We start from the raw sequence: 56,786 nt of genomic DNA, 5'->3' as shown, positions 1-56,786 counted from the left end.
ATCGACAACTGGTCGTTCTGGTTGGACATCGGCATCATCTTGCGCACCGCGTTCAGCCCGCGCGCCTTCCGCAATGCCCGCTGAGCGGCGGCAGACCCTGTCGTCAGGATAGCTCCGGGCGCTGCAAAGCTAGGGGATGGTCACGACGACGTTGCCAATCGTCCCGCGCTCGACCGCCTCATGCGCCGCGGCGGTTTCGGCGAGTGTGAAGGTCGGCCCGATGCGGCTGGTCATCCGTCCCTGCTCCAGCGCATCCGTGACCCCGGCGACAGCAAGATCGCGCTGCTCCGCGTCGAGCTGATAGATCAGGAAGAAACGCAGCGTGACGGAATTGACGAGACAGGCGAAGGCCGGGATCGTCGCCTCTGCATCGGTGCCGTAGACGATGACGCGGCCTTTTGGCCGCAGCGCAGCCGCTATCAATCCGGCGTTCGCGGACAGGTTCATCTCGATGATCGCATCGACGCCGTGCCCACCTGTGATCTCGGCGATACGCCCTCCGACGTCCTCGTGCCTGTAGTCGATGCAATGATCGGCGCCGGCCTCGCGTGCGACCATAGCCTTGTCCGGCGAGGATATCGTGGTGATGACGGTCGCGCCCCGCGATTTGGCGACCTGGATAGCGTATTGGCTCACCGAACCCGCGCCGCCCGACACGAGCAAGGTCGCGCCGCTTTCAGCGCCTGCCAGTTCGACGGCATGAAAGGCAGTCAGCGCGGGTATTCCGAGCGTGGCCCCGTCCTGAAAGCCGATATTATCGGGCAGACGCACCGCTTGCCGGGCGGGCAGCACGATTTGCTCGGCTGCCGTTCCGAACGGGCGCTGCCATTGCCCGTTCCAGACCCAGACGCGCTCGCCGACCCGCGATTTCGGGACCCCCTCGCCGACCGCCTCGATTTCGCCGGCCCCGTCGCTGTGGGGGATCACGCGCGGAAAGGCCAGCTTGCGGTGCCCGCGGCTCTTCACATCCGACGGGTTGACTCCCGATGCCTGCAGCCGCACCCGCACTTCACCGGAACCGGGCTCGGGCGTCGGCACCTCGCCCACCTGCAATACATCCCGCGCAGGCCCGTTGGCTTCATAGAAGACGGCGCGCATGTTGGCCGGCCTTCCGCTGTCAGGAGACTGCCGGCAGGATAGCGCAGCAGGACCATCCTGACGAGTTCCCCGGCAGGTGGCGTAGCCGCTATCTGAAGCTGTGCCGCCCCCGGGGGGCTGGCAGCAAGCGAAGATGACCATCGCATCGCATGCTCGGCCCGTCGCTTCCCGCATCGGAGTGAACGCAACACGCTCATGTAAAATGAGGTGTTCGTCGCCGCAGCCTTTCGGTTAGGCTTCCCGGACCTCGGAGGGGCATCTTTCAATGAACCAAATCGATTTAAAGGATCGCGTCGCCATCGTCACCGGCGGTGCGCAGGGGATTGGGCGCGCCGTGGCCGAGCGCCTCGCGGCCAGCGGCGCCAAGGTCGCGATCTGGGATCTCGACGGCAAGCTCGCCAGTGAGGCGGCAGCGGCGATCGGGCCGGCCGCGAGCGGGCTCGCCATCGACGTGACCGATGCCAAAGCGGTCAACGCGGCCGCGGCCGAGCTCGAGCAGCGCCATGGCAGCGTCGACATCCTCGTCACCAGCGCCGGCATCGCCGGACCCAACCTGAAGACCTGGGAGTACCCGCTCGACGAATGGGCCAGGATCATGCGCCTCAATGTCGACGGCACCTTGCATTGCTGCCAGGCGGTGATCCCCGGCATGATCAAGCGCAATTACGGCCGGCTCGTGCTGGTCGCCTCGATCGCCGGCAAGGAGGGCAACCCCAACGCCTCGGCCTATTCGGCCTCGAAGGCGGCGGTGATCGCGCTGACCAAATCGCTCGGCAAGGAGCTGGCGCAGCAGGATATCGCAGTGAACTGCATCACCCCGGCCGCCGCCCGCACCCGCATCTTCGACCAGATGAGCGAGGAGCATATCGGCTACATGCTGGCCAAGATCCCGCGCGGACGCTTCCTGCAGCCCGACGAGGTCGCGTCGATGGTCGCCTTCCTCGCCTCGGCCGAGAACAGCTTCACGACCGGCGCGGTCTTCGACCTGTCGGGCGGGCGCGCGACCTACTGACAGCCAAATCGATCCTGCCGCGCTAAAGCGGGCTGGCCATGCCCATGGCCGGCCCGCTAGGTTGATCCCATGACCACGACCCTGCCTTCTCCCGCCGTCCTCGGCGCCCGCGCCTTCGCCGCTCTTGCCGGCCTCAACCGGTTCAGCGACGAACCGGGCAAGCTGACGCGGCTCTATCTTTCGCCTTCTCACCGGCAGGGGGCGGAATACGTCAAGGGCGCGATGGAGGTGTCGGGGCTGACCGCCTTCATCGATGCCGCCGGCTCGGTGCAGGGACGGCGCGAGGGCGCGAGCCCCGGCCTGCCAGCGGTGCTGATCGGCTCGCATATCGACACGGTCCGCGATGGCGGCCGCTTCGACGGCAATCTCGGTGTCGTCGCCGGCATCCTGGCGGCGCAGGCGATCCGCGACGCCGGCATCACCCTGCCTTTCGCACTCGAGGTCATCGCCTTCGGCGACGAGGAGACGGTGCGCTTCCCGACCTCGCTCTCGACCTCTTCGGCGCTGATCGGCCATTACGACCCGGCCTGGCTCGATTCGCGCGACGCCGACGGCGTTGTGCTGCGCGACGCGCTCATCGCCTTTGGCGGCGATCCGGCGGGAATTACGGCGCTTGCCCGCAAACCGGGCTCGGTCAAGGCCTATCTCGAAGTCCATATCGAGCAAGGCCCGGTGCTCGAGGTCGAGAACGAGTCGGTCGGCATCGTCACTGCGATCAATGCCCAGAGCCGCGCCGCCGTGCGCGTCAGCGGCGAGGCCGGCCATGCCGGCACCGTGCCGATGACCCTGCGCAAGGATGCACTCACCGCCGCCGCCGAAATGGCGCTCGCGCTGGAGGAGATCGCCGGTGCGCACGCTCAGGCCGTCGGCACGGTCGGTGTGTTCCGGCCCGATCCCGGTGCCACCAATGTCGTGCCCGGCGCGGCCGAGTTCACCATCGATTATCGCGCGCCTCTGGCTGAGACCGTCGCGAGCATGGAGCGTCAGATCCAGCAGCGCTTTGGCGAGATCGCGGCCCGGCGTGGCGTCGGCCTCTCGATCACGCCCTATTCGCGCGAGGATGCGACGCCGATGGCGGCCGAGCTGCAGGACGCGCTCGCCACCGGCATCGCCCGCACCGGCTCCAATCTCTCGGCTCGGCGGCTGCCCTCCGGCGCCGGCCACGATGCCATGGCGATGGCGCGGCTCTGCCCCTCGGCCATGCTGTTCGTGCGCTGCGAGAAGGGCATCAGCCATTCGCCGCTGGAGAACATGACCGAGCTCGATGCCGGCATCGCCATCCGCGTGCTGATCGAGACCATCCTGGAGCTGGCGCGGCGCGAGGGCTGAGCCTCAGCCGCCGGCGGCCTCGGAGGCCATCGCCGGGCGACGCTGACGCCGCTCCGGCCTCGGTGCCGGCTTGCGGAAGAGATGCAGGACCGCGAGCGCGAGCCCGACAGCTGCAACCCAGTGCCCGGGACGCAGCGCCGTCCAGTCCTGGTAGACGACGATGTCGGCATTGGCCTGGAAGATCAGCCAGGCCGAGGCGCCGGTGGCGAAGGCATACCAGGCCGTCTCGGCCAGCGCGGTGGCGAGGCCCGTCGCCAGGGCGGTCAACGCCAGCGAGGTGAAGCTCAAGGACATGCCGAGGCGGTTGAGGCCACGATAAGCCATCAGCAGCGCGAACAGGCCGGTCAGCAGCACCGGCTGGGTGACGTCGATCTTCGACTGCAGCGCGAAATGGAACAGGCCGAGGCAGGCGATCAGGTAAACGATATTGTGCAGGCGCTGCCAGCGGCCTGAGCCGAGCCGGCGGATCATGCCGTCGGTCGAGGTGGCGCCGAGCACGACGAGCCCGATCAGAGCGGTGATGCCGACGACGAGATAGAAGCGCTTGACGATCTCGGAGAGGATCAGGCCCCAGTCGAAGGCGAGGTCGATGCAGTAGAGTGTGAGATGGCCGAGTGCGTAGGCCATGGCCGAGAGCCCGAGCATGCGGCGGATGCCGATCAGCTTGTTCCAGTCGAGGATGCGACGCAGCGGCGTGACGGCGAGGGTGATGACGAGGATGCGCAGGGCCCAGGTGCCGGTATCGTGTACCGCCTGCGTCCACGGTTTCGAGCCGAGCTGATGGCTCCAGGCCTGCCAGGCGAGGATCAGCGCGGGGACGAGCACGAGCGCGAAACAGCCGGCGCGCAGGGCGGAGAAGCGTCCCTGCCGGTCATTCCACGGCCAATAGCTGCCTGTTGCTGCGAAAGCCATTCGTCACCTTGATTGTCGATCCCAGAGCATTTCCGCGTTCCTTCGGATCGCGGAAATGCTCTCGCTCCCGGCTGGTCGCATTTTCTTTACGCGAACCGGTATCCACTTCGCTCGAAAATGCTCCAACGCGAATACGCCAGAATCGCTGTGAAAGTTACGCTCGCTCGCGCACAAGGACGTGAGCCGCGCGATCCCATCGCTGCGAACTGGAATGGAGAAGCCTGTCGTGCCTGAGAATCGCAAGGTCGTATTCGATGTCGGCAATGTCCTGCTGCGCTGGGATCCGTTCCATCTCTACCGCAGCCTGATCCCGGACGACGCCAAGCGTGACTGGTTCCTCAGGAATGTCTGCACCGCCGCCTGGAATATCGAGCAGGATCGCGGTCGGCCCTGGTCGGAAGCCGTCGCGCTGCTGGTCGCAGAGCATCCCGAATGGGAGGTTGAGATCAAGGCTTTCGACGAGCGCTGGCACGAGACGGTGCCTTCGACGATTGAAGACAGCGTCTCTGTACTCGCCGATCTCAAGGCGAAGGGCGAAGAAGTCTACGCGATCACCAATTTCTCGCGCGAGAAATGGGCCGAGTGCCTGATCCGCTTTCCCTTCCTGCAGAGCTTCGACGGCGTGATCGTCTCGGCGCATGAGCGGCTGCTCAAGCCCGATCCGGCGATCTACAACGTGCTGCTGGAGCGCTACGGGCTGAACGCCGGCGAGTGCATCTTCGTCGACGACAGCGCCAAAAACATCGAGGCCGCCCGCGCGGTCGGCATGCAGGCGATCCATTTCGTCGAGCCGATCGACCTACGGGCTAAACTGCGCGGCCTCGGCGCCAATCTCTGACACCTGACAGCGTCCTGCACGTGCAAGAGCCCCTGCAGGACGCTCAGGCGGTCGCCGAGCGCTACCAGTAGTAACGCCGGCGATAATAGTAGCGTGGCCGGTAATAGCGGCGGCGGTAATAGTAGCGGGGCCTGTAATAATAGCGGCGCCGCCAATAGCGCCTGCGCCAGCGCCGCCGACGACGACGGCGGTAGTAGTAGTGGGCGTAGTCCGCGTCGGCCTTGTCGAGGGCTTCCGGGTCGACCTGCGGCGTCTCGTCAGGCCGGCGAGGCTCTATTGCCGGCTTCGGCTGCGGCGCGGCGATCGCCGCCGTACCGAGGCCGCTGGCAGCCGCCAGGCCGCCGATCAGACTTGCGAGGAAAGAGCGTCTGTCCACGATGCAATCCTCCTTCGAGTGAAGGCTGGAGGATCAACATCGTGTCAGGCGGGATGGTTCCCTGAACCCGTGGGCAATGCAGCTGAGCGCTCGCTCAGTCGTCCATCTTCAGCGCGGCGATGAAGGCTTCCTGCGGAATCTCGACGCGGCCGAACTGCCGCATCTTCTTCTTGCCTTCCTTCTGCTTGTCCAGGAGCTTGCGCTTGCGCGAGGCGTCGCCGCCATAGCACTTGGCGGTCACGTCCTTGCGCAGGGCCCGGATCGTCTCGCGGGCGATAATCTTGCCCCCGATGGCGGCCTGGACAGGAATCTGGAACATATGCGGCGGGATCAGCTCCTTGAGCTTCTCGCACATTGCCCGGCCGCGTGCGTCGGCGCGCGAGCGGTGGACCAGCATGGAGAGCGCGTCGACCGGCTCGGCGTTGACCAGGATCGACATGCGCACGAGGTCGCCCTCGCGATAGTCGGTAATGTTGTAGTCGAAGGAGGCATAGCCCTTCGAGATCGACTTCAGCCGGTCGTAGAAATCGAACACCACCTCGTTCAGCGGCAGGTCATAGACGACCTTGGCACGCGAGCCGACATAGTTGAGATCGATCTGCAGGCCGCGCCGGTCCTGGCAGAGCTTCAGCACCGAGCCGAGATACTCGTCCGGGGTGAAAATCGTGGCGCGGATCCACGGCTCCTCGATGAACTCGATCTTCATCACGTCCGGCATGTCGGCCGGGTTGTGCAGTTCGAGCGTCGTGCCGTCGCGCAACTTGAGATGATAGACGACCGAAGGCGCGGTCGAGATCAGGTTGAGGTTGAACTCTCGCTCGAGCCGCTCCTGGATGATCTCCAGATGCAGCAGGCCAAGGAAGCCGCAGCGGAAGCCGAAGCCGAGCGCCGCCGAGGTCTCCATCTCATAGGAGAACGAGGCATCGTTCAGGCGCAGCCGCGACATGGCGCTGCGCAATACCTCGAAATCGGCGGCGTCGACCGGGAAGATGCCGCAGAACACCACCGGCTGCACCGGCTTGAAGCCCGGCAGCGGCTCGGCGATCGGCTTCTTGTCATCGGTGATGGTGTCGCCGACGGCGGTGTCGGCAACTTCCTTGATCGAGGCAGTGAAGAAGCCGACCTCGCCGGGTCCGAGTTCCTTCACTTCGAGCATCTTCGGCTTGAACACGCCGACGCGGTCGACGCCGTAGCTGGCGTTGGCGCGCATCATCCGGATGGTCATACCCTTCTTCAGCACGCCGTCGATGATGCGCACGAGCACGACGACGCCGAGATAGGCGTCATACCAGCTGTCGACCAGCAGGGCCTTGAGCGGCGCCTCGGCGTCGCCCTTCGGGGCCGGCAGCTTCTGGACGATCGCCTCGAGCACGCCCTCGATGTTGAGGCCGGTCTTGGCCGAGATCGGTACGGCTTCCGAGGCGTCGAGGCCGATCACGTCCTCGATCTGCTGCTTGATCCGCTCCGGCTCGGCCGCCGGCAGGTCGATCTTGTTGAGGACGGTGACGATCTCGTGGTTGGCATCGAGCGCCTGGTAGACATTGGCGAGCGTCTGCGCCTCGACACCCTGCGAGGCGTCGACGACGAGGAGCGAACCCTCGCAGGCCGCCAGCGAGCGCGAGACCTCGTAGGCGAAGTCGACGTGCCCGGGCGTGTCCATCAGGTTGAGGATGTAGCTCTTGCCGTCCTGCGCCTGGTAGTCCAGCCGGACGGTCTGCGCCTTGATGGTGATGCCGCGCTCCTTCTCGATATCCATCGAGTCGAGGATCTGCTCGCTCATGTCGCGCGCCGCGACCGTGCCGGTCTGCTGGATCAGCCGGTCGGCAAGCGTCGACTTGCCGTGGTCGATATGCGCCACGATCGAGAAATTGCGGATGTTGTCGAAACTGCGGGTGCTCATGCGCGCGCCATAGCAGTGCGCGACCCTTGCGCCAAGGGTGTGGGGCAGATCGAGTGCCGCTTCACTCTGCCGCGAGCAGGCGTTCCTGTGCCCAGTTCAGCGCCTTGTAGTCGAAGCCGGCCTCCAATGTTGGCTTCACCACCGAAAAATAGGGCGAGATGTCGAAGTCACGCGGCATGTAGAGTGAATGGTGCCGGATATGCAGGATTTCCTGGAAATCCTCCTCGCCCATCGCCTGCGCGTATTCGACCGTCGGCAGGACGGGGTAGCGCGCTGCCTCGAAGGCCTGCGCGATCAGGGTCGAGCAGATCGCCCGCGTCGGGTCGCCGGAGCCAAGCGCGATCATGCGCCGGCGGAAACCGGCCGGCGCCCATGGAATCGGGACCAGCCAGCGCGCCAGGTCGAGAATGTTCTTGAGGTCGTACTGGGTTCCGAGCCGGTCGAGCACGTAGTCGACCGCAATCTGGCGACCCTCGCGGTCGAGCGCCTGCGGCCGGCAGATGCGGGTGCCGAAAGCGCCGTATTTCGACAGGGGCGAGAGCACGCAGCCGACATCCATCTCGACTTCGGCCAGCACCAGCGGCTCACCCTCGGGGCTGAACCGGCCGGTCTCGCCGACATAGAGCGCTGCGTGCGACCAGGTCGACTGCGTCAGGTACTTGATCGCCGCCGAGACCTTCATGTGGCCTTCGACCAGCAGCACGTCGCCGGGTCTCAGCGCGGCCTCAAGTCTCGCAAGGGCCTTGCGATCGACCGGCCCGCTTTGCGGCTTGCCGCGCGTGATGAAGCGGACCACCGACCGGCCGACATATTCCAGCCCTCTGTTCATCGACGCCTCCCCTTGCGCCGGCGCCGTTTCCGGCGTCTTCCGGCCCTCAGCAAAACGCGAGCCCGTGACTTTTTCGGAAATCACCTGCCGGATTTGCGCCGGCGAGACCGGAATTCGCCGAACGTCGTAAAATCCAGGTTGACGGCGGGTCGAGGCGTCCTTGTTCCGCGCTATCTACTATGCTGGAATTAATCTTGCATAATGGATCGCGTCGCCGGATAGCGGTGCGAGGAGACAGATCATGACGAGGCCGGACAGCGTGACCATCGAACAGCTCGACGGGGATGGGGCCCGGGCAGCGCTACCGGCGCTGACGGAGATCTTGCGTGATTCCGTGGCGAACGGCGCCTCGGTCGGCTTCATGGATTGGAACACATCAGCCGAACTCGAAAGCTTCTGGCACGGCATCGCGGCGGAGGTCGCTGGCGGGCGGATCCTGCTCTTCATCGCGCGCGACGAGAGCGGCATCGTCGGCACGGCGCAGCTTCACCCGGTCGGGAAGCCGAATCAGCCGCACCGTGCCGAGATCGCGAAGGTGCTGGTGCATTCGCGGGCACGCCGCCGCGGCATCGGCGAAGCGCTGATGCGCGCGGCCGAGGCCGCCGCACTGGCGCTCGGGCGCGACCTGCTGGTGCTCGACACCGACGAGGCGGGCGCGGCGCGACGCCTCTACAACCGGCTCGGCTGGACCGAGGTCGGGACCGTCCCGCGCTATGCTCTGATGCCCGACGGGCGCGATTGCGGCTCGACCTTCTTCTACAAGGCACTTTCCCGATAAACATGCTAGCCCTGGTTGCGTATCTCTAGCTCTGGTTGCGACTCTGCAGAAAGGAGACTGATTTGCCATTCGGCGATGGATTCGAGGCGCTGATCGACGGTCTCTACGAGGCTGCCGTCATTCCGGAGCGCTGGCAGGGTTGGCTTGCCGGGCTGGCACAGGACTGCGGCGCGACCGCTGCACTCTGCTCGCGGATCAGCGAGACGCGGGTCTCGGTCATCAGTACGAGCGCTGCCTTCCAGGAGATGTGGGACGAGATCTGGCTCACGCAGGGCGGGGCGCAGAACGAGCGCACCAAACGGGCCATCGCCTTCCGGCACGCCGGCTTCGTCACCGATGGCGACGTTTTCGCGCCCGGCGAGGCCGAGGCGCTGCCGCTCTACCGCGACTTCCTGATCCCGCGGGGCTACGGCTCCGGCGCCGCCACCGCGATCGCCATCCCCTCGGGCGATTTTGCGATGCTCAATGTCGAGAAGCCCTATGCGGAAGGGCCCTTCCCCCGGGCGATCGTCGACGCGCTCGATCGCGTCCGGCCCCATCTCGCCCGCTCCGCCCTGATCGCCAACCACCTGGAGGTCGAGCGCGCACGCAGCGCGGCCGCAGCGCTGGAACTCATGAAGCTGGCAGCGGCCGTCCTCGGCAAGGGCGGTCGAATCCTCGCAGCCAACAGCCTGCTGACGCGGCTGATGCCGTCCGCCGTCGAAGACCTGCCGTCGCGGCTGAAACTCACTGACCCTGGTGCCGACGCTCTCTTTACGGCCGCACTCGAAGCGCTCGGGCGAGGTGGACACATGGCTGCGGTCCGCTCGATCCCGATGCGGGCGCGTGGCGATCTGCCGCCGATCATCTTCCATCTGGTGCCGGTCAGAGGCGCGGCGCATGACCTGTTCACCCAGGCGAGTGCGATCCTCGTCGCGACGCCGCTGGTGCAGGCCGCGGCTCTCTCTCCCGATCTCGTCGCCGGCCTGTTCGACCTCACCCCGTCGGAAGCGCGTCTCGCCGCGCTGATCGCCGGCGGCCATCCGCCACGCGAGGCGGCGACCGCGCTCGGCTGGACGGAGGGGACGGCCCGCTCCACCCTCAGGCAGGTGTTCGCCAAGACGGGCGTGACCCGGCAGGCCGAGCTGGTCGGGCTGCTGCGCGGCGCCGTGCCGAGCTGAGGCCGGACGGTCGGTCCGGTGCAGGCAGACCGAACCGTCAGCCGAGTTCGGCGCTGCGCGAGAGCGCACCGACGATGCGGCGCAGGCCCGACAGCAGCGCCTCGCGCTCGGTGTCGGAAAAGCCGGCCAAAGCGCGCGCATTGACGCCCTTGGCGGCGGCGAGTGCCGGCTCCTGCAACGCCCGGGCGCGCGGCGCGAGCTGTATGCGGCGGACGCGGGCATCGGCCTGATCGGGCCGGCGCTCGATCAACCCGTCGCGCTCCATCCGGGCCAGCGTCGCCGCCATGGTCGCCTGCTCGACATCGAGCCGGCCGACCAGATCCTTCTGCGTCAGCCCCTCCTCGCGCCAGAGCTCCAGCAGCACCATGAACTGCGCCGGGGCGAGCCCGAGCGGGCGCACTGCCTCGGCGAGCTCGCGCGCGAACAGGCGGGCGACATGGTTGGCGAGATAGCCGGCGGAGCTGGTCTTGAAGCTGGTCATGCAGGGCTCGATCCGGCGAGATTGCAATTGAACAGCATGCTGTGCAATGATACATAGCATGCTGTTCAATACGAGGAAGCGACCATGCCTGACTCAAGTCTCGCTACGACCAGGCAGCAAAGCAGTGTTACCGCCACGGGCCTCGTCGCGCTGATCCTGGCGACCTTGTTCGCCGGCGCCGCGATCTACATCCTCGTCGCCGAACAGCCAGCGCGGCTCGCACTCGCTGATGCTCCACTCCTGCAGCAATGGCAGGAGAGCTATCCGCGTGCGGCGCGGATGCAGGCCGGGCTCGCTGTGCTGGCGAGCTTTGCTGGCGCAATCGCCTTCTGGCGAGCGCGGAATCCGCTCTGGCTCATCGGCGCCGCACTGATGCTTGCCAACCTGCCATTCACGCTGCTGGTAATCGCGCCGGTGAACGATGCGCTCTTGGCGCTTAGTGCCGAGCAGGCGGGAGCGGCGAGCCGGGCGCTGATCGAGCGCTGGGGATCGCTCCACGCCGTGCGCGCCGGACTATCGGTGCTGACGACCGCCGCCTTCGCGCTGGCGATCGCCCGTGGCAGGCCTCACTCGGCGTTGCGGAAATAGGGCTCGACCGCACCCTTGAGCTTCACCGTCATCGGGTTGCCGTGGCGGTCCTTGGCATTGCCGGCGGTAAGGCGGACCCAGCCCTCGCTGATGCAGTATTCCTCGACATTGGTCTTCTCGACGCCCTTGAAGCGGACGCCGATATCCTTCGCCAGCAGCTCTTCGTTGTAGAAGGGGCTGTTGGGGTTGGAGGACAGGCGGTCGGGGAGGGTGTCGGTCATGGCGCTACTCGTCTGCAGAGGTGATTTGCCGGACAGGTAGCAGGCCATGGCGCGTTCGGCAAAAGCGCAAGGCGGACCGTGAATGCAGAATGGCCGGCCTGAAGATACAGGCCGGCCATTCTGAATGATCTACGCCGGATCTCAGCGCTCGGCGAAAGCCTTCTCGATGACGTAGTCGCCGGCCTCGCCGTGATTGCCTTCCTCGAGGCCACGCTCCTCGAAGATCTGCTTGAGATCGACCAGCATCTGCGGGCTGCCGCAGAGCATGAAGCGGTCGCTGGCCGGATCGAACGGGCCCAGGCCGGTATCGCTGAAGAGCTGGCCGGAGGTGATGAGGTCGGTGATGCGGCCGCGATTCCGGAACGGCTCGCGCGTCACGGTCGGGTAGTAGATCAGCTGCTCGCGGATCATCTCGCCCAAAAACTCGTCGTTCGGCAGTTCCTTCTGGATGCGCTCGCCATAGGCGAGTTCCGAGACCTGGCGGCAGCCATGCATGAGCACGACCTTCTCGTAGCGCTCATAGGTCTCCGGGTCGCGGATCAGCGACAGGAAGGGGGCAAGGCCTGTGCCGGTGCCGAGCAGGAACAGGCGCTTGCCGTCCTTGAGGTTGTCGAGCACCAGCGTGCCCGTCGCCTTCTTGCCGATGATGATGGGGTCGCCGACCTGCAGGTTCTGCAGGCGCGAGGTCAGCGGGCCATCCGGCACCTTGATCGAGAAGAACTCGAGGTTCTCGTCGTAATTGGTGCTGGCGACGCTGTAGGCGCGCAGCAGCGGCTTCTCGCCGACCTTGAGCCCGATCATCGTGAACTGGCCGTTCTTGAAGCGGAAGGTCGTGTCGCGGGTCGTCGTGAAGCTGAAGAGCGTATCGGTCCAGTGATGGACGGAGAGGACGCGCTCCTCGTAGAAATTGCTCATCTCGTCGATCCTCAGATAGTCTAGCGATTTAGCAGATTATCGGATGCAGGCCACTCAATATCATAGTGCCGGACGTTCGGAAAGCAGGTCGATCTTGTCCGGTATTCCCTTCCAGTCGTCGGCATCGGCCGGCGGCTCGCTCTTCTGCGTGATGTTCGGCCAGAGCGGCGCCAGCCTTGCGTTCAGCGCCAGCCATTGCTCGGCGCCGTCGGCGCTGTCGGCGATGATCGCCTCGGCCGGGCATTCCGGCTCGCAGACGCCGCAGTCGATGCACTCGTCGGGATGGATGGCGAGCATGTTCTCGCCCTCATAGAAGCAGTCGACCGGACAGACCTCGACGCAATCCATGTACTTGCAACGGATGCAGGCGCTGGTGACGGCGTAAGGCATGCGCGATCCTTGCTGCTTGACAGCCGGGTCCGGACGGGGCAGAAATTCATTCGTATACAAACAATATGTCGCGTCCCACCGCGCTTGTCAATCGGGCTTGTGGCGATGAGGATGGCGGCAGGTTTCAGACAACGACGACAGGGCGGATACGATGGCTGAACAGCAGGCGACGACGGTCAGCAGCACCCACAAGCTGGTGGTGAAGAATATCGGCCTGATGCTCTCCGGCGACATCGAGCGTCCGATCCTCGAAGCCGACACGCTCGTCGCGATCGGCGGCCGGATCGCTGCGGTCGGCCGATTCAAGGATCTCGACACAGACCAGGCCGACACCGTCATCGACGCCAACGGCACGGTGCTCTCGCCCGGGCTGATCGACAGCCATGTCCACCCGGTCGCCGGCGACTGGACGCCGCGCCAGAACCAGCTCGGCTGGATCGACTCGACCATGCATGGCGGCGTCACCACCATGATCTCGGCTGGCGAGGTGCATACGCCCGGCCGGCCCAAGGACATCGTCGGCCTGAAAGCCATGGCGATCTACGCGCAGCGCGCCTTCACCGCCTTCCGCCCTGGCGGCGTCAAGGTCCATGCCGGCGCGCCGGTGATCGAGCCCGGCATGGTCGAGCAGGACTTCAAGGATCTGGCCGATGCCGGCGTGAAGCTGCTCGGCGAGGTCGGTCTCGGTGGCGTCAAGGACGGCGCGCGCGCCCGGGAGATGGTGGCCTGGGCCCGCAAATACGGGATCCAGTCGACCATCCACACCGGCGGCCCCTCGATCCCCGGCTCCGGACTGATCGGCGCCGACGTGGTGCTGGAAGCCGATACCGACGTGGTCGGCCACATCAATGGCGGCCACACTGCCTTGCCGGACAAGGAAATCCGCTGCATCTGCGAGGGCTGCAAGCGCGGCCTCGAACTGGTGCATAACGGCAATGAGCGTGCCGCGCTCTATACGCTGCGCGTCGCCCGCGAGATGGGCGATCTCAAGCGCGTCATCCTCGGTACCGACGGGCCGGCGGGCTCGGGCGTGCAACCGCTCGGCATCGTCCGCATGGTCTCGATGCTATCCTCGCTCGGCGATGTCCCCGCCGAAATCGCGTTCTGCTTCGCTACCGGTAATACCGCCCGGATGCGCAGCCTCGATTGCGGGCTGATCGAGGTCGGCCGCGCCGCCGATTTCGTCTTCATGGACAAGGCCCAGCACTCGGCCGGCAGGAACTTCCTCGACTCGATCCAGCTTGGCGACCTGCCCGGCATCGGCATGATCGTGATCGACGGCATCGTCCGCAGCGGCATCAGCCGCAACACCCCACCGGCGGAGAAGATCCCGTCTGTGGGGCATTGAGCGGCTGTTCCCCGCACCTCCCCGTCATGGTCGGGCTTGTCCCGACCATCCCTGTCTTCCCTCGCCAGACGCGGCGTTCAAGACGTGGATGCTCGCCACAAGGGCGAGCATGACGGCAGTATGCCTTGGCGCCCGAAATCCCGCTTGCAGCCCACTCCGATTTGTCATTATTCTCATTCGTATACGAACGATCTCGGTGGCCGTGACGATCAGAACGATCAGGCGCGCCTCGCCCCGCTCGGGCGAGCCATGAGGACGACGAAGCGCTTCACGCTTCGCGTCAACGGCGCGAGCCATGAGGTCGAGGGCGAAGCCCAGACGCCGCTATTGTTCTTCCTGCGCAACGACCTCGCGCTCAACAGCCCGAAATTCGGTTGCGGCCTCGGCGAATGCGGTGCCTGCACCGTGCTGGTCGACGGTCAGGCGGCGCGCGCTTGTGCTCTGCCGCTCAGGCTGGCGGAAGACCGCGAGATCGTCACGCTCGAAGGGCTCGGCAGCGTGGAAGCGCCGCACCTAATCCAGCAGGCCTTCATCGACGCGCAGGCGGCGCAATGCGGCTACTGCATCGCCGGCATGGTGATGACCGCGAAGGCCTTCCTCGACGTCCAGCCCGATCCAAGCGAGGCGGAGGTGCGCGAGGCGCTGCGCCATAATCTTTGCCGCTGCGGCACCCATGTCGAGATCGTCAAAGCGGTGCTGCTCGCCGCCGAGCGCGGCCGGCAGGATGTGACGGCGCCATGAGCGAGCCCCTCTCACGCAAGACACTACTGAAGCGCGCTGGCGTGATCGGCGTGGTCGCACCGCGCAAGGGCGCGGCCGCCGACACCGCACCCGAGGACGGGCTCGATTTGCATGTCTGCCTGACGGCGGAAGGCCGCGTCCTCGCTTTCAACGGCCATGTCGACCTCGGCACCGGCATCCGCACGGCCCTCGCCCAGATGGTGGCGGAGGAGCTCGATTTCCCGTTCGAGGCGATCGAGATGGTGCTCGGTGACACCGCCGAGACGCCCGATCAGGGCCCGACCATCGCCAGCGAGACGATCCAGGTCACCTCGCTGGCGATACGGATCGCGGCGACGCAGATCCGCGCCAGGCTGATCACCCTCGCAGCTGCCGCGCTCAGTTGCAGCGAGGACGAGATTGCGCTGAGCGACGGCGTGATCTCGCGCAGGGGCGAGACCACGCCTGCGATAACCCTCGATATGCTGCTCGCCAATGAGCGCATCCTGTTGCCGCTGGCCGAAAGCGCTGAGTTCAAGCAGGTCGACCGGCACAAGCTGGTCGGCCGCTCGGTCGCCCGCATCGACATCCCCGCCAAGGTCACCGGCAGCTTCACTTACGTCCACGATGTCCGCGTGGCCGGGGTGCTGCATGGCCGGGTGGTGCGCCCGCCCTATGCCGGCATGGATGCCGGCGACTTCGTCGGCAGGAGCCTGATCGCGGTCGATCATGACTCGATCGCCGACGTGCCCGGCATCCGCGCTTTAGTGGTCGAGGGCGACTTCATCGGCATCGTCGCCGAGCGTGAGGAATGGGCGGCCGAGGCCGCCTCGAAGCTCCGGACGCAATGGCGCGAGTTCACGCCGCCGGATCTCTCCGATCTCGGCCAGGCGCTGCGCACGCACCCCTCGACGCCGCGCCTGCTCGCCGAGGAGGGCGATGTCGACGCCGCGCTGGAGAACCTCGAGACCCGCCTCGACCGCACCTATGTCTGGCCCTACCACATGCACGGCTCGATCGGCCCGTCCTGTGCCGTCGCCGATGTGCGCGCGGACGGCATCACCGTCTGGACCGGCAGCCAGAACCCCTATCCGCTGCAGAACGACCTGGCCGTGCTGACTGGCCTGCCGAAGGAGCGGATCGACGTCATCCGCTTCGAGGCCGCCGGCTGCTATGGCCGCAACTGCGCCGACGATGTCGTCGCCGATGCGGTGCTGCTCTCGCGTGCGGTCGGCGCGCCGGTGCGGGTCCAGCTCACCCGCGAGCAAGAGCATCTTTGGGAACCGAAGGGCGCGGCCCAGCTGATCGACATCAAGGGCGGGCTCGGGCCGGGCGGCTCGCTGAAAGCCTACGACTTCCACACCTGGTATCCGTCCAACGCCGCACCGACCCTGGCGCTACTGCTGACCGGACGCATCCCGAACCAGCCGGCGACGCTGCGGATGGGCGACCGCACCGCGGTGCCGTCCTACAACTACGAAAACATGCGGCTGACGGCCTATGACATGCCGCCGATCGTTCGCGCATCCTGGCTGCGCGGCGTCTCGGCGATGCCGAACGTCTTCGCCCATGAGAGCTATATCGACGAGCTCGCGCATGAGGCCGGGGTCGATCCCGTCGAGTTCCGCCTGCGCCACATCAATGACGAGCGCGCCACCGAATTGACCCGCGCCACCGCCGAGCGGGCGAACTGGCAGCCGCATGTCGGCCCGCGCATGGAGCAGGACGGCGATATCCTGCGCGGGCGCGGCTTCGCCCAGGCGCGCTATGTCCATGGCAGCTGGCCGGGCGTCGGCGCCGCCTGGGCCGCCTGGGTCGCCGATGTCGCGGTCAACCGCACCACCGGCGAAGTCACCGTCTCTCGCGTCACCGTCGGCCAGGACACCGGCATGATGGTCAACCCTGCCGGGGTGACGCACCAGATCCATGGCAACGTCCTGCAATCGACCAGCCGGGTGCTGCGCGAGGAGGTGACGTTCTCGCAGACCACCGCCGTCGCCAGCCGCGACTGGGGCTCCTATTCGGTGCTGACCTTCCCGGAGTTGCCGGCGATCGACGTCATGCTGATGGATCGCCAGCATCTGCCGCCGATGGGCGCGGGCGAATCCGCCTCCGTCCCGAGCGCGGCGGCGATCGTCAACGCGGTCTTCGATGCGACCGGCGTGCGCTTTCGCGAGTTGCCGCTGACGCCGGAGCGCGTGCTTGCCGGCCTCAACGGCACGCAATTGTTGAAGCCGCCACCGCGCGAGCCGGCAAAACGCCTGCCCTGGTGGAGCAAGCTCGGCGCCGCCGTGGCCGGCGCCGCTACTTTTGCTGCCGTCTCGCTTGCCTTCGCCCCCTCGATCGCCCCGATCGCGCGGCCGGATCCGTCGACCTGGTCGGCGGCGACGATCGAGCGCGGCCGCCAGCTCGCCGCGCTCGGCGCCTGCGCCGTCTGCCACACGGCTAAGGACGGCGTCCTCTATGCCGGCGGACTCGCTTTGCCGACGCCCTTCGGCACGGTGATGACCACCAACATCACGCCCGATGTCGAGACCGGTATCGGCAACTGGTCCTATGCCGCCTTCGAGCGGGCGATGCGCGCCGGCCTGCATCGCGACGGCCGGCAGCTCTACCCCGCCTTCCCCTATCCGAGCTTCGCCAAAGCGAGCGAGGCCGACCTGCAGGCGCTCTATGCCTTCCTGATGTCGCAGCCGGCGGTGCGGCAGGAGAACGAGCCGAGCCGGCTGACCTTCCCCTTCAACCTGCGCCCGCTTCTGGCCGGCTGGAACCTGCTGTTCAACCGGGGCGGCGAGCTGAAGCCCGATCCGGCGCGCTCGGCTGAATGGAACCGCGGGCGTTATCTCGTCGACGGGCTCGGCCATTGCGGCGCCTGTCACACACCGCGCAACGTGCTCGGCGCCGAGAAGGGCGGCAGTGCCTATCTCGCTGGCGGCGAGGCGGAGGGCTGGGAGGCACCGGCGCTGACCAAGCTCTCCGCCGGGCCGATTCCGTGGAGCGAGGCGCAGCTTTACGCCTATCTGAAGACCGGCACCTCGCAGCATCACGGCGCAGCCGCAGGCCCGATGGCGCCGGTGATCGCCGAGCTCAGGGAGTTGCCCGACACCGATATCCGGGCGATGGCGACCTATCTCGCGTCCCTGAACGAAACGCTACCCGCAGCTGAAGCCGAAGCGCTGGCGGCGCGGATCGAGCAACAGACCGCGCGGGCCAACAATCCCGCGACCTCACCTATCGCACGGCTCTATGAGGGCGCCTGCGCCGCTTGCCACGAGACCGGCCGCGCCGCGCCGCTCGTCAATGCCGGGCCGGCACTCGGACTGTCGTCGAAGCTGCATGCGGGAACGCCGGCCAATCTCGTCAACATGCTGCTCGAAGGCGGCCAGCACGGCATCGGCTCGATGCCCTCCTTCGCCACGGCGCTCGACGATCGACAGCTTACGGAGCTCACGGCCTATCTGCGTGGGCGGTTTGCGCCCGAGAAGCCGGGCTGGGAGGGGATCGAGGCGGCGGTGGCAAGGGCGCGGAAGGCTGGGCACTGAGCGCCTATCCGTCATGGTCGGGCTTGTCCCGACCATCCACGCCTTCGCGTCACTAATCCCGTGTGGTGTTCAAGACGTGGATGCTCGCCACAAGGGCGAGCATGACGTGGAGATTCGAGCGCGACCGCCTCTACCGCAGCCCGTCCTCGCCCTTGGCCTCCGCATGGGTGAGCCCGCCGACGCGTGGCAGCGGCCGGCCACCGCTGGTCAGGGCGACCGCGACGACGATCTCGCCGGCGCGCGGCGCATCGGAGATGCGCACTTCCATGCCGTCGAAATGGCTGCGGACATAGGCCGCCGCCTTGTGGCCGAGCGGCACGTCGAGGACAACGCCGAGCGAGCCGCGCTTCTTCGAGGAGGGGATCAGCGCCGGTGCCTTGCCGAGAAGCTTGCGCAGCGGCGCGCCGAGCTTGGGATGCAGGATCGCGGCGGCGTGCTCCAATTCGCCATCCTCACCGACGGCGGCGGCCTTGCCATAGCCCTGGACCGCCTCACCCTCGATGCCGAGGGCGGCGAGCGCATGGCGGCCGAGCAGGTCGCCGAGCTCTTCGCCGATATCGATCAGTTCGGACAGGTCGTCCTGATAGGTGCCGGCGAAGGGGTTGGCGATCACGGCGACAGCCGCGGCACGCTTGATCGGTGGCGAGACGGGCCGGCCAAGCTCACTATGGGTCTCGTCGAGAACGGTGACGATCTTGCGGATCCTGGCTTTCATCGCAGGCCGTCCTCACCCTTGATCTCGCTCGCCTTGAGGCCACCGACACGGGCGTGGATGCGCGAACCGGTGGTCATCACCAGCGCGAACAGCAACTCATCGGCCCGAGGCGCATCGGTGATGCCGATCTCGAAGGAGTCGAAATGGCTGCGGACATAGGATGCGTTGACGTGGGTGACGGGAATGTCGAGCCGCGTGCCGGGGCCGCCGACCTTCTTGGTCGAGGGCACGATCGCCTTGGCATCCCCCAGCAGTTCGCGCATGGCGTAGCCGCCCGGCACATGCCAGAGCGCGCCGTGCTCGAGCTCTCCGGCAGCGCCGACAATGGCGCCCTTGCCATAGCCCTCGATCGCCTTGGCATCGCCGCCCATCGCGGCGAGCAGGCGCTGCGCCATCGCAAGGCCGAAGGGCTTGAGATCATCCATGAAGCCCTGGATGTCCTCGACATAGCGGCCGGCATAGGGGTTGGCGATCACCGCCAGCGCCGCGCCGCGCTTCAGCGGCACCGCGGCGGCCGGGCCGCCCTCGTGATGGATCTCCTCGACGGTCACGGCATATTTACGGACGGCGATCTCAGGCACGGGCAAGTCTCCTCTCGGGGTCTTCTTGAACGATCATAGGGGTGGCAAGCGTGCGGCTCACGCCCTTGAGATGCATGGCGGCCGAGACGATCAGGCCTGCCTGACGCAGGCGCTCAGCCTCGGCAAGGCCGGCGGCGAGCGTGGTCTCGATCTCCGAGGTGGTCAGCGGGCCGACATTGCGGGTCACAAGGCGCTCGCCGAGGTCGCTATCACTCTGAATGGAATTGGCCGGGAGGCGTTCGACCGCGGGATGGCCGGGCAAATCGATCGCGTTGGCGATCACCGTCGCGGCGGCGTCGGCCATCGCGGCAGTCGGGGCGATAACCGTCACCGCCTCGGCGATCCCCAGCGAGAAGCTGCGGCCGGGATAGCCCGAAGTCGCGATGCCGGCGACGCCATCCTCAGGCCGGATCGTCGCGGTGGCGAAGAACTCTGGCCGATCGGGCCGCTTCACCAGCCCGATGCGGAACTGCTCGCCGGCGGCGAGGTGCAGGGCAATGTCGCCGCCATTGTTGACATAGGCGCGCTGCAGCGGCGCGGCCTGGCACATGACGCCGAGGATCTCCTGCGCGACAGAGCCGGCGACGGCAGCCATCGGCGTGATGAAGCTCCGCTCGGCGAAGGGTCTGACCGCCGCATGCATGCGCCAAGCGACCGGCCCGAGCGGCAGCGGGCTCGTCCGGCTCACCGCCGTGCGCAGCAGCTTCAACTCGTCGCAGAGTTCGGCGAGAAGGCCATCGAAGCGGAGAATAGCAGCCTCATGCGCGGCCTTGACCTCGCTTTGCTCGCCAACCGCCTCGATGACGAGATCGATCGGCCCCTGCTGCAGGAGCAGGCGCCTGCCATCCGGCAGGATACGCGCGGAGGGCTTCTCCCACATCGCCCTACCCCAGCGAGCGGCGCGGCTGCTCCGGCGCCAACGGCCAGGGATTGTCCGGGCGCTGCGGCAGGCGCAGGCGGCTGCCGCCCTTGAGCGAAGCGAGCGGCTGGATCGCGTCCATATGGCCGCCGAGCGCTTCGTAATCGGTCAGGCTCATGGTGAATTCGAGCGGCGCGACCAGCGCCGGTGTCGGCACATAGCCGAAGGCGTTCTCGGGCAGGCGGGTGACGTCGACCATGAAGGTGATGCCGCCGCCCGGCCAGATATAGACCGGGGCGCCGCCGCAGGTGACATAGGTCAGCGCATCCTTGACCGAGCGGGTCAGGCGAACCGGATTCTCGGTGACGCCAGCGCGCAGCGAACCGCCGGCGCCGCCGATGAAGAGGACCGTGGAGAGCGCCGGCTCGCAATTCTCCGCGATGCGCTCGACCGGCTCGACCAGCGGCTGCGGCATCTCTCTCTCGACCGGAACGAGGTTCTCGTCGAGCTCGTAATAGGCTGCGTGCTCGCCGGTGGTCGAGACCATCAGCAGGCGCAGGCCGGGATAGGCGACCTTGGGATCGAACGGCCCGAGAATGGTCAGGGGATCGCTGATATTGGTGCCGCCCCAGCCGGTGCCGGGCTGCGCCACCTGGAAGTAGCGGCCGGGCGTCGAGCGGCGGCCCTTCAGCTTGATGCCGGTGCCGGCCATGCCGAGCAGCTTGCCGGCCTGGTGCTCGGAAAGCACGCCGGTGATGTGATCGTCGACGACGACGACCTCGTCGACCTTGCCGTGCCATTGCTTGGCGAAGATGCCGATCGTCGCCGAGCCGCAGCCGACGCGCATTCGGCTCTCCTGGATGCCGTTGACGATCGGCGGCTTGCCGGCCTGGACGATCACGCTCTCGCCATCGTCGATGGTGAGCTCGACCGCCTTGCCGTTGCTGAGCTGGAGCAGCGCGTCGCAGGTGACGCGCCCCTCCTTCTTCGAGCCGCCGGTGAGGTGATGGACGCCGCCGAGCGACAGCATCTGCGAGCCGTATTCGCCGGTGGTGACGTGGCCGATCGCCTCGCCCTCGACGCGCACCGTCGCCTGTTCCGGACCGAGGAAGCGGTCGGTGTCGATCTTCACCTTCACACCGCAATAGCTGAAGATGCCCTCGGTCACGACGGTGACCATGTCGACGCCGTCGACCTCGGAGGAGACGATGAACGGGGCGGGTTTGTAGTCGGGATAGGTGGTGCCGGCGCCGATCGCCGTGATGAAGGTGCCCTGCTGGTGGACGATCTCGCCGTCCCACTCGCGCGATCCGGCGAAGGGAACGATTTCGCCGCCATGCTCCAGCGTGCGCTCGAGCACGATATGCGGCTCCATCCGCACCAACTCGCCATCGACATTGCCGTAGCGATCGCAGGCGCCGACGGCGCCCGGCTTGATGAAGCACATCACCGGGCAGGCATCGCAGCGGATCTTGTCGTCCGCGACCGGGCTCGCTTCGTCCAGCGCCATGCTTGATCCTCCCGCAGAGCGGGTCTTAAGGATTTTGTTTGTGTACAAACGATACTGGCGCGCCTCTTGGACCAAGTCAAGACAGCGGCAAGGCACGGGACGGCCGCGCATTCTACGCCCGATCCCGGGATTGGCACACAGCTCCAGCCGCCACGGCCGAACTCGTTCTGTTTTGTCGATGAGAGGAGGGCCCAGCCTTCAAATCTTGCATACAAGATCATTTACGGCGCCGCCGAGCGAGGTTTGTAGCCGGCGGACATGACCTCCGCATGACGCGATTGCTTGTTGCACGGACGGCACCGATGGCGCATTGACAGCCAAATTTTTCCGCTGCTATTGTTTGCATACAAACATGTTTGAGCGGCAGTGCCGCGGGAGAGAGGACCCTTCCATGTATGACGTCTTCGCCACGGACCGCCTGATCGACCACTGGCTTGTCGAGGACATCGGCGCCTGCGACCTCACCGTCCAGGTGATGATCGAACCGGGCGAGACCGGCAAGTTCCACATGAACGCCCGCGAGCCGATGATCGTCGCTGGCGTCGAGGTCGCGGCGCGGGTGTTCAAGCGCTACGATCCCGAGCTCAAGGTGACCCTCTTGGTCAAGGATGGCGACAAGGTCGAGAAGGGCGCGATCCTGGTCGAGATCGAAGGCTCCGCCCGCAGCGTGCTTACCGCCGAGCGAACCGCGCTCAACATCGCCCAGCGCCTCTCCGGCATCGCCAACGAGACCGCCCGCTATGCAGCGGCCATGGCCGGCAGCAAGGCGCGCCTGATCGACACCCGCAAGACCACGCCCGGCCTGCGCATGATGGAAAAGCACGCCGTGACCTGCGGCGGCGGCCTGAACCACCGCCTCGGCCTCGATAACGGCGTGATGATCAAGGACAACCACATCGCCGTCTGCGGCAGCATCACCGCCGCCGTCGAGCGCGCCCGCAAGAAGCTGCCGGTGCTGACCAAGCTCGAGGTCGAGTGCGACCGGCTCGAGCAGGTCGAGGAGGCCGCCAAGGCCGGCGCCGACGTGATCATGCTCGACAACATGTCGGTCGCCGACATGACCAAGGCGGTTGAGCTGATCGCCGGTCGCGCCAAGGTCGAGGCCTCCGGCGGCATCAACATCGACACGATCGGCCCAATCTCCAGGACCGGCGTCGACTATATCTCGACCAGCAAGATCACCCAGTCGGCGCCGGCGGTGGATATCGGCCTCGACGAAGCCTGAGCAACTAATGCGGCAAGGCACCTTCTTCCTCGTCGTCGGCCCGAGCGGGGCCGGCAAGGACTCGCTGATCGACGGCGCCCGCACCCTGCTGGAGCCGACCGGCCGTTATGTCTTCGCGCGCCGCATCGTCACTCGCCCGGCGGGATCGCCGGGGGAGGACCATGAAGCGGCCACGGACGAGGCTTTCGACGCGCGCGAGGCCAGGGGCGATTTCCTGATCACCTGGGGCGCCCACGGCCTGCGCTACGGGCTGCCGGCCGAGTTGAAGCGGCTGGTCGAGGCCGGCCGCAACGTCATCGCCAATGGCTCGCGCGCGACGATCGCGGCGCTCGCCGCCCGGCTGCCGCGCTTCGTCGTGGTCGAGGTCACCGCGCCGCCCGAAGTGCTCGCCGCCCGCATCGCCGGGCGCGGCCGCGAGAGCGGCGAAGCCATCGAGAAGCGCCTGTCGCGCACGGTCGAGCCGCGCCCGGAGGGCATCAGGGCGGCGACGATCTGCAATGATCAGAGCGTGGAGATCGGGATCGAGCGCTTCGTCGCCGCGGTCGAGGCGGCCGCCAACACGATGCGCCTGCGCCGCCTGCCGCTCTTCGCGGGACGGGCGCATTGCGCCTATCTCCCGGCCAAGGGCGAGATCGTCAACGGCTTCGACTATCTCGGCCCGGGCCGGATCGAGATTTCGGGTATCGGCGCCAGCATCCGCTCTGGCGTGCAGGTGGTCGACTCGCCCGCTTTGCTCGGCGGCGACGAGATCGGCCTCTCGGCCGAGGCCTTCGACGAGCTTAGTCTGCTGGAAGGCAGCGAGGTCACTATCAGGCGGACACCCTCACCGGAGAGCCGGGCAGCGCTGACCCGCAAGATCCAGGGCGGCGAGCTCACTGAGGCGCAGTACCACACGCTGATCCGCGACATCGTCGAGGCCCGCTATCCCGATGGCGAGGTCGCGGCTTTCCTGGTCGCGGCGACGCAGAAGCTCTCCGACGACGAGGTCATCGCACTGGCGCGGGTGCGCACCCGCTTCGCCCAAAAGATCACCTGGCCCGACAGCATCGTCGTCGACAAGCATTCGATGGGTGGGATTCCCGGCAGCCGGATCACCCTGATCGTCGTGCCGATCGTCGCGGCCCATGGCGCCTTCCTGATGCCGAAGACCTCGTCGCGCGCCATCACCTCGGCGGCGGGCACGGCCGATGCGATGGAGGCGCTCGCCCGCGTCGAGCTCAACCCGGCCGAGTTGCGTGCTTGCGTGGAAAAAGCCCGCGGCTGCATCGCCTGGAACGGGCGGCTCAACCATTCCGTGGTCGACGACGTGATGAACGCAATCACACGGCCGCTCGGCATCGATTCGAATCGCTGGTCGGTCGCCTCGATCCTGTCGAAGAAGCTCACGGCCGGCTCGACCCATGTCATCGTCGACCTGCCCTATGGCCCGCGCGCCAAGCTGAAGAGCGAGGCCGAGGCCGCCGAGCTGGCACAGTTGTTCGAGACGGTAGGCAGCGGGCTCGGCCTTGTCGTCAACGCCTTCCCGACCGATGGCAGCCGCCCGATCGGGCGTGGCATCGGCCCCGCGCTGGAATGCCGCGATGTCGGCTGGGTGCTCGACAACGATCCACAGGCGCCAGCCGATCTGGTCGAGAAGGCGCTGTTCTTCGCCAGCCGCATCCTGGCCTGGGATCCGGCGCTCGGCTCGGTCGCGGCCGGACGGGCACGGGCGGAGGAGTTGCTGCGCTCAGGCGCGGCACGGGCCACCTTCGAGCGGATCATCGATGCGCAGGGGCGGCGCGAGCCGCCGGTGGCGCCGGGGCTGCTGGTCCATACCGTGCGCTCGCCCAAGGCCGGGGTGGTCAGCGAGATCGACGGTTGGGCGGTCGCGGGAATCGCACGGCGCGCCGGTGCGCCCTTCGACAAGGCGGCCGGCATCGATCTGCGCCGCCATGTCGGCGACCGCGTTGCAGCGGGCGATCCGCTCTTCGCCATCCACGCCAGCGCCTCGAGCGATCTCGACGAGGCCAAGGCGATGGCGGACAGCTGCGATTGCTACGTGATCGGCTAGTGGCATCAGCCCTCGTCATTGCGAGGAGCAAAGCGACGAAGCAATCTAGAAGGGCTCGCTCTACGTCCCCTGGATTGCTTCGCTACGCTCGCAATGACGGAAACCTCAGCGCAGCTGCTTCAACAGCGCGACCAGCGTCGCCCGCTGGTTGGTCGCGAGCGGCGCCAGCGTCACCTTGGTCACCGTCTCCGCCTTGGGCAGCAATTCACGGGTGTAGTCGACGCCGGCCGGGCTGAGCTCGACGATGAGCCGGCGGCCATCCTCCGGATCGGGCTTGGTCTGGACCAGCTTGCGCTTGAGCAGGCGGTCGACCACGCCCTTGATCGTGGCGGCGTCCATCGCGGTCTGGCGTCCCAGCAGGTTCTGCGAGGAGCCGCCATCCTGATAGAGCCGCGCCAGCACCGCCCATTGCGTCGGCGTCAGGTCGCTGCCCATGATCTCGTTGAAGATCGAGACATGGCGCTGCGCCGCCTGGCGCATGATGAAGCCGACCTGCTCGGCGAGATCATAGATCTCTTCCGTGGGTTCGGGCGTCTCGGCCGCACTGCTCGGTCGCGCCATCACTGATCCTCGTTCGTATACGAACGATATTCCTAGCGCGCTTTCCTGGCGATCGGAACCGGCTGGATCGCCGAGAATCACGCTTCGTCCACGACATCAGCGAAGCAGGTCCTCAGACTGTCGTCCAGCGTCCCTCCCTGACACTCCTGGCGGCGGCATCGACCGTGCACTCGATGCGCAGGCCGGCCTCGAAATCGAGGAGATGCGCGGGCGCGCCGGCGATGGCACGCAGCAATTCGTGGCATTCGATGATCTTGAGCTCGTTGAAGCCGAGACCGTGGCCGGGCGCCGGGATGAAGCGGCCATAGGGCTCATGTGCCGGGGCGGTCAGGATGCGGCGGAAGCCCTGGAGATCGCTGGCGCCCTCGGCAGTGTAGAGCTCGATCTCGTTCATCCGCTCCTGGTCATAGGCGATCGTGCCCTTCGCGCCAAAGACCTGCAGCGCGATCCGGCCCTTGCGGCCCCAGGCCGAGCGGTTGAGCGCGACGAGTCCGGAGGCCCCGGAAGACAGGCGCAGCAGCAGGGTGGCGATGTCGTGCGTCTCGACCGCGCGGCTGCCGCCGGCCGCGAGCGGACGCTCGGCATAGGGTTTGGCCATGTCGGCCATGACCGCGTCGACCTCGCCGATCAGCACCTTGATCAGCGAGAAGGCGTGCACACCGAAATCGTCGAGCGCGCCATGACCGGACGCTGCCTCGCTCTTCCAGGAGAACGGCGCGCCGGCATCGGCCATGAAGTCCTCGTCCATCTCGACGCGGACGTGGTTGACCGGCCCGATCGTGCCCTCGGCGATCAGGCGCTGCGCCAGCCGGATCGCCGGGTTCTGGATGTAGTTGTAGCCGAGCGCGGCGATCGTGCCGGCCGCCTTCGCCGCCGCCAGCATCGCCTGTGCATCGCCAAGGCTCGTCGCCATCGGCTTCTCGCACCAGACATGTTTGCCGGCGGCAAGCGCCGCGATCGCCATCTGCGCATGGAAGGCATTAGGCGTGGTGATCGAGACGACGTCGACATCGGGATGGGCGATGAGCGCCTTCCAGTCGGCAGTCGACTCAGTGAAGCCGAACTCGCCGGCGCGCTGCGCCGCCAGGGCTTCGTCGACCTCGCAAAGCACCGCGAGCTTAGGACGGGGCACGTCGCCGAAGACGGGCGCGACCGCATTCCAGGCCAGGGCATGGCACTTGCCCATATAGCCGGTGCCGATCAGGCCGACGCCGAGCGCGCGCATGAGCAATCTCCGTAGCGAAGAGGAAGGAAGGACCGGATAATCGCCAGCCGTTAGACCGTGCCGCCGAGCTCCTCGGAGACCGCCTGCAATTCCTTGCCGCCGGCCATCAGGTTCTGCAGCTCGTCCATGGCGATCCCCGACTTGGCGTAGGTGCCGAGCGTCTTGCCACGGTTGAGCACGGTGAAGCGGTCGCCGACGGCATAGGCGTGGCGGACATTATGGGTGATGAAGATCACGCCCAACCCCTTGGCGCGGACGAGGTTGATGTATTTCAGCACCATCGAGGTCTGGGCGACGCCGAGCGCCGAGGTCGGTTCGTCCAGGATCAGCACCTTGGCGCCGAAATAGACGGCGCGGGCGATGGCGACGCATTGGCGCTCGCCACCCGATAGCGTGCCGACCGCCTGATGCGGATCGCGGATATCGATGCCGATCCTGTGCATCTCGTCGCGCGTCACCGCATGGGCGAGGTCGAAATCGATCCATTTCAGCGGGCCGAAGCCGCGGATCGGCTCGCGGCCCATGAAGAAATTCCGCGTGATCGACATCAGCGGGATCATCGCCAGGTCCTGGTAGACGGTGGCGATGCCGGCATCGAGCGCGTCGCGCGGGCTGGAGAAGGCGACCGGCCGGCCCTCGACCAGGAACTCGCCCGAGCTCGGCCGGTGGCAGCCGGAAAGCGTCTTGATCAGCGTCGACTTGCCGGCGCCGTTGTCGCCGAGCAGGCAGAGCACCTCGCCGGCGGAGACCTTGAGCGAGACGCCCGAGAGCGCGATCACCGAGCCGAAATGCTTGACGATATCGCGGACCTCGATGAGGGGCGTCTGTTCCGGAGCTGTCGTCATGTTCAGCGCTCCCCTGTCGCCTTGCGGCGGATGAAGTTGTTGAACAGCACGGCGAGCAGCAGCATCCCGCCAAGGAAGACCTGGAACCAGTCGCTGTCGAAGCTGGTGTAGGTCAGGCCGATCGAGACCATCCCGAAGATGATCGCGCCGAAGAAAGCACCGACCGCCGAGCCATAGCCGCCGGTGAGCAGGCAGCCGCCGATCACTGCGGCAATGATCGCCTCGAACTCCTTCTGGAAGCCGCGGCGGGCATCGGTCGAGCCGGCGTCGAGCACGGTCAGGATGGCGACGAGGGTGGCGGCGCAGGCGGTCAGCACGAACAGGGTCGTCTTGACCATGTTCACCGGCACGCCGGAATTGCGGGCCGCATTGGGGTCGCCGCCCGCGGCGAAGATCCAGTTGCCAAAGCGGGTGCGCAGCAGGACATAGGTCGCGAGCGCCGCGATGGCGAGGAACCAGAGGACTCCGACGGGAACGCCGGTCACGGTCGGCGTGCCGTTCGGGAACTTGGCGATCCAGTTGGCCTGCGCCAGCCAGGCGAACAGCCCCTCCAGCGCCTGGCCGGAGAAGAGCTCGCGCACCACGCCTGTGCCCGCTTTCTCGCCGATGCCGCGCAACTGCGTCGAGCCGCCGGTCGCCCATTTCAGCCCGACCAGCGAAAGCCCGCGCAGGATGAACAGGAAGGCGAGGGTGACGATGAAGGAGGGCAGGCGCGTCCGGATGACGATCTGCCCGTTCACCGCGCCCATCAGCCCGGCGAAGAGAAAAGTCGCGACGATCGCCGCCAGCAGCGGCAGGTCGCCGACTACGATCAGCGCGCCGAAGACGAGGCCGGCGAAGGCGATCATCGAGCCGATCGAGAGGTCGAACTCGCCGCCGATCATCAGCAGCGCCGCCGCAATGGCGAGGATGCCGAGCTGGGCCGCCGGCGAGAGCACGGTCATCACCCCGGCGAGGGTGAACATCGCCGGGTTGGCGGTGAGGCCGAAGAAGACGGTGACCAGGACGAGGCCGGCGACCGCCCCCAATTCTGGCCGGCGCATCAATCGGGCGATCAGCGAGACGCGGCGCAAACGTTCGTCGCGGGCCTCTGCGGCCGGGTCGGTGGAACGGGACGCGCCCGCGGCGAGATCGGCGGTCGACGTGGCCATGGCGCGCACCTTCAGCTTCTGAACGATCCGGAAGGAAGGGCGGCGCGGGTCAGCGCCGCCCATGCAGCCTCAGCGGATGCCCTTGGCCGAGAGGTCGACGACCTGGGCCGCCTTCTCCTTGGTGACGAGGTTCGGGCCGGACGGAACATTGCCACCGGGAACGAGCCCGTATTCGGCGTTGAGCGCCAGGAAGGCGACCGGCAGATAGCCCTGCAGGAACTGCTGCTGGTCGATGCCGAAGGCTGCCTCGCCCGCCACGATCGCCTTGAGGAAATTGGCCGAGAGATCGAAGGTCGCGACGCGAACCGAGCTGATCTTGCCGGCTTCCTTGACGCCCGCCAGGGTCGGCTCGCCGCCGAGCGAGGCGCTCAGCGCCATCACCGTGTCGACGCTGGCGTCGGAGAGCGCCGCCTTGACCTTGGAGCGGATCTCGGAGGGATCGTTCGAGACCGGCAGGACGGTGACCTTGCCCTTGAAGCCCTCGGCAAAACCCTTGCAGCGCAGATCGAGCGCGACATTGCCGACCTCGTGGTTGACGCAGACGCCGACCTTGCCGCCCATGCTGGCGAGCTTCTCGCCGGCGGCCTTGCCGGCGTCGAACTCGTCCTGGCCGACATGCAGGAGGGCGCCGAGCTTCTTCGAGACATCGGAGCCGGAATTCATCGAGATCACCGGGATGCCGGCGGCGACCGCCTTCTGGATCGACGGGCCGAGCGCCGAGGCGTCGGGGATCGAGACGACAAGGCCGGCCGGCTTCTGGTTCACCGCGGCGTCGATCAACTGGCTCATCGCGACCATGTCGAAGGTCTCGGGCGCGCGGTAGTCGACCGCGACTTTCAGGTCGGCAGCTGCCTTGGCGACGCCGTTCTTGACCACCGACCAGAACGGGTCGGCGGCCTGGCCATGGCTGACGACGATGATCCTGGTCTGCTGCGCGACGCTCGGCGTCGCTCCTGCGACCGCGATGGCGGCGGCAGCAATCATCCCTGCGAGAAAACGCTTCATCTCATCCTCCCTTGCGGGGATGTTCCCCGCATTCGTTATCGGTCCGATCGGGTGCGATCGGCCGGTTTTCGGGCGATTTGGCGGGCCGCGAAGCGTCGCGGACCGCCCGGGATGGCGAAGGAAGGAGGACGCGCCAGGCGCGACCGCCGACTCTGCGCTTCATTCAAAACGAAACAAAAAAACCGTTTTCAATATTCAATGGAACAATCATTCCATTGCGCATGCACACCTGTCAAGCGCCTTCTGCGTCACTGACATACCGGCACGTGCCCCTGTCCGTGCCACCCGGACCGGAGAAACCCATCACCAATATCGATTTGCCAGAAGCCAGTTGCGGCCTCGATTGTCGGTGATCGAAGCGGCGCCATCAGCGCCGGAGATTGGGGGAATTCATGAGCCTGCCAGCGACCGCGCGCATCGACATCGGGCGCTTCTGGACGACGATCGAGCGCTCAGGCGAGATCGGCATCGGTCGGCCGGGTGGGCTTTCGCGGCTGGCGCTGGGCGATTCCGACAAAGAGGCGCGCGACGTCTTCATCGACTGGTGCCGGCAGGCGGGCCTGAGCGTGCGTATCGACGGCATCGGCAACATCTTCGCGCGCCGGGCCGGACAGGACGACAGCCTGCCGCCGGTGGTGATGGGCAGCCATCTCGACACGCAGGTGAATGGCGGGCGCTTTGACGGCATCGCCGGCGTGCTGGGCGGGCTCGAGGTCTGCCGGACGCTCGACCAACTCGGCCATCGCACCAAGCGGCCGATCGAGGTCGTCAACTGGACCAATGAGGAGGGCGGGCGCTTCTCACCGCCGATGGTCGGCTCGGGCTGCTTCACCGGCGCCTATACGCTGGAGTGGGCGCTGGGCCGACGCGACGATGACGGCAGGACCATCGGCGAGGAGCTCGACCGCATCGGCTATCGCGGTGAGATGGAGCAGGCGCCCCACCCCTTCGACGCCTATGTCGAGTTCCATATCGAGCAGGGCCCGATCCTCGACCGCGAGGGCATGCAGGTCGGCGTCGTCACTGGCGGTTTTGCCAGCACCGGCATGCTGGTCGAATTCAAGGGCGAGACCGCCCATACCGGCCCCTGGCCGATGGAGCGGCGCAGGAATGCGCTGATTGCCGGCGCGCGCCTGCTGGTCGCGGTCGATGATCTCGGCTGGGAGCATGCCGGCAGCGGCGGCAAGGCGACCGCCTCGCGACTCGTAGCCTGGCCGAACAAGCCCGGTATCCTCTCCGACTGGGCACAGGCGACCTGCGACGTCCGCCATGCCGATCCGGAAGCGACCGCGGTGATGGCCGAGCGCGTGCGCCGCGCTGTCCATGAGGCGGCGGCGCGGGCCGATTGCACCGCCGAGATCCTCGATGTCTGGAACTGGGGCGGCAAGGTTTTCGCCGAGGAGCTGATCGAGCAGGTCCGGTCCACCTCGCTGGGCCTCGGCTACCGCACGCGCGATATCCTGAGTCAGGCCGGGCACGACGCCTATTTCGTCGCCCGCCACGCGCCGGCGACGATGATCTTCGCGCCCTGCAAGGGCGGAATCACCCACAACAATCAGGAGCTGTGCACGCCCGACGACCTGGAACCCGGTCTCAACGTGCTGCTGCACACGGTGGTGGCGCGGGCGGATCGCTAAGCGTCAGCCGATCGCGGCGACGCATTCGATCTCGATGTCGAAGGGCAATGGCCAGGGCCGGATCGCGGCGCTGGTCCGCGCCGGGAAGCCGTCGCTGAAATAGCTCCTGTAGATCGCATTGACGCCGGCCATCAGCGCGGGATCGGTGACGAAAATAGTCGCTTTGACGACCGCATCGAGCGAGGAGCCGCCATGGCGCAGGGTCACGGCAAGTGCTTCCATGACGGCGCGGGTCTGGGTCTCGATATCGCCGCTGACGATCTCGCCGGTCGTAACGTCGATCGGCGGCATGCCGCAGGTGAAGAGCAGGTCGCCAACGCGGGCCAGCGCCGAGGTCGGCGCACCGAGCCGGCGGATCGCCTCGGAGATGACGGGGACTTCGATGATCTCGCGGCGCATGATCTGATCCACTTTCCCTTATCCGCCTGAATTGGCCGGCTCAGCGGCTCCGCAGCAGGCCGTCGATGCCGGCGGCACAGAAGCTGGTCAGGCGCTGCAGCAATTGTTCGGCATTCTCGGCCACCGGGACGGACTCGCGCTGCTGGTCGAGCCGCATGGCACGGTCGCCGGCAGCCATCGTCGTAACGAGAGCCCCGACCATGAAGAGATAGGCGTCGACCAACGCGCCCTCCGGCGCTTGCGGATAGACCTTGCCCAGCGCAGCGACGAACTGCCGTGCGGTCGGATCGAAATGCTCGGACACGACGCCGCGCGCGGCTTCGCGCGGGTCGACGGCCTCGCGGGCGGTCATCATGGCGAACGCCGCGCCCTGCACCCCTTCGCTGAAGCGCTGGCGAACTGAGGGGCCAATTAGGGCAGCGACGATCTCGCGGACGTCGAGGGCCGGCCGGGCCATGGCCTCGCCGAGCGCCTGGGCACGCGCCAGCGCCAGGGCATGGGCCCGGCGAGCGAAGACGGCGCGATAGAGCGCCTCCTTCGAACCGAAATGGTAGCTGAGCTGCGAGAGACGCACCCCGGCAGCAGCTGCGAGGTCACGCATCGAGGCGCCGTCGGCGCCGCCGCGCTCGGCAAAGAGCCGCTCGGCAGCGTCGAGAATGCGGTCGCGCGTCGGCATCGCGGACATCAGGCCCCTCCAGAATCCAGCGATTCCCCTCTTACCAGAAACATGACGTCCTGCTATAGGTCGGACGTTCGTCCAAATTCGAACCGCAGAGAACACATCCTCAAGGGAGGACATACCGGCATGCTGCCAGGCCGCCTCGTCGATCTGTCGATTCCGCTCGAGAACGACGTTCCTGCCGATCCGCCCTTCCAGAAGGTCAGAATCGACTATCGCACGCATCAGGCGACAGCGACGGACATCGCTGCGGCCTTTCCGGGCCTCAAGCCCGAGCAGCTGCCGGACGGCATGGGCTGGGCGGTCGAGCTCGCGACGATCTCGACCCATAACGGCACCCATGTCGATGCGCCCTGGCACTATCACCCGACGCAGGATGGCGGGGCGCCGGCGCTCCGGATCGACGAGTGCCCACTCGACTGGTTCCTGCGGCCGGGCGTGAAGCTGGATTTCCGCCATCTGCCCGACGGCCATGTCGTCAGCCCCGCCGAGATCGACGCCGAGCTCGCGCGCATCGGCCACAAGCTCAGCCCGCTGGAGATCGTCGTCGCCAATACGCGGGCCGGCTCACGCTATGGCGAGGCCGATTATGTCGATTCCGGCTGCGGCTTCGGCCGCGAGGCGACGCTGCATCTGGTCCGGCAGGGCATCAAGGTGGTCGGCACCGATGGCTGGAGCTGGGACGCGCCGTTCAGCCACACCGCCCGCCGCTTTGCCGAAACCGGCGACGCCTCTTTGATCTGGGAAGGCCACAAGGCCGGGCGCGAGGCCGGCTACTGCCAGATCGAGAAGCTGCACAATCTCGAAGCACTGCCGGCGACCGGCTTCACCATCAGCTGCCTGCCGGTGAAGGTCCGCAACGGCTCGGCCGGCTGGACCCGCGCCGTGGCGATCCTGCCGGCCTGATCGGAACGACGAAGGAGACTGCGATGAGCAAGGTCATCATCACCTGCGCCGTCACCGGCGGCATCCATACGCCGACCATGTCGGACCACCTCCCGATCACCCCCGACGAGATCGCCAGCCAGGCGATCGCGGCGGCGGAGGCCGGCGCGGCGATCCTGCATCTGCACGCGCGTGACCCCAGGGACGGCCGCCCCACGCCGGACCCGGCCGTGTTCATGGAATTCCTGCCGCGGATCAAGCAGGCGACCGATGCCGTCGTGAACATCACCACCGGCGGCGGCCTGACCATGACCGTCGAGGAGCGCCTCGCCGCGCCGCTCAAGGCCGCGCCGGAGATGTGCTCGCTCAACATGGGCTCGATGAATTTTGCGCTGCATCCGCTGGCGGAGAAGTACAGCGACTGGAAGCATCCCTGGGAGCAGCCTTACCTCGCCAACACCAAGGACTTCATCTTCCGCAACACCTTCGGCGACATCGAGCGCATCTACAAGCTGCTCGGCGAGGGGCACGGCACCAAGTTCGAGCATGAATGCTACGATGTCGGCCACCTCTACAATCTCGCCCATTGCCTCGATCGCGGCTGGTTCCGGCCGCCGGTCTTCCTGCAACTGATCTTCGGCATCCTCGGCGGCATCGGCGCCGATCTCGACAATCTGATGTTCATGAAGCGCACCGCCGACAAGCTCTTCGGTCGGGATTATCACTGGTCGGTGCTCGCGGCCGGGCGCCATCAGATGGCCTTCTGCACGCAAGCCGCGATGCTGGGCGGCAATGTCCGGGTCGGTCTGGAGGACAGCCTGTTCATCGGCCGGGGCAAGCTCGCGACCTCCAATGCCGAGCAGGTCGCCAAGATCCGCCGTATCGTCGAGGAGCTCGGCTACGAGATCGCGACGCCCGAGGAGGCCCGCGCGACGCTCGGCCTCAAGGGCGGCGACCGCGTGAACTTCTGATGTCGCCTCGTCCCAACCCGCTCGACGGCTTCACCATCGATCCGGCCGCCATCACTTACGTCGGCGAGGGCCTGCAGCGGCCGGAATGCATCCTCGCCGAGCGCGACGGCTCGCTCTGGAGCGCCGATGCGCGCGGCGGCGTCGTCCACATCAGGCTGGATGGCACGCAGCAGCTGATCACGCAGACGGCAAGCCGCGGCTTCGCCGAAGCGGCCGACGAGGAAGCGCGCTTCGTCTCCGGCACCTTGCCGAACGGCCTCGCCTTCGCCCGCAATGGCGATGTCCTCATCTCGAATTTCGGCACCGACCGGCTGGAGCTGATGACGCGCTCGGGCGAGACGCGCGTGCTGGTCGATACGATCGACGGGCAGGCGATCGGCAAGGTCAATTTCGTGCTGCGCGACAGCAGGGACCGGATCTGGCTGACGATCTCGACGCGGACGACAAACTGGATGCGGGCGATGAGCCCCAATGTCCGCGACGGCTATGTCGCGCTCTATGATGGCGGCCGCCTGCGCATCGTCGCGGATGGATTCGCCTTCACCAACGAGATCCGGCTCGATGCCAAGGAAGAATGGCTCTACGTCGCCGAGACCTGCGCCTGCCGGGTGACGCGGCTACGGGTCCAGCCCGATGGCAGCCTGACCGATCGCGAGACCTTCGGCCCGAGCGACCATGGCGCCTTCATCGACGGCATCGCCTTCGACGCCCATGGCAATCTCTGGGGCACGCATGTGATGCTCGACCGGGTCTTCGCGATCACGCCCGAGGGCGAGCTTTGCATCCTGCTCGACGACGACCGCGGTAGCGAAGCCGGCAAAGCGTTGATGGCCGCCTTCGCCCGCGACGAGGTGACGCCCGAATTGATGCTCGCCTGCGGCGGCACGATCGCCCCCTGGTTCGCCAGCATCACATTCGGCGGGATCGATCTGCGCACGGCCCATATCGGCAGCCTGCGCGGCAGCCGCATCCCCAGTTTCAGATCACCGGTCGCCGGCCTGCCGATGGCGCACTGGCACGACCGCTAGCAACGACGAACGACAATCAAGGGAGGAATTCACATGAAGGGTCTGGCCTCGACGCTCGCCATCGCCACCGCATTGCTCGGCACTCTACCGGCTGCAGCCGAGATCTCGGACGGCGCCGTCAAGATCGGCGTGTTGACCGACATGTCCGGCGTCTATTCCGACATCACCGGCAAGGGTTCGATCACCGCCGCCCGCATGGCGGTCGAGGACTGCCTCAAGGCCGAATGCGCGGGCATGAAGATCGAGGTCGTCTCGGCCGACCACCAGAACAAGGCCGATGTCGGCTCGGCGATCGCGCGCGAATGGATCGACCGGCAGGGCGTCGACGTCCTCGCCGACATGTCGAACGCTTCGCTGCAACTCGCCATCCCGCCGCTGCTGAAGGACAAGAACCGGGTCGGCCTCTTCCCCGGCGGCACGGCCCGCCTGACCGGCGACGCCTGCCAGCCCGACCATATCGTCCAGTGGATGTGGGACACCTATGTCCAGGTCGCCGGGATCGCCAACCACCTGACCAAGCCCGGCACCAAATGGTATCTGGTCACTGCCGACTATGCACTCGGCCATCAGCTCGAGGCCGACGCCAAGACCCTCGTCACCGCCAAGGGCGGTGTCTACTCAGGCTCGGTCCGGCACGCCTTCCCGGCGGTCGAGCTCTCCTCGCAGCTCCTGACCGCGCAAGGCTCCGGCGCCGATCTGATCGCACTCGCCAATGCCGGCGGCGACACCGTCGCCGGGATCAAGACCGCTCGCGATTTCGGCATCGGCCAGGACAAGCAGAAGCTGGTCGCCTTCTTCCTGACCGCGATGGACGTGAAGAGCGTCGGCCTCGCCTCGGCGCAAGGCACGATCCTGACCGAGGGCTTCTACTGGAATATCGACGAGCGCACCCGCGCCTTCTCCGAGCGCTTCAAGGCGGCGCATGGCGCGGTGCCCTCGGCGATCCAGGCCGGCGTCTATTCCTCGGTGCGGCACTATCTCAAGGCGGTCGTCGCAGCGAAGTCGGACGAGGCCAAGACGGTGATCGCCAAGATGCGCGAGCTCCCGATCGAGGACGAGGTCGTGCGCAACGCCAAGCTGCGCGAGGACGGGCGCATGGTGCACGACTTCTACGTCTTCCAGGTCAAGAAGGCGGCGGAATCGAAGGGCGAATGGGACCTCTATGACCTCGTCGCCACCATCCCCGGCGACCAGGCCTTCCGCCCGCTCGCCCAGAGCGCCTGCCCGGCGATCAAGCGCTAGGCTGTCAGCCTCGAAGGCCCGAGAGGCCAGTTCATCGCCGGGCTAGCCCAGGCCGAAGGCAGGATCGCCAAGGCGCGGCTGCAGATCGCGCCCGGCCTGGAAGCCCGCGTCGAGATTCACGCCTTGAGCAGGCGCGCTACGCCCGCGCCGCCTTGGCGTTTGCGTGCCAAAAGTAGAAATTGACGTCTACCGGGTACTCCCGACAAGATGTGCCGTGCTTGCCGACATGGCTCCCGAGTTTCGGGGCGCTCATCGACCGAGTTCCAGTCCGGGGCTGTTCCAGCGCATGCTGCTGGTCGCCTCCTGGCTTCTTGTCGCCAGCGCACCCGGCGCAGCCAGTGAATTCAAGCCCTGGGGTATCGAGACGGCGCCGGTGCTTGCGCTCGACCAGCTCGACGGCCCCGGCATTGCTCTGGCCGAGCTTCGCAGCAGCCCCGTCATCGTCCATTTCTTCGCGACATGGTGCGCGCCCTGCATCGAGGAGATGGCGTCGCTGAATGCGCTCGCCGTCAGGGGAACGAGCTCCCCGGCCATCCTCGCGGTCAATGTCGGCGAGGTCGACGCACGCGTGCGCAGTTTTTTCCGCGACCGCCCGGTCTCCTTTCCGATCCTGCTGGATCGCGACCGCGCCACGATGAAGGCCTGGAAGGTCGAGAGCCTGCCGACGAGCTTCGTGCTCGACCGGGATCTCAAGCCCGCGCTGAAGACCGAAGAACCGCTCGACTGGACGAGCCCGGCGGTTGCGGCAGCGCTCGCGGCTTTGCCGTCCACACAATCGAGAAGCAAGCAACGGGGAGAGGAGACATCGCAATGATCAGCCGTCGCGACATGTTGAAGACCACTGCCGCCGCTGTGGCGGCGTTGTCCGTCCCGCGCCTCGCTGCCGCACAGGATACGCCCTTCGCGCCGAGGCCTGGCGCCTGGCGCGACTTCGAGGTGGCGACCCGTCTCGACCTGTCGGCAAAGGGGAAGACCCAGGCTTGGATTCCGCTGCCGTCGCTGCGCGAAGGCGAATGGATCAAGCCCGGCAAGAACAGCTGGGAAACCAATGCGGTCTCGGTCGAGGTGGTGCGTGATCCGAAATACGGCGCCGAGCTGCTGCATGTCGTCTTCAAGGATGGTGAGACGGCGCCAAGCGTCGAGGTCCGGAGCAGCTTCTCCCTGCGCGACCGGGCCGAGGACCTCGGTACCAAGAGCGCCGTCCCGGCCCTAAGCGCCGCCGACCGCAAACTCTATCTGGAGGCGACCGAGCTGATGCCGACCGACGGCATCGTCAGGGAGACGGCGGAAAAGGCAGCTGCCGGCAAGGCGAGCGATCTCGACCGGGCGCGGGCAATCTACGAATGGGTCGTCGCCAACACCTTTCGCGACGCCAGGACCCGCGGCTGCGGCACCGGCGATGTCGCCTCGATGCTGCGCACCGGCAATCTCGGCGGCAAATGTGCCGACCTCAACGCGCTCTATGTCGCTCTGGTCCGCAGCGTCGGCATCCCGGCTCGCGACATCTACGGCATCCGCGTCGCGCCCTCGAAGTTCGGCTACAAGAGCCTCGGGACCGGTTCGGACGTCATCACCAAGGCGCAGCATTGCCGGGCCGAGATCTGGCTCGACGGCCATGGCTGGGTCGCGACCGACCCGGCCGATGTCCGCAAGGTCGTGCTGGAGGAGCCGCCCGGCAACAACGCGGTCGACAATCCCAAGGTCATCGCGGCGCGGCAGGTGTTGTTCGGCGCCTGGGAAGGCAACTGGCTCGGCTACAATGTCGCGCACGACCTCATCCTGCCGGGCTCGAAGCACAAGGTCGGCTTCCTGATGTATCCGCAGGCGGAGGTCGCCGGAGCGCTGCTCGACTGCCTCGATCCCGACACGTTCCGGTACGCCATCAGATCGGCCGAACGGACAGCCTGAGTGCGATGTCGGGGCGAAGGCGATACCTTCGCCCCGTTCTTGCGAGGACTTGCGATGCGGCCAGTCTATCTCGACTACAACGCCACGACGCCGGTCGCGCCCGAGGTCCTCGCGGCGATGATGCCGTTCCTGATCGGCGCCTTCGGCAATCCATCGTCCAGCCATGCGCTCGGTCGCCAGGCGCATGCGGCGGTCGAGCGCGCGCGGGCCGAGGTTGCCGGGCTGATCGGCGCGGAGCCGGACGAAATCCTGTTCACCGGCGGCGGCACGGAGGCGAACAATCTCGCAATCCGAGGCTCGCTCGCCCCGGGTGATGGCCGAGCCATCGTCACCACCGCGATCGAGCATCCGGCAACCGAGGAGTGCTGCCGCTTGCACGAGGCCGCCGGGCGCATCGTCCGGCGTGTCACTGCCGGTCCCGACGGCATCGTCAGCACTGCCGACATGGCGAAGGCGATCAATCAGGGTGCCGGGCTCGTCACGGTCATCCTTGCGCAGAACGAGATCGGCACCTTGCAGCCGGTCGCCGACATCTCCGCCCTCGCCCGCTCCGCCGGCGCGCTGGTCCACACCGATGCGGCGCAGGCGGTCGGCAAGCTGCCTGTCGATGTGCGTGAGCTCGGCGTCGATCTCCTGTCGATCGCCGGCCACAAGCTCAATGCCCCGAAAGGCATCGGAGCGCTGTTCCTGCGCCGGAGCGTCGTCCTCAGGCCTGTGCTCGTCGGTGGCGGGCAGGAACGCGGCATCCGGCCCGGCACCGAGAACGTCCCCTACATCGTCGGTCTCGGCGCTGCCTGCGCCCTGGCCGGCGAGCGTCTGAAGTACCGGCGCACTACGCTTGCGGCCTTGTGCCAGCGCCTGCTGACCGGCCTGCGCGAGGCCGTGCCCGGGCTGATGCTGGTCGGCGACCCAGAACACCGGCTGCCGAACACGCTGAACGTCCTGTTCCCCGGCGTGTCCGGGCGGCGCCTCCTCGAGACATGTCCCGGGGTCCAGGCTTCGGTCGGTTCAGCCTGCCATGCCGATAGCGAGGAGCCATCCGCCATCCTGACCGCGCTCGGTTTCGGGCGCGAGGCGGCGCTCGGCGCGGTCAGGCTTTCGCTCGGCTGGGACAGTACGTCAGAGGATATCGACACCGCGATCGCGGAGCTGGCCGGCGCCTGGCGCTCGCTGGCATCGGCGCGCCAGAGCGCTGCTTGATGGAGACCAAAGAGATGAGCGACACAATCGAGCTCGAAGCCCCGCCGCGCGCCGCAATGCCGCGCCTGACCAGCCTGGCGCATGGCGGCGGTTGCGGCTGCAAGCTCGCACCCTCCGTGCTGCAGCAATTGCTGGCCGACCATCCGGCTGCCGGCCCCTACCGCCAGCTCCTCGTCGGCACGGAAACCGGCGACGACGCCGCCGTCTGGCAGATCGACGACGAGACCTGCGTGGTCGCGACCACGGATTTCTTCATGCCGATGGTCGACGACCCCCATGATTTCGGCCGCATCGCCGCGACCAACGCGATCTCCGACATCTATGCCATGGGTGGCACGCCAATCATGGCGCTCGCCATCCTCGGCATGCCGCTCGACAAGCTGCCGATCGAGGTGACCCGCGAGATCCTGAAGGGCGGCGCCTCGATCTGTGCCGAGGCGGGCATCCCCGTCGCCGGCGGCCATTCGATCGACGCGCCCGAGCCGATCTATGGCCTTGCGGTGATCGGCCTGCTGAAGCCGCAGAATCTGCGCCGCAACAGCGGAGCGAAGCCGGGCGACGCGCTGATCCTGACCAAGGCGCTCGGCGTCGGCATCTATTCGGCCGCCTTCAAGAAGGAGCAATTGTCGCCCGAGGCCTATGACGAGATGATCTCGTCCGTGACCCTGCTCAACCGTGTCGGCACCAAACTCGCCAGGGACGCCGACGTGCATGCGATCACCGACGTGACCGGCTTCGGCATTCTTGGCCACGGACTCGAAATGGCGCGCGGCTCGCAGGCGACGCTGAAGCTGCGGCTTGCCGATCTCCCGTTCCTGTCCCAGGCCGAGACGCTGGCGCGCGAAGGCCGCGTCACCGGCGCTTCGCACCGCAACTGGGCGAGCTATGGCGAGGGCGTCGATCTGCCCGCTGGACTTCCAGACTGGCAACGGCATCTCCTGACCGATCCGCAGACCTCGGGCGGATTGCTGGTCTCCTGCGCGGCGGGGCGGGCGGAGATGCTGCTGGCGAGTATCCAGGCAGCCGGCTACCCGTCGGCGCGGGTCATCGGCACGGTCGAAGCCGGCCCGCCACGCGTGGTCGTGGCCTGACTTCGAGCGGCGGCTGATGTCGCCGGAATAGTCGTCAGGCCTCCGCCACTTGCAGCCGGCGGCCCCAGACGTCGAAGAACTCGCCCTTGTTGAGCACGAGCCGGTCCTGATCCAGCGCCGCCCCGAGCTCACGCAGCCGGACGCGCGCGAGCTCGTCGGGCACCAGCCCGCCATCCTCGCGGGTCGGGAAGAAGGCCGCGCCGTCCCAGCTCACGCCGGCGCCGCGCAGCAGCATGACGATGTCGCCCCAGTCGAGCTCGTCGCCGACGACATGGACGAAGGTCGAGCGCAACGGCTCCAGCTTCGGCGCGGCGATCCTGACGAGCACGATCAGCGCGGTGAAGGGGCCCTTGCGGAGCATCTTCGCGAGCCAGCGTTCGAAATCGGTGCCCAGCCCTCTAGAAGTCGACACGTGGCGTATCCGGAATATGGCGCTCGAACAGGTCATAGAACTCGGTACCCGTCTCAGCGCGGTACCAGGCTTCGAAGGCGCGCAAGGCATCCTGCGAGGCGTCGCCGGGTACGCCTTCAGTCATCTCGCCCCGCATAACCTCGAACACCGGCATGAGCCGGTCGAGCACCAGCGCCTGCCGCGGGCCGATCTCGCTCCAGCCGAGCGCATCAGCGACGGCAAGACGGGCACGCGGCATTGCCGCTTCCGGCTCGCCGGTATCGGCGATGGCAGCCGCGGCGGTACGCACCAGGTTGAGCCGGCGGAACGCGTTTGCCCGCTCGCGCGCCAGTGCATCGATCCGCGTCGCCGCCTCGCGGCGATAAGCGTTCTCGGCCTGGCGCGCATCCTCGGCAGCCTGCTCGAAGCTCGCGATCAGGTCGAGGGCGGGCGCTCTTGTTTGCGTCATGGCGCCCTCAGGGAACTGGCGGAAGAGAATGGGAGTCGAACCCACCAGAGACCGTTTGACGGCCCCTCCCGGATTTGAAGTCCGGACGCCCCACCGGGGACGCTTCTCCTCCAGCTGGCGCATCCGGCTGCGGGCCGAACAGATCGAGCCGTTGCCGATTGATGCGCCTGAGATCGCCGCGGCGGATGGTGACACCGTGGCGATCGAAGAATTCCAGGATCTGGATCGCGACCTTGCGGCCATTGTCGAGCCTGTCGCGGAACTGCGCGGCGTTGAAGCCGACGGCAGCAGCGGCAGCGAGTTCGGCCGCGATCCCGATCATTTCGGAAACCGTAGCGCGCAGGAAGAAGTGGTCAAGCGCGACCTCGTGCACGTCGCCGCGCCGGCCGGCGAGGCGGAAGAGGCGGCGAATGTCGTCCTCGCGGCGGCCGAGCATCTGGCCGATATCGCGCACGCGCGGCGGCCGGAAGCGCTCGCCGCCACCGATCAATGGCGCGACGCTGCTCCAGAGCGCCTCGTCCTCCGGCGTCAGCCTGATCTCGTGCTCGGGTCGCCTGATCCAGGAACCAATCACGACCAACTCGCCGGCCGCCGCCAGTTGCGCGAGAGTCGTGCGGAACAAGGCGGCGGGCAGCCGGGGCTGGAGCGAAGGCCGAAGCCGCTCCAGCCCCATGCCCTGCTGGTCGGGGTTTTCGACGTGATAGGCCTTCAGCGCCTCGACCAGCGCCCTGGAGAAGCGCTGCCAGATAGCCGGCAACATCACCGTCGCACCGATCCGCACCAGCCCGAGCTGCGCGGCCAGCGCTTCGGTTTGTCCAGAGGCAAGCGAGCGGTCGCGGGCGAAGGCATCGAGATCGACGTGATGCGGCGCCGCCTCGAGCAGGTCGCGCAACGCCTCGGCATGGTCGCTCCTGGCGCGAGCGTTGAGCTGCGCCTGGCGCTCCGGACTGCGACGCTTTCGCTCCGGCGCGCGCAGGTCGAGGAAGCGGCCGCCGCCGAGCGTCCGCGCGGCGCTGGTGTCGCGCAGCACGAAGCGGTCGAGCGCCGCAGCCGCGATCGGCCTCTCGAGGACGAGCTGGACCAGCGAGGTCGTGCCGGGGGCGATCTCGCTGCCGAGCAGGACGATGCGGGCGCCGGTTTCGCTCGAGCCATGATGCAGCCGTACCGGCTGCCACATCGCGAGCGCCTTCTTCTCGGAGGCAAGGACCGTCAGCTCGGCATCGATCCGTGTCGTCGGCAGGTGCAGGAGCGGCGACACGATCATGTCGCCGCGCCCGATCGCATCCTTCGACACATCGGGGCCGGCGAGATTGAGCGCGCAGCGATCGCCCGCGACGCCGCTTTCGGCCGGGCGGTTCTGGGCGTGGATCGAGCGCACGCGTGCGGCGATGCCGGAGGGCGAGACCGTGACGCTATCGCCTGCCGAGACCTTGCCGGACAGCACCGTGCCGGTCACGACCGTACCGGCGCCGGGCAAGGTGAAACAGCGATCGACGGCGAGCCGGAAGGCACCATCGCTACGGCGCATCTGCGCAGTCCGGGCAAGCTCACGCAACAGCTGCGCGAGCGCATCGACGCCGGCGCCCGTGACTGTCGAAACCGGCAGGATCAGCGCTTCGGCAAAAGGCGTCCCGGCCAGCAGCGCCGCGATTTCTGCCTGCGCCTCGACGAGGCGATCGCCCTCGACCAGGTCCGACTTCGTCAAAGCCACCACCGCCTGCCCGATCCCGAGCAGGCGAGCGATGTCGACATGCTCGCGCGTCTGCGGCATCACCCCGTCATCGGCCGCGACGACCAGCAGCAGGAGGTCGATGCCGGAGGCACCCGCGAGCATGGTGTGGACCAATTTCTCATGGCCGGGCACGTCGATGAAGCCGACGACACGGCCATCCGGCTGGGGCCAGTAGGCAAAGCCGAGCGCGATGGTGATGCCGCGCTCCTTCTCCTCCTTCAAACGGTCGGTATCGACGCCGGTCAACCGCCGCACCAGCGAGGTCTTGCCGTGGTCGATATGGCCGGCCGTACCGATGATCACCGCCTAGGCCTCCGCTGGGGAGACGGCCGCGCGCGCGGCCTTGACGAAGGGCGCGGCGAGCAGGCTGCCATTGCGTTCGGCCTCGAGCAGCAGAGCGAGCGCGCGGGTCGGATCCTTCTCGAGCCCCTGGCCCAGCAGCGTAGCGGCGCCGAGCATAGCCATCGCGTCGGCATCGCCGGCCTCGGAGCCGCGCCGCCACCAATGCGCAGCCAAGCCGGCATCGCGCTCCACGCCGAGCGCATCGTGATGGATCATGCCGAGCCGGGTCATGCTGGTGGCGACGCCGGCCTCGGCCGCCGCCTTCGCCCAGCGCAGCGCCTCGGGCCGATCGGCCTCCAGCCCGGTTTCGAGCAGCATCCAGGAGAGCATGTCCTGGGCGGCCGCATCGCCCTGCTCGGCGGCGAGGCGATAGAGCCGCATCGCCTCGCTATTGTCCTGCTCGGTGCCCTCGCCCTTGAAATGCAGTGTCGCGAGATTGCGCTGGCCGACCGGGTCGCCGTTCTGCGCCGCCAGTGTGAGCCAGCGCAAGGCAAGGGCGGGATCGCGCTCAACGCCGATCCCCTCGGCGAAGCAGGCGCCGATATTGTTCTGGGCGCGCCCGACACCGGCATGGGCAAGCGGCCCCCAGATCGCCAGCGCGGCGCCATGGTCGCCACGCTCGACCGCTGCGGTCGCCGTGGCCATCGCCGTGCCGATATCGGTCTGCGCCGCTTCGTTCCTGCCGAGCAGGCGGTCAAGCCAGCGCATGGTCCGCTCGCGGCTTCAACTGACTCAGCTGGCTCGTGAAGGTGGCCTCGTCCTCCAGGCAGCGCAGATCGAACAACAGCGCGCCCTGGAAAATGCGGCCGATCACCGGCAGAGGCAAGGCACGGAAAGCCGCAGCGAGCCCCTCGATTGCGGAGCCGGACGCCTTGGCGGCAGGCTTCAGCGCCAGCCCCGCGCTCGGCAGCGTCTCCAATGGCAGAGCGCCGGAACCGATCTGGCTGGAGCAATCGACGATCTCGACCGTCCAGCCCGGCCCCACCGCGCTAGAGAGCACCGGCAGCAGCTGCTCGGCCAAGGCCTGCAGCTCGGCGGCGGGGCGGGTGAACAGGCGCAATGTCGGCAGGCGCTGCGCCAGCCTATCGGGATCGCGATAGAGCTTCAGGGTCGCCTCGAGCGCTGCCAGCCTGAGCTTGTCGAGCCTGAGCGCCCGCTTCAGCGGATTCTTGGCGAGCTTTGCGACGAGGTCCTTCCGGCCGGCGACGATACCGGCCTGCGGGCCACCGAGCAGCTTGTCGCCGGAGAAGGTGACGAGGTCGGCGCCGCCCTTCAGCGCGTCCTGCACGGTCTTCTCGTGGCGCAGGCCCCAACGCGCCAGATCGACCAGCGTGCCGGAGCCGAGATCGTCGACGAAGGGGATGCCGTGGTCGCGGCCGAGCTTGGCGAGTTCGGCAGGCGACACCTCGGCGGTGAAACCCTGAACCAGATAGTTGGAGGTGTGAACTTTCATCAGCAGCCCGGTCTGCGGACCGATCGCCTCGGCATAATCGCGCAGATGGGTGCGGTTAGTGGTGCCGACCTCGCGCAGCACCGCCCCGGCGCGCGCCATGATATCTGGCATGCGGAAGGCGCCGCCGATCTCGATCAATTCGCCGCGCGAGACGATCGCCTCCCGCTCCCTGGCGAGGGTGTTGAGCACGAGCAGCACGGCCGAGGCGTTGTTGTTGACGAGGACGGCATCCTCGGCCCCGGTCAATTCGCGGATCAGGTCGCGCACATGCGCATCGCGCTCGCCGCGCTGACCGGCGGCGATCTCGTATTCGAGATTGGTCGGAGCCCGCATCGCAGCGACGACGGCCTCGATGGCTTCTTCCGCCAGGAGCGCACGGCCGAGATTGGTGTGCAGCACGGTACCGGTGAGGTTGATGACAGGGCGCTGTGACGGGCGCTCCCGGTCCTCCAGGCTCGCCAGCGCCCGTTCCGCGATGGCCTCGACCGGGATGGCTGCCACGCCTTCGTCCCGGCGTAGGCGCTCCAGCACCTGCCGGACGGCGCCCGTCGCAGCCTGCCGGCCATGGCGGGCGATCGCCAGCTCGCAATGCGGGCTGCGCAGCACCTCGTCGACCGATGGCGGGCGGAAGCGTTCGGGTCTGTTCATCAGCTCCCTCCGGGAGACAGAATGGTCAATAACCGAGCAGGAACGGGTTCACGCCGGCGCGCCGCCAGCCGGCTTCGGAAACGAGGATGTCGAGCCCCAGGCTCGCGACGTCGTCGGCCGCCGCCTCGAGCTCGGGATCCTTTCGCTGGTTCAGGATCTTCACATAGGTTTTGCACTCGTCACAGGTCTCGGCCTTGATCGTGTCGGCGATGCCCTCGATCGCCTGGTAGTTGATGCCTTTGGTCGAGCCGCAGGAGACGCATTTCACCCGGACATGGTTCCATTGCACCGCGCAGAGCGAGCACTGGACATAGCGCACGCCGTCGAGGTCCACCGTGGCGACGATGGCGCTCGTCACCGGCGGGCCGCCGCAACAAGGGCAGACGCCGTCGGCGACCGGCTGCGGCAGCAGGGCATCGAGCCCGGCCGTGCGCTTGGCCGCGGCGACCTGAAGCGCCGCCGCCGCGAAGATATGGTCGGCGACGGTCTCGGCGGGCACCGCATCGCTGAGCACGGCCGCGAACATGACGCGCCGGCCCTCCTCGTCCATGGCCCTGACGCGGCCGAGCGCTTCGCGCGCGAGCTCGGGCATCGCGACCTCGTTCATCAATGCGGTCAGCTTCATGAAGCAAGCGGCAGCGGTCTCATCCTCGGCCAGATCCTCGCGCGGCACGGGCGGCATCGCATTGGCGGCGCGGCGGCGCTGCTCGTCGAGCGAAGGCAGCGCAGGCATATCGACCTCGCCCGCCAGCCTGTCCTGCGCTTGCGACAATGCGGCCAGGAAACGAAGATAAGGTTCGAGCTGATGACCGGGTGCGAGCGCATTGAAGCGCATCGCGCGCAGGCCGAAGAGCGATCGCGGTTCGGGCAGGCGCAAGAAGGGCGGCTTGTCACGCTCGGCGATGCCGACATCCTCGAATGTCGCAAAGCCCTGATCTTCACTCATCAGGCACAGACCTTCCGAACCACACGGGTCACGTCGGGGACCGAGGCGGCCCTGGCCGCCTCGGCATTGCTCTACTCTGCCGGGCGCGCGTTATGCCGACGTGGCGGCGTCTGGCGCTCGTCGATCACGCCTTCGCGCGCCTCGCCGCGCAGCCAGAGCCGATGATGGCGATAGGCCCAGCCGCCGGTGACCTTGCCTTCGGTCATCGCACTGATCGTGCCGCGCACGTAGAAGCCGGCATAGATGTGGACGATCACGACGAGCAGCATCGCCACCGCCGCCAGCGCATGGACGATATGGCCGAAGCGCTGCTGTTCGATGGTGAAACTGGTGCCGAAATACTCGTACCAGATCACGATCCCGCTCACGAACAGGACGATGATCAGCAGCGCCATCAGCCAGAAGATGATCTTCTGCGCGCCGTTGTACTTGCCGATCTCGGGCAGATTCTCCTCACGCCCGGACATCACCTCGCCGATATGCCCCATCCATTTCGTATCGGCCTTGGTCCAGAAATTGTACCGGACCATCTGGATGAACAGGATGGTGAAGCTCGCCAGCAATACGATGCCGAGCCAGGGATGGAGCCAGCGGGTGTTCGAGCCGCCGCCAAAGAAGCTGCTCAGAAAGAACAGCGAGGGGTGGAACAGCGCTGCGCCGCTGAGCGCGAGCAGGATCAGCGAGATCGCGGTAACCCAGTGATTGACGCGCACGCGGCCGGGATAGCGGTCGACGGTCGTGCGCTCTTCCTCACGCCTGACGGCCACGGGCGGCCTCCTCGTCGATCAGATGCTCGGCCTCGCGGTCTTCCGCGCGGCTGACGTCGTTGCGCCTGGCCACGGTGGCGTGGACGAAGGCGAAAGCGGCGGCAAAGCCGACTGCCGCCATGCCGGCGTATTTGGTCAGCCCCTTCCACAGCTCGACGACCTGGCTGATCCGCGGATTCTGCGGCAGGCCGGCGTAGAGCTGCGGCTGATCGGCATGTTGCAGCACATACATCACATGGGTCCCGCCGACGCCGGGCGGATCGTAGATGCCGGCGTTCTTGAAGCCACGCGATCTGAGGTCGGTGAGCCGGGTTTGCGCGTAGTCCAGCATGGCCTGCTTGGTGCCGAACACGATCGCGCCGGTCGGGCAGGCCTTGGCGCAGGCCGGCGCCTGGCCGACCGAGACGCGGTCGGAGCAGAGCGTGCATTTGTAGGCCTTGTGGTCGGCCTGGCTGATGCGCGGGATATTGAAGGGGCAGCCCTTCACGCAGTAGCCGCAGCCGATGCAGTGCTCCGAGACGAAATCGACGATGCCGTTGTTGTACTGGACGATGGCGCCGGGCGAAGGGCAGGCCTTGAGGCAGCCCGGATCGGCGCAATGCATGCAGCCGTCCTTGCGGATCAGCCATTCGAGATTACCGCTCTGCGGGTTCTCCCATTCGGTGAACCGCATCAGCGTCCAGGTGTTCGGCGTCAGATCGTGCGGGTTGTCATAGACACCCCGGTTGATCCCGACCTCCTCGCGCAGATTGTTCCATTCGAGGCAAGCCGACTGACAGGCCTTGCAGCCGATGCATTTGGAGACGTCGATGAGCTTCGCCACCTCAAAATCGTGGCGTATGTCCGGCGGCCGGAAATTGGTGGCCGAGATGCGGGCGAAGTCCTGACTTTGCAATCCTGCCATCACCGCCTCCCTAGCTGACCGCCGGTCCGTTGCTCGGTTCGACATTCACCAGGAACGCCTTGAATTCGGGCGTCTCGATGTTGGCGTCGCCGACGAACGGGGTGAGGCTGTTGGGGCCGAAGCCCTTCCTGGCCGCACCGGTGAAGCCCCAGTGGAGCGGGATGCCGACGACATGGACGGTCTTGCCGTCGCAGATCAGCGGCTTGATGCGCTTCGTCACCACCGCCTTGGCGTGGACCACGCCGCGGGCCGAGGAGACCTTGACCCAGCCGCCGGGCTGGATGTTCTTCTCCTTCGCGAGCTGCTCGCTGATCTCGACGAAGAACTCCGGCTGCAGCACCGCATTGACCCAGACGTGCTTCGTCCAGAAATGGAAGTGCTCGGTGAGCCGATAGGAGGTCGCCGCATAGGGGAACTTGTCCGAAGTCCCGAGCGCCGCCAGATCGTCCTTGAAGATGCGCGCGGCCGGGTTGCCGCGGATCTTGGGAGCCAGGACGTTGACGACGGGGCTCTCGAACGGCTCGTAATGCGCCGGGAAGGGGCCGTCCTTCATCATACCGCGCGAGAACAGCCGCGCCGTGCCCTCCGGGTTCATGATGAACGGGCCGACATCGCGCGGTTTCGCGGTCGGCGCGATGTCCGGCACGTCGTAGCCGGACCAATTGGTGCCGTTCCACTCGATCAGCTTGCGCTTGGGATCCCAGGGCTTGCCATCGATATCTGCCGAGGCGCGGTTGTAGAGGATGCGCCGGTTGGCCGGCCAGGAGAAGGCCCAGTTGGAATAGGCGCCGGTGTTGCCGGGGTCGCTGGTGTCGCGCCGGGCCATCATGTTGCCGCGCTCGGTCCAGCAACCGGCGTAGATCCAGCAGCCGCAGGCGGTCGAGCCGTCGTCGCGCAGCTGGCCGAAGGTGTCGACCTGCTTGCCCTTCTCCAGCACGATCTTGGTCGGATCGACCGGATCGTTGACGGTCGAGACGACGTAGCCGTTCAGCTCCTTGGCCATCTCGTCCGGCTGCGGATCGTCCGGATCGCGATAGGCCCAGTGGAGATTGACGATCGGGTCCGGGAAGGCTCCGCCCTCCTTCTGGTAGAGCGCGCGCAGACGCTGATACAGCTGCGCCATGATCCAGGTGTCGGTCTTCGCCTCGCCCGGAGGCTCCTGGCCCGGCCAATGCCATTGCAGCCAGCGGCCGGAATTGACCAGCGAGCCCTCGTCCTCGGCGAAGCAGGTCGTCGGCAGCTCGAAGACCTCGGTCCGGATGCTCTCGGGCTTGACGTCGTTATGGACGCCCTCGTCCTTCCAGAACCGTGCCGTCTCGGTCTGCAGCGGGTCCATCGAGACCAGGAATTTCAGCTTCGACAGCGCCTGCGTGACCTTGCCGCGGTTCGACAGCGAGAGCAGCGGGTTGAAGCCCTGGCAGAAATAGCCGTTGACCTTGCCCTGATGCATCATGTCGAAATAGCGCAGCATATCGTAGCCGGGCACGTCGAGCTTGGGCAGCCACTGATAGGCGAAGTCGTTCTCCGCCGTCGCCGCCTTGCCCCACATCGCCTTCAGGAAGCTCACCATGAACTTCCTGTAGTTCTGCCAGTAGCTCATCTGGTTCGGCCGCAGCGGCTTGAAGCCGCGCGTCGACATGTAGGTCGAGAAATCGACCTCCTTGTCGGTCCCCAGCGTCAGATATCCGGGGATCAGGTTCGACATCAGGCCGATATCGGTGAGACCCTGGATATTCGAGTGGCCGCGCAAGGCGTTCATGCCGCCGCCGCGCACGCCGATATTGCCGAGCAGCAGCTGCAGCATCGCCATGGAGCGGATGTTCTGCGAGCCCTTGGAATGCTGCGTCCAGCCGAGCGCGTACATCGAGGTCATGACCTTGTCGCGCGCAGAGGTCTCCGAGATCATCTTGCAGATCGCCAGGAACTTGTCCTTGGGCGTGCCGCAGATGCGCTCGACCATCTCCGGCGTATAGGCCGCGATGTGCCGCTTCAGGAGCTGATAGACGCAACGCGGATGCTGCAGCGTCTCGTCGACCTGGACATAGCCGTCCGGACCGAGCTCGTACTCCCAGCTCGAGCGGTCATAGTCGCGCTTGGCCTCGTCATAGCCGGTGAACAGACCGTCCTGATAGCCGAAGCCTTCCTTCACGATATAGGGCGCGTTGGTGAAGGCGCGCACATAGTCGTGCTGGATCTTGTCGTTATCGATGCAGTACTTCATCGCCCCGAGCAGGAAGGCGATGTCGGTGCCCTGCCGGATCGGCGCATAGAAATCGGCGACGGCGGCCGAGCGCGTGAAGCGCGGATCGACGACGATCAGCTTGGCGCCACGCTGGGCTTTCGCCTCGGTGACCCACTTGAAGCCGCACGGATGCGCTTCAGCGGCGTTGCCGCCCATGATGACGACGAGGTCGGTGTTCTTGATGTCCGTCCAGGAGTTGGTCATCGCACCGCGACCGAATGTTGGGGCCAGACTGGCCACCGTCGGTCCGTGTCAAACGCGCGCCTGGTTGTCGAACGCCAAGACCCCGAGGCTTCGGACCACCTTGTAGGTCAGGAAGGCGGTCTCGTTGGTCGTGGCCGAGGCCGCCAGGAAACCGGTGGTCAGCCAGCGGTTGACTGTCACCCCGTCCTGGTTGGTCGCGACGAAGTTCTTGTCGCGATCGTCCTTCATCAATCGGGCGATGCGATCGAGCGCCTCGTTCCAGCTGATGCGGCGGAACTCACGCTCGCCGGGGCCGCGGTATTGCGGGAATTTGGTGCGCGTCTCGGAATGGACGAAGTCGAGCAAGGCCGCGCCCTTGGGGCAGAGCGTGCCGCGATTGGTCGGGTGGTCCGGATCGCCTTCGATATGGACGACGGCGGAATGGGCGTTCTTGGACTTGTCGCCCAGGCTGTACATGATGACGCCGCAGGCGACGGAGCAGTACGGGCAGGTGTTCCGCGTCTCGGTGGTCTGAGCCAGCTTGAACGGGCGGACTGCCTGGGCGAGTGCCTCTTCCGGCCCGCCGAAGCCGAGTGCAGCGATGGCCGAGCCAGCTAGTCCGGCTCCTCCCCCTGCTAAAAATTGGCGGCGTGATAGCTCTTTCAGCATCTCATACCTCCCAGAGGGCGCATGTCGCCATTCTCTTAGTTTGGAATAGTGAAACTCTAGGAGTCCGGCGTCAAGACAACACTTTGGTCGATACTACGGATCCACGTACGGGGTGCGCTCCAACGCCGCAGCCGTAATATTGCACTGCAACAGAAAATGTATTGCCGGGCACGTGGCCTTGGCAGGTAGACCTCGCAGTCTTGGTGCAGCGCGCCCAGTGCTGAAAAGGATCAGCGAATATTCGACCCAGCGTAGGGTTATATCCGGAAGCGCCTGCCGAAATATCGACCTCGCATTGCTACAGGCGGGATCGGCGATCAATTCTCGGCTACACTCATGACGCGACTGGCGCGCTCGACACATCACATTGCGGGTCTTCGCGCCGCTTCCGGCGACCCGGCCGCAGGCACCTAGCATTGCAGCGACGTGCTGAACTCCGGGCGCCACACATCCGTGGCTTGCATGAGCCCCGGGGCGGACGGGCGTGAAGCGGTCAGCGCTCGAGCTTTTGCCTACGTCTTTCGGATGAGACGGATTCGCGGTGTCGAGCGGCGAGCCCGTTTCAGGGGCACTTGCGCGGCAATGCCGGGCCTTTCACCGCGCAGCCGCGCTTCCTGCATGCCCCCCATGTGACGAATGCAGATTGCCATCACCATCAGAACTACTACCGTCTCCTACAACTTATGCGCTATTTCGGCTAATTTTTCCCTAAAATGATTATTATCTCGCTCTTGGCGAAGTATAAACTCGCCGTACTTGGCAACATATAAACACTCTTACTACGAATCCGCCGAACCCCTGTGAGGAGACCGACATCATGGCTACGAAGTACGGGACTGAGCAGGCAGATATTCTTTTCGCCGATGAAGAGTTCGCCGATGTCTCGGGCTTGGGCGGCGATGATCAGATCTTCGGCAATGCACAGGCCAATGTCCTGTCGGGCGATGACGGGGCCGACCTGCTCGATGGCGGCGCTGGTGACGACACACTGATCGGCGGCACCGGCAACGACATCTATGTGGTCGACAGCGCCGCGGATACCGTCGTCGAGGCAGCAGCTGAGGGCGTCGATGAGGTCCGCACCAACCTTGCCGCCTATACGCTCGCGGCCAATGTCGAAAACCTGAGCTATACCGGCGCGGGCAGCTTCACCGCGACAGGCAACGACGCCAACAACGTCATCATCGCAGGTGCGGGCAACGATACGCTGATCGGCGGCGCCGGGGCGGACACGCTCGACGGCGGTGAGGGGAACGATACCGCGAGCTATGCAACCAGCGCGGCGGCCGTCGCGGTCAACCTGGCGACTGGTGTCAACACCGGCGGCGATGCCCAGGGCGACACGTTGATCAGCATCGAGAACGTCACCGGTTCGGCCTTCGACGACAGCCTGACCGGCGATGCCGGCACGAACGTCCTGACGGGCGGCGCCGGCGCCGACACGCTCGATGGCGGCGCTGGCGACGACACGCTGATCGGCGGAACGGGCGATGATGTCTATGTGGTCGACAGTGCTGCCGACGCGGTTGTCGAAGCGGCTGATGAAGGCGCGGATGAGGTCCGCACCAGCCTGAGCGCCTACACCCTCGGCGCCAATATCGAGAACCTGACCTATACCGGGACGGCCAACTTCACCGGCACCGGCAACAGCGCCAACAACGTCATCGTCGGTGGCAGTGGCGACGATGTCCTGACCGGCGGTGCCGGGGCGGACACGCTCGACGGCCGCGGTGGGAGCGACACCGCGAGCTATGCCGCCAGCGCGGCGGCCGTCACGGTCAATCTCGCGACGGGCCTCAATACCGGCGGCGATGCCGAAGGTGACACGCTGATCAGCATCGAGAACGTCACCGGCTCGGCCTTTGACGACAGCCTGACCGGCGATGCCGGCGCCAACGTCCTGACAGGCGGCGCCGGCGCCGACACGCTCGATGGCGGGGCTGGCAACGACACGCTGATCGGCGGCACGGGCAACGACCTCTATATCGTCGACAGCGCGTCGGATGCCGTCGTTGAGGCTGCGGGTGAAGGCACGGACGAGGTCCGCACCAATCTGGCGACCTACACCCTGTCGGCCAATGTCGAGAACCTGACCTATACCGGTGGCGGCAACTTCACCGGCAACGGCAATGCCGACGCCAACACGATCATCGGCGGATCGGGCAACGATACGCTCGATGGCGGAGGCGGAGCCGACACGCTCATCGGTGGCGCCGGCGACGATCTCTACATCGTCGACAACAGTTCGGACGTCGTGACGGAGCTGGCGGGCGAAGGCACGGACGAGGTCCGCACCAGCCTGAGCGCCTACACCCTCGGCGCGAACGTCGAGAACCTGACCTATACCGGCAGCGGCAACTTCACCGGCACAGGCAATGCCGGCGCCAACACGATCATCGGCGGATCGGGCAACGATACGCTGAGCGGCGGCGGCGGAGCGGACACGCTCGACGGCCGCGGCGGGAGCGACACCGCGAGCTATGCGGCGAGCGCAGTGGCCGTCACGGTCAACCTCGCGACGGGCGTCAACACCGGCGGCGATGCCGAAGGCGACACGCTGATCAGCATCGAGAACGTCACCGGTTCGGCCTTCGACGACAGCCTGACCGGCGATGCCGGCACGAACGTCCTGACGGGTGGGGCCGGCAACGATACGCTCGACGGCGGCGCCGGGGCCGACACGCTCATCGGCGGCGCCGGCAATGACCTCTATATCGTCGACGACGCCTCCGACGTCGTGACGGAGCTCGCGAACGAAGGCACGGATGAGGTCCGCACCAATCTGGCGACCTATACCCTGTCGGCCAATGTCGAGAACCTGACCTATACCGGCAGCGGCAACTTCACCGGAACCGGCAATGCCGGCGCCAACACGATCATTGGCGGCTCGGGCAACGATACGCTGAGCGGGGGCGCGGGCGCCGATACGCTCGACGGCGGTTCAGGCTCCGACACGGCGAGCTATGCGACCAGCAATCAGGCCGTGACGGTCAACCTGGCGACCGGCGTCAACACCGGCGGGCACGCCGCCGGCGACACGCTGATCGGCATCGAGAACGTCACTGGCTCGAACTTCGCCGATACGCTCACCGGCGATGGCGCCGCCAATGTGCTGAGCGGCGGCGGCGGCAACGACGTGCTGATCGGCGGGGCGGGCGCCGATACGCTCGATGGCGGCGCCAACACCGATACGGCGAGCTATGCCGCAAGCGCCGCTGGCGTCTCGGTCGATCTCGCGACCAATCTCAACACCGGCGGCGATGCCCAGGGCGATACGCTGACCGCGATCGAGAACGTGATCGGCTCGGCCTTCGCCGACACGCTGCGCGGCAATGGCTCGGCGAACGTCCTGACGGGTGGTGCCGGCAACGATACGCTCGACGGCGGAGGCGGAGCCGACGCGCTCATCGGTGGCGCCGGCGACGATCTCTACATCGTCGACAACAGTTCGGACGTCGTGACGGAGCTGGCGGGCGAAGGCACCGACGAGGTCCGTGCGAATGTGGCCGCCTATACCCTGTCGGCCAATGTCGAGAACCTGACCTATACCGGCAGCGGCAACTTCACCGGCACCGGCAACGCGCTCGACAACATCATCGTCGGCGGAGCGGGGAACGACACGCTGATCGGCGGTGCTGGCGCCGACACGCTCGATGGCGCCGGCGGCAACGATACCGCGAGCTATGCGACGAGCGCGACGGCCGTCACGGTCAACCTGGCGACCGGCGTCAACACCGGCGGTGACGCCCAGGGCGATACGCTGATCAGTATCGAGAACCTCACCGGTTCGAACTTCAACGACAGCCTGACCGGCGACAGCCAGAACAACATCCTGAATGGCGGCGGCGGCGACGACGTTCTGATCGGCGGCGCCGGCAATGACCGGCTCGATGGCGGGGCGGGCGACGACAGTTTGACCGGCGGTGAAGGCGACGACGTCTACATCGTCGACAGCGGTGCCGACACCATCGTCGAAGCGGCAGGCGAAGGCGTCGACGAGGTCCGCACCAACCTCGGCTCCTATACGCTCGCGGCCGCGCTCGAGAACCTGAGCTATACCGGCACCGGCAACTTCACCGGCACCGGCAACAGCGCTGCCAACGTCATCACCGGCGGCATCGGCAATGACAGGCTGATCGGCCTCGGCGGCGCCGACACGCTGAACGGCGGCTCCGGCTCGGATACGGCCGACTACTCGGCTTCGGGCGCGGCGGTGACGGTCAACCTCGCCAGCGGCGTCGGCTCGGGCGGCGATGCCGCCGGCGACACGCTGGTCAGCATCGAGAACCTGATCGGCACGGCTTTCGTCGACAGCCTCACCGGAAATGGCGCGGATAACGTCCTGACCGGCGGCGCCGGAGCCGACGTGATCGACGGCGCCGGCGGCTCGGACACGGCGAGCTATGCGACAAGCGCGGCGGCCGTGACCGTGAACCTCCTCACGGGCGTCCATAGCGGCGGCGACGCCCAGGGCGACACGCTGACCTCGATCGAGAACCTGATCGGCTCGGACCTCGCCGACAATCTGCGCGGCGACGGCAATGCCAACACCATCGAAGGCCGCGCCGGCGCCGACGCGATCGACGGCGGCAACGGCTCGGATACGGCAAGCTATGTCTCGAGCAACGCGGGGGTGAACGTCAATCTGGGTGTGACGACGCAATCAGGCGGCCACGCGCAAGGCGATACTCTGACCTCGATCGAGAATTTAATCGGCTCAGATTTTGATGACGGGCTTACCGGCAGTGTCGACAACAACATCATCACCGGCGGCGCCGGCAATGACAGCCTGCGCGGCATGGAGGGTGTCGACACGCTCAATGGCGGCAGCGGGCG

General features: G+C 66.9%; 50 protein-coding genes, 1 tRNA gene and 1 pseudogene (1 of these 52 cut by a window edge). 22 read left to right on the top strand and 30 right to left on the bottom strand.

Translation table 11 applies throughout. The features are described 5' to 3' along the window. Positions 1 to 84 carry the final stretch of an undecaprenyl-phosphate glucose phosphotransferase gene (locus tag ACWIGM_RS27475; RefSeq protein WP_454029147.1) on the top strand. The gene continues 1,374 nt to the left of window position 1, outside the view, so only the last 84 of its 1,458 coding nucleotides appear in the window; its start codon lies off the left edge, out of view; its stop codon occupies positions 82 to 84. A gap of 45 nt (positions 85 to 129) precedes the next feature. Here ACWIGM_RS27475 and ACWIGM_RS27470 read toward each other — a convergent pair whose 3' ends face one another. After that, positions 130 to 1,098 carry an NADPH:quinone reductase gene (locus tag ACWIGM_RS27470; protein ID WP_454029146.1) on the bottom strand — a complete coding sequence of 323 codons (969 nt, stop codon included), beginning with the start codon at positions 1,096 to 1,098 and terminating at the stop codon, positions 130 to 132. Between the two features lie 265 nt (positions 1,099 to 1,363). Here ACWIGM_RS27470 and ACWIGM_RS27465 point away from each other — a divergent pair, with 265 nt between their 5' ends. Together ACWIGM_RS27465 and ACWIGM_RS27460 are read left to right on the top strand one after the other, a co-directional pair. After that, positions 1,364 to 2,110, top strand: coding sequence for an SDR family NAD(P)-dependent oxidoreductase (locus tag ACWIGM_RS27465; RefSeq protein WP_454029145.1), 747 nt, complete (start codon positions 1,364 to 1,366; stop codon positions 2,108 to 2,110). A gap of 69 nt (positions 2,111 to 2,179) precedes the next feature. Then, complete coding sequence (locus ACWIGM_RS27460) at positions 2,180 to 3,439, top strand: allantoate amidohydrolase (protein ID WP_454029144.1); 1,260 nt, start codon at positions 2,180 to 2,182, stop codon at positions 3,437 to 3,439. Between the two features lie 3 nt (positions 3,440 to 3,442). On the opposite strand, the gene ACWIGM_RS27455 is transcribed toward ACWIGM_RS27460, so the two are convergent. Then, positions 3,443 to 4,351 carry a protein-methionine-sulfoxide reductase heme-binding subunit MsrQ gene (locus ACWIGM_RS27455; protein ID WP_454029143.1) on the bottom strand — a complete coding sequence of 303 codons (909 nt, stop codon included), beginning with the start codon at positions 4,349 to 4,351 and terminating at the stop codon, positions 3,443 to 3,445. A 226-nt stretch (positions 4,352 to 4,577) separates the two neighbouring features. Between ACWIGM_RS27455 and ACWIGM_RS27450 the strand changes: the two genes are divergently transcribed. Further along, on the top strand, positions 4,578 to 5,189 hold the full coding sequence (locus tag ACWIGM_RS27450; protein ID WP_454029142.1) for an HAD family hydrolase: 612 nt from the start codon (positions 4,578 to 4,580) through the stop codon (positions 5,187 to 5,189). Positions 5,190 to 5,250: 61 nt separating this feature from the next. Here the strand turns inward: ACWIGM_RS27450 and ACWIGM_RS27445 are convergent, their stop codons facing one another. The 3 genes from ACWIGM_RS27445 to ACWIGM_RS27435 all read right to left on the bottom strand — a co-directional run bounded on the left by ACWIGM_RS27445 (position 5,251) and on the right by ACWIGM_RS27435 (position 8,294). Then, the gene (locus ACWIGM_RS27445) at positions 5,251 to 5,565 is read right to left on the bottom strand and encodes a hypothetical protein (RefSeq protein WP_454029141.1); all 315 of its coding nucleotides are present in this window, start codon (positions 5,563 to 5,565) and stop codon (positions 5,251 to 5,253) included. 94 nt (positions 5,566 to 5,659) lie between these two features. Next, on the bottom strand, positions 5,660 to 7,465 hold the full coding sequence (lepA, locus tag ACWIGM_RS27440) for a translation elongation factor 4 (RefSeq protein ID WP_454029140.1): 1,806 nt from the start codon (positions 7,463 to 7,465) through the stop codon (positions 5,660 to 5,662). 61 nt (positions 7,466 to 7,526) lie between these two features. Then, positions 7,527 to 8,294 (bottom strand): YiiX/YebB-like N1pC/P60 family cysteine hydrolase, encoded by a 768-nt coding sequence (locus ACWIGM_RS27435; protein ID WP_454029139.1) that lies wholly within the window; start codon positions 8,292 to 8,294, stop codon positions 7,527 to 7,529. A gap of 241 nt (positions 8,295 to 8,535) precedes the next feature. Between ACWIGM_RS27435 and ACWIGM_RS27430 the strand changes: the two genes are divergently transcribed. Both ACWIGM_RS27430 and ACWIGM_RS27425 read left to right on the top strand, forming a co-directional pair. Next, positions 8,536 to 9,072, top strand: coding sequence for a GNAT family N-acetyltransferase (locus ACWIGM_RS27430; RefSeq protein WP_454029138.1), 537 nt, complete (start codon positions 8,536 to 8,538; stop codon positions 9,070 to 9,072). 62 nt (positions 9,073 to 9,134) lie between these two features. Next, on the top strand, positions 9,135 to 10,232 hold the full coding sequence (locus ACWIGM_RS27425) for a helix-turn-helix transcriptional regulator (protein ID WP_454029137.1): 1,098 nt from the start codon (positions 9,135 to 9,137) through the stop codon (positions 10,230 to 10,232). Positions 10,233 to 10,269: 37 nt separating this feature from the next. Here the strand turns inward: ACWIGM_RS27425 and ACWIGM_RS27420 are convergent, their stop codons facing one another. Continuing rightward, a complete protein-coding gene (locus ACWIGM_RS27420; protein ID WP_454029136.1) occupies positions 10,270 to 10,713 on the bottom strand; it encodes a MarR family winged helix-turn-helix transcriptional regulator in 444 nt (147 codons plus the stop codon). 84 nt (positions 10,714 to 10,797) lie between these two features. Between ACWIGM_RS27420 and ACWIGM_RS27415 the strand changes: the two genes are divergently transcribed. Beyond that, the gene (locus tag ACWIGM_RS27415) at positions 10,798 to 11,301 is read left to right on the top strand and encodes an anthrone oxygenase family protein (protein ID WP_454029135.1); all 504 of its coding nucleotides are present in this window, start codon (positions 10,798 to 10,800) and stop codon (positions 11,299 to 11,301) included. Here the strand turns inward: ACWIGM_RS27415 and ACWIGM_RS27410 are convergent. The 3 genes from ACWIGM_RS27410 to fdxA form a co-directional block, all read right to left on the bottom strand. After that, on the bottom strand, positions 11,280 to 11,522 hold the full coding sequence (locus tag ACWIGM_RS27410; RefSeq protein WP_110491996.1) for a DUF3297 family protein: 243 nt from the start codon (positions 11,520 to 11,522) through the stop codon (positions 11,280 to 11,282). The two genes, ACWIGM_RS27415 and ACWIGM_RS27410, sit on opposite strands and share 22 nt — an antisense overlap. 141 nt (positions 11,523 to 11,663) lie before the next feature. Beyond that, positions 11,664 to 12,437, bottom strand: coding sequence for a ferredoxin--NADP reductase (locus ACWIGM_RS27405; RefSeq protein ID WP_454029134.1), 774 nt, complete (start codon positions 12,435 to 12,437; stop codon positions 11,664 to 11,666). 60 nt (positions 12,438 to 12,497) lie between these two features. Next, entirely contained in the window at positions 12,498 to 12,827 is a 330-nt protein-coding gene (gene fdxA, locus ACWIGM_RS27400) for a ferredoxin FdxA (RefSeq protein ID WP_454029133.1), read from the bottom strand. Between the two features lie 151 nt (positions 12,828 to 12,978). Between fdxA and ACWIGM_RS27395 the strand changes: the two genes are divergently transcribed. From ACWIGM_RS27395 to ACWIGM_RS27385, 3 genes are all read left to right on the top strand, one after another. After that, positions 12,979 to 14,175, top strand: coding sequence for an amidohydrolase family protein (locus tag ACWIGM_RS27395; RefSeq protein WP_454029132.1), 1,197 nt, complete (start codon positions 12,979 to 12,981; stop codon positions 14,173 to 14,175). Between the two features lie 249 nt (positions 14,176 to 14,424). Beyond that, complete coding sequence (locus tag ACWIGM_RS27390; protein WP_454029131.1) at positions 14,425 to 14,916, top strand: (2Fe-2S)-binding protein; 492 nt, start codon at positions 14,425 to 14,427, stop codon at positions 14,914 to 14,916. Further along, positions 14,913 to 18,437: a molybdopterin cofactor-binding domain-containing protein gene (locus ACWIGM_RS27385; protein ID WP_454029130.1), complete on the top strand. Its 3,525-nt coding sequence runs from the start codon at positions 14,913 to 14,915 to the stop codon at positions 18,435 to 18,437. Before ACWIGM_RS27390 ends, ACWIGM_RS27385 begins: the two co-directional genes overlap by 4 nt. Positions 18,438 to 18,567: 130 nt before the next feature. Here the strand turns inward: ACWIGM_RS27385 and ACWIGM_RS27380 are convergent, their stop codons facing one another. Genes ACWIGM_RS27380 through ACWIGM_RS27365 form a run of 4 tightly spaced genes read right to left on the bottom strand, consistent with a single transcriptional unit; the run spans position 18,568 to position 22,102 of the window. Further along, positions 18,568 to 19,152 (bottom strand): amino acid synthesis family protein, encoded by a 585-nt coding sequence (locus tag ACWIGM_RS27380; protein ID WP_454029129.1) that lies wholly within the window; start codon positions 19,150 to 19,152, stop codon positions 18,568 to 18,570. Then, complete coding sequence (locus ACWIGM_RS27375; protein WP_454029128.1) at positions 19,149 to 19,733, bottom strand: amino acid synthesis family protein; 585 nt, start codon at positions 19,731 to 19,733, stop codon at positions 19,149 to 19,151. The genes ACWIGM_RS27380 and ACWIGM_RS27375 overlap by 4 nt, the downstream gene beginning before the upstream one ends. Beyond that, the gene (locus ACWIGM_RS27370; RefSeq protein ID WP_454029127.1) at positions 19,726 to 20,613 is read right to left on the bottom strand and encodes a UPF0280 family protein; all 888 of its coding nucleotides are present in this window, start codon (positions 20,611 to 20,613) and stop codon (positions 19,726 to 19,728) included. The genes ACWIGM_RS27375 and ACWIGM_RS27370 overlap by 8 nt, the downstream gene beginning before the upstream one ends. Before the next feature lie 4 nt (positions 20,614 to 20,617). Continuing rightward, a complete protein-coding gene (locus tag ACWIGM_RS27365; RefSeq protein ID WP_454029126.1) occupies positions 20,618 to 22,102 on the bottom strand; it encodes a 6-hydroxynicotinate reductase in 1,485 nt (494 codons plus the stop codon). A 391-nt stretch (positions 22,103 to 22,493) separates the two neighbouring features. On the opposite strand from ACWIGM_RS27365, the gene nadC reads away from it, so the two are divergent. Further along, on the top strand, positions 22,494 to 23,327 hold the full coding sequence (nadC, locus tag ACWIGM_RS27360) for a carboxylating nicotinate-nucleotide diphosphorylase (RefSeq protein ID WP_454029125.1): 834 nt from the start codon (positions 22,494 to 22,496) through the stop codon (positions 23,325 to 23,327). 7 nt (positions 23,328 to 23,334) lie between these two features. After that, on the top strand, positions 23,335 to 25,377 hold the full coding sequence (gene phnN, locus ACWIGM_RS27355) for a phosphonate metabolism protein/1,5-bisphosphokinase (PRPP-forming) PhnN (protein WP_454029124.1): 2,043 nt from the start codon (positions 23,335 to 23,337) through the stop codon (positions 25,375 to 25,377). Positions 25,378 to 25,482: 105 nt separating this feature from the next. Here the strand turns inward: phnN and ACWIGM_RS27350 are convergent, their stop codons facing one another. The 5 genes from ACWIGM_RS27350 to ACWIGM_RS27330 form a co-directional block, all read right to left on the bottom strand. Further along, positions 25,483 to 25,938 (bottom strand): MarR family winged helix-turn-helix transcriptional regulator, encoded by a 456-nt coding sequence (locus ACWIGM_RS27350; protein ID WP_454029123.1) that lies wholly within the window; start codon positions 25,936 to 25,938, stop codon positions 25,483 to 25,485. Positions 25,939 to 26,050: 112 nt separating this feature from the next. Further along, complete coding sequence (locus ACWIGM_RS27345; RefSeq protein WP_454029122.1) at positions 26,051 to 27,163, bottom strand: Gfo/Idh/MocA family protein; 1,113 nt, start codon at positions 27,161 to 27,163, stop codon at positions 26,051 to 26,053. A 50-nt stretch (positions 27,164 to 27,213) separates the two neighbouring features. Next, a complete protein-coding gene (locus ACWIGM_RS27340) occupies positions 27,214 to 28,008 on the bottom strand; it encodes an ATP-binding cassette domain-containing protein (protein WP_454029121.1) in 795 nt (264 codons plus the stop codon). 2 nt (positions 28,009 to 28,010) lie between these two features. Further along, positions 28,011 to 29,159 carry an ABC transporter permease gene (locus ACWIGM_RS27335; protein WP_454029120.1) on the bottom strand — a complete coding sequence of 383 codons (1,149 nt, stop codon included), beginning with the start codon at positions 29,157 to 29,159 and terminating at the stop codon, positions 28,011 to 28,013. Between the two features lie 69 nt (positions 29,160 to 29,228). Further along, on the bottom strand, positions 29,229 to 30,164 hold the full coding sequence (locus tag ACWIGM_RS27330; protein ID WP_454029119.1) for a sugar ABC transporter substrate-binding protein: 936 nt from the start codon (positions 30,162 to 30,164) through the stop codon (positions 29,229 to 29,231). Positions 30,165 to 30,556: 392 nt separating this feature from the next. On the opposite strand from ACWIGM_RS27330, the gene ACWIGM_RS27325 reads away from it, so the two are divergent. After that, complete coding sequence (locus tag ACWIGM_RS27325; protein WP_454029118.1) at positions 30,557 to 31,801, top strand: Zn-dependent hydrolase; 1,245 nt, start codon at positions 30,557 to 30,559, stop codon at positions 31,799 to 31,801. A gap of 3 nt (positions 31,802 to 31,804) precedes the next feature. Here ACWIGM_RS27325 and ACWIGM_RS27320 read toward each other — a convergent pair whose 3' ends face one another. Then, a complete protein-coding gene (locus ACWIGM_RS27320) occupies positions 31,805 to 32,200 on the bottom strand; it encodes a RidA family protein (RefSeq protein ID WP_454029414.1) in 396 nt (131 codons plus the stop codon). A 40-nt stretch (positions 32,201 to 32,240) separates the two neighbouring features. Next, a complete protein-coding gene (locus ACWIGM_RS27315; protein WP_454029117.1) occupies positions 32,241 to 32,885 on the bottom strand; it encodes a TetR/AcrR family transcriptional regulator in 645 nt (214 codons plus the stop codon). 123 nt (positions 32,886 to 33,008) lie between these two features. On the opposite strand from ACWIGM_RS27315, the gene ACWIGM_RS27310 reads away from it, so the two are divergent. From ACWIGM_RS27310 to selD, 8 genes are all read left to right on the top strand, one after another. Beyond that, entirely contained in the window at positions 33,009 to 33,785 is a 777-nt protein-coding gene (locus ACWIGM_RS27310; protein WP_454029413.1) for a cyclase family protein, read from the top strand. A gap of 23 nt (positions 33,786 to 33,808) precedes the next feature. Continuing rightward, complete coding sequence (kce, locus tag ACWIGM_RS27305; RefSeq protein ID WP_454029116.1) at positions 33,809 to 34,735, top strand: 3,5-dioxohexanoate:acetyl-CoA acetone transferase; 927 nt, start codon at positions 33,809 to 33,811, stop codon at positions 34,733 to 34,735. After that, entirely contained in the window at positions 34,735 to 35,763 is a 1,029-nt protein-coding gene (locus ACWIGM_RS27300; protein ID WP_454029115.1) for an SMP-30/gluconolactonase/LRE family protein, read from the top strand. The genes kce and ACWIGM_RS27300 overlap by 1 nt, the downstream gene beginning before the upstream one ends. Before the next feature lie 33 nt (positions 35,764 to 35,796). Further along, a complete protein-coding gene (locus tag ACWIGM_RS27295; RefSeq protein WP_454029114.1) occupies positions 35,797 to 37,005 on the top strand; it encodes an ABC transporter substrate-binding protein in 1,209 nt (402 codons plus the stop codon). Positions 37,006 to 37,291: 286 nt separating this feature from the next. Next, positions 37,292 to 37,819: a TlpA disulfide reductase family protein gene (locus tag ACWIGM_RS27290; RefSeq protein WP_454029113.1), complete on the top strand. Its 528-nt coding sequence runs from the start codon at positions 37,292 to 37,294 to the stop codon at positions 37,817 to 37,819. Next, positions 37,819 to 38,913: a transglutaminase-like domain-containing protein gene (locus ACWIGM_RS27285; RefSeq protein WP_454029412.1), complete on the top strand. Its 1,095-nt coding sequence runs from the start codon at positions 37,819 to 37,821 to the stop codon at positions 38,911 to 38,913. The genes ACWIGM_RS27290 and ACWIGM_RS27285 overlap by 1 nt, the downstream gene beginning before the upstream one ends. Positions 38,914 to 38,967: 54 nt before the next feature. Continuing rightward, positions 38,968 to 40,113: a cysteine desulfurase family protein gene (locus tag ACWIGM_RS27280; protein ID WP_454029112.1), complete on the top strand. Its 1,146-nt coding sequence runs from the start codon at positions 38,968 to 38,970 to the stop codon at positions 40,111 to 40,113. Between the two features lie 14 nt (positions 40,114 to 40,127). Beyond that, the gene (gene selD, locus ACWIGM_RS27275) at positions 40,128 to 41,204 is read left to right on the top strand and encodes a selenide, water dikinase SelD (protein ID WP_454029111.1); all 1,077 of its coding nucleotides are present in this window, start codon (positions 40,128 to 40,130) and stop codon (positions 41,202 to 41,204) included. A gap of 34 nt (positions 41,205 to 41,238) precedes the next feature. On the opposite strand, the gene ACWIGM_RS27270 is transcribed toward selD, so the two are convergent. The 10 genes and pseudogenes from ACWIGM_RS27270 to fdnG all read right to left on the bottom strand — a co-directional run bounded on the left by ACWIGM_RS27270 (position 41,239) and on the right by fdnG (position 51,950). Continuing rightward, positions 41,239 to 41,616, bottom strand: coding sequence for a hypothetical protein (locus ACWIGM_RS27270; RefSeq protein WP_454029110.1), 378 nt, complete (start codon positions 41,614 to 41,616; stop codon positions 41,239 to 41,241). Beyond that, positions 41,603 to 42,064, bottom strand: coding sequence for a hypothetical protein (locus tag ACWIGM_RS27265; protein WP_454029109.1), 462 nt, complete (start codon positions 42,062 to 42,064; stop codon positions 41,603 to 41,605). Before ACWIGM_RS27265 ends, ACWIGM_RS27270 begins: the two co-directional genes overlap by 14 nt. A gap of 16 nt (positions 42,065 to 42,080) precedes the next feature. Beyond that, positions 42,081 to 42,176, bottom strand: a tRNA-Sec gene (locus ACWIGM_RS27260). A gap of 105 nt (positions 42,177 to 42,281) precedes the next feature. Beyond that, a pseudogene (gene selB / locus ACWIGM_RS27255) lies at positions 42,282 to 44,051 on the bottom strand (selenocysteine-specific translation elongation factor); the annotation flags it as partial. A gap of 51 nt (positions 44,052 to 44,102) precedes the next feature. After that, on the bottom strand, positions 44,103 to 44,783 hold the full coding sequence (locus tag ACWIGM_RS27250; protein WP_454029411.1) for a tetratricopeptide repeat protein: 681 nt from the start codon (positions 44,781 to 44,783) through the stop codon (positions 44,103 to 44,105). Between the two features lie 49 nt (positions 44,784 to 44,832). Then, positions 44,833 to 46,239 (bottom strand): L-seryl-tRNA(Sec) selenium transferase, encoded by a 1,407-nt coding sequence (gene selA / locus ACWIGM_RS27245; protein ID WP_454029108.1) that lies wholly within the window; start codon positions 46,237 to 46,239, stop codon positions 44,833 to 44,835. A 25-nt stretch (positions 46,240 to 46,264) separates the two neighbouring features. Then, positions 46,265 to 47,185 (bottom strand): formate dehydrogenase accessory protein FdhE, encoded by a 921-nt coding sequence (gene fdhE, locus ACWIGM_RS27240; protein WP_454029107.1) that lies wholly within the window; start codon positions 47,183 to 47,185, stop codon positions 46,265 to 46,267. Positions 47,186 to 47,256: 71 nt separating this feature from the next. Further along, positions 47,257 to 47,952, bottom strand: coding sequence for a formate dehydrogenase subunit gamma (locus ACWIGM_RS27235; protein ID WP_454029106.1), 696 nt, complete (start codon positions 47,950 to 47,952; stop codon positions 47,257 to 47,259). Further along, positions 47,936 to 48,856: a formate dehydrogenase subunit beta gene (fdxH, locus tag ACWIGM_RS27230; protein ID WP_454029105.1), complete on the bottom strand. Its 921-nt coding sequence runs from the start codon at positions 48,854 to 48,856 to the stop codon at positions 47,936 to 47,938. The genes ACWIGM_RS27235 and fdxH overlap by 17 nt, the downstream gene beginning before the upstream one ends. A gap of 10 nt (positions 48,857 to 48,866) precedes the next feature. Then, complete coding sequence (gene fdnG / locus ACWIGM_RS27225) at positions 48,867 to 51,950, bottom strand: formate dehydrogenase-N subunit alpha (protein WP_454029104.1); 3,084 nt, start codon at positions 51,948 to 51,950, stop codon at positions 48,867 to 48,869. Between the two features lie 817 nt (positions 51,951 to 52,767). On the opposite strand from fdnG, the gene ACWIGM_RS27220 reads away from it, so the two are divergent. Continuing rightward, positions 52,768 to 56,786 (top strand): beta strand repeat-containing protein (locus ACWIGM_RS27220; protein WP_454029103.1); only part of this gene is annotated, 4,019 nt, incomplete at its 3' end.

This window comes from Allobosea sp. NPDC055332, assembly GCF_053645455.1.
The sequence above is the reverse complement of the archived record's forward strand: the minus strand, read 5'-3'. Positions and strand labels throughout refer to the sequence as shown.

What these genes read in the sequence shown, in the direction of transcription:
- ACWIGM_RS27470 (WP_454029146.1), bottom strand. Translation starts at nt 1,098, where the DNA reads ATGCGCGCCGTCTTCTATGAAGCCAACGGGCCTGCGCGGGATGTATTG.
- ACWIGM_RS27465 (WP_454029145.1), top strand. Translation starts at nt 1,364, where the DNA reads ATGAACCAAATCGATTTAAAGGATCGCGTCGCCATCGTCACCGGCGGT.
- ACWIGM_RS27460 (WP_454029144.1), top strand. Translation starts at nt 2,180, where the DNA reads ATGACCACGACCCTGCCTTCTCCCGCCGTCCTCGGCGCCCGCGCCTTC.
- ACWIGM_RS27455 (WP_454029143.1), bottom strand. Translation starts at nt 4,351, where the DNA reads ATGGCTTTCGCAGCAACAGGCAGCTATTGGCCGTGGAATGACCGGCAG.
- lepA (WP_454029140.1), bottom strand. Translation starts at nt 7,465, where the DNA reads ATGAGCACCCGCAGTTTCGACAACATCCGCAATTTCTCGATCGTGGCG.
- ACWIGM_RS27435 (WP_454029139.1), bottom strand. Translation starts at nt 8,294, where the DNA reads ATGAACAGAGGGCTGGAATATGTCGGCCGGTCGGTGGTCCGCTTCATC.
- ACWIGM_RS27430 (WP_454029138.1), top strand. Translation starts at nt 8,536, where the DNA reads ATGACGAGGCCGGACAGCGTGACCATCGAACAGCTCGACGGGGATGGG.
- ACWIGM_RS27420 (WP_454029136.1), bottom strand. Translation starts at nt 10,713, where the DNA reads ATGACCAGCTTCAAGACCAGCTCCGCCGGCTATCTCGCCAACCATGTC.
- ACWIGM_RS27415 (WP_454029135.1), top strand. Translation starts at nt 10,798, where the DNA reads ATGCCTGACTCAAGTCTCGCTACGACCAGGCAGCAAAGCAGTGTTACC.
- ACWIGM_RS27410 (WP_110491996.1), bottom strand. Translation starts at nt 11,522, where the DNA reads ATGACCGACACCCTCCCCGACCGCCTGTCCTCCAACCCCAACAGCCCC.
- ACWIGM_RS27405 (WP_454029134.1), bottom strand. Translation starts at nt 12,437, where the DNA reads ATGAGCAATTTCTACGAGGAGCGCGTCCTCTCCGTCCATCACTGGACC.
- fdxA (WP_454029133.1), bottom strand. Translation starts at nt 12,827, where the DNA reads ATGCCTTACGCCGTCACCAGCGCCTGCATCCGTTGCAAGTACATGGAT.
- ACWIGM_RS27395 (WP_454029132.1), top strand. Translation starts at nt 12,979, where the DNA reads ATGGCTGAACAGCAGGCGACGACGGTCAGCAGCACCCACAAGCTGGTG.
- ACWIGM_RS27390 (WP_454029131.1), top strand. Translation starts at nt 14,425, where the DNA reads ATGAGGACGACGAAGCGCTTCACGCTTCGCGTCAACGGCGCGAGCCAT.
- ACWIGM_RS27385 (WP_454029130.1), top strand. Translation starts at nt 14,913, where the DNA reads ATGAGCGAGCCCCTCTCACGCAAGACACTACTGAAGCGCGCTGGCGTG.
- ACWIGM_RS27380 (WP_454029129.1), bottom strand. Translation starts at nt 19,152, where the DNA reads ATGAAAGCCAGGATCCGCAAGATCGTCACCGTTCTCGACGAGACCCAT.
- ACWIGM_RS27370 (WP_454029127.1), bottom strand. Translation starts at nt 20,613, where the DNA reads ATGTGGGAGAAGCCCTCCGCGCGTATCCTGCCGGATGGCAGGCGCCTG.
- ACWIGM_RS27365 (WP_454029126.1), bottom strand. Translation starts at nt 22,102, where the DNA reads ATGGCGCTGGACGAAGCGAGCCCGGTCGCGGACGACAAGATCCGCTGC.
- nadC (WP_454029125.1), top strand. Translation starts at nt 22,494, where the DNA reads ATGTATGACGTCTTCGCCACGGACCGCCTGATCGACCACTGGCTTGTC.
- phnN (WP_454029124.1), top strand. Translation starts at nt 23,335, where the DNA reads ATGCGGCAAGGCACCTTCTTCCTCGTCGTCGGCCCGAGCGGGGCCGGC.
- ACWIGM_RS27350 (WP_454029123.1), bottom strand. Translation starts at nt 25,938, where the DNA reads ATGGCGCGACCGAGCAGTGCGGCCGAGACGCCCGAACCCACGGAAGAG.
- ACWIGM_RS27345 (WP_454029122.1), bottom strand. Translation starts at nt 27,163, where the DNA reads ATGCGCGCGCTCGGCGTCGGCCTGATCGGCACCGGCTATATGGGCAAG.
- ACWIGM_RS27340 (WP_454029121.1), bottom strand. Translation starts at nt 28,008, where the DNA reads ATGACGACAGCTCCGGAACAGACGCCCCTCATCGAGGTCCGCGATATC.
- ACWIGM_RS27335 (WP_454029120.1), bottom strand. Translation starts at nt 29,159, where the DNA reads ATGGCCACGTCGACCGCCGATCTCGCCGCGGGCGCGTCCCGTTCCACC.
- ACWIGM_RS27330 (WP_454029119.1), bottom strand. Translation starts at nt 30,164, where the DNA reads ATGAAGCGTTTTCTCGCAGGGATGATTGCTGCCGCCGCCATCGCGGTC.
- ACWIGM_RS27325 (WP_454029118.1), top strand. Translation starts at nt 30,557, where the DNA reads ATGAGCCTGCCAGCGACCGCGCGCATCGACATCGGGCGCTTCTGGACG.
- ACWIGM_RS27320 (WP_454029414.1), bottom strand. Translation starts at nt 32,200, where the DNA reads ATGCGCCGCGAGATCATCGAAGTCCCCGTCATCTCCGAGGCGATCCGC.
- ACWIGM_RS27315 (WP_454029117.1), bottom strand. Translation starts at nt 32,885, where the DNA reads ATGTCCGCGATGCCGACGCGCGACCGCATTCTCGACGCTGCCGAGCGG.
- kce (WP_454029116.1), top strand. Translation starts at nt 33,809, where the DNA reads ATGAGCAAGGTCATCATCACCTGCGCCGTCACCGGCGGCATCCATACG.
- ACWIGM_RS27300 (WP_454029115.1), top strand. Translation starts at nt 34,735, where the DNA reads ATGTCGCCTCGTCCCAACCCGCTCGACGGCTTCACCATCGATCCGGCC.
- ACWIGM_RS27295 (WP_454029114.1), top strand. Translation starts at nt 35,797, where the DNA reads ATGAAGGGTCTGGCCTCGACGCTCGCCATCGCCACCGCATTGCTCGGC.
- ACWIGM_RS27290 (WP_454029113.1), top strand. Translation starts at nt 37,292, where the DNA reads ATGCTGCTGGTCGCCTCCTGGCTTCTTGTCGCCAGCGCACCCGGCGCA.
- ACWIGM_RS27280 (WP_454029112.1), top strand. Translation starts at nt 38,968, where the DNA reads ATGCGGCCAGTCTATCTCGACTACAACGCCACGACGCCGGTCGCGCCC.
- selD (WP_454029111.1), top strand. Translation starts at nt 40,128, where the DNA reads ATGAGCGACACAATCGAGCTCGAAGCCCCGCCGCGCGCCGCAATGCCG.
- ACWIGM_RS27265 (WP_454029109.1), bottom strand. Translation starts at nt 42,064, where the DNA reads ATGACGCAAACAAGAGCGCCCGCCCTCGACCTGATCGCGAGCTTCGAG.
- ACWIGM_RS27250 (WP_454029411.1), bottom strand. Translation starts at nt 44,783, where the DNA reads ATGGCCACGGCGACCGCAGCGGTCGAGCGTGGCGACCATGGCGCCGCG.
- selA (WP_454029108.1), bottom strand. Translation starts at nt 46,239, where the DNA reads ATGAACAGACCCGAACGCTTCCGCCCGCCATCGGTCGACGAGGTGCTG.
- fdhE (WP_454029107.1), bottom strand. Translation starts at nt 47,185, where the DNA reads ATGAGTGAAGATCAGGGCTTTGCGACATTCGAGGATGTCGGCATCGCC.
- fdxH (WP_454029105.1), bottom strand. Translation starts at nt 48,856, where the DNA reads ATGGCAGGATTGCAAAGTCAGGACTTCGCCCGCATCTCGGCCACCAAT.